The sequence below is a fragment of the Gilliamella sp. BG1 genome, from assembly GCF_046635625.1.
In the GTDB taxonomy this organism is placed as follows: Bacteria; Pseudomonadota; Gammaproteobacteria; order Enterobacterales; family Orbaceae; genus Gilliamella; species Gilliamella bombi.
In genome coordinates, this window is sequence record NZ_JBIDFG010000002.1 from 115,343 (window position 1) to 173,013 (window position 57,671).

General features: G+C 34.9%; 51 protein-coding genes (2 of these 51 running past the window's edge). 27 read left to right on the top strand and 24 right to left on the bottom strand.

Features of this window, described 5'->3' with window-relative positions; genetic code table 11:
- The 6 genes from ACGH80_RS01315 to cyaY all read left to right on the top strand — a co-directional run.
- Positions 1-394, top strand: partial view of a DNA polymerase III subunit psi gene (locus ACGH80_RS01315; protein WP_085165670.1) — the 3' portion only. It extends 14 nt beyond the left edge of the window; the window shows 394 of its 408 coding nt (coding positions 15-408); its start codon lies beyond the left edge, outside the window; it ends in the stop codon at positions 392-394.
- Entirely contained in the window at positions 363-824 is a 462-nt protein-coding gene (gene rimI / locus ACGH80_RS01320) for a ribosomal protein S18-alanine N-acetyltransferase (RefSeq protein ID WP_085165672.1), read from the top strand. The genes ACGH80_RS01315 and rimI overlap by 32 nt, the downstream gene beginning before the upstream one ends.
- 35 nt (positions 825-859) lie before the next feature.
- A complete protein-coding gene (locus ACGH80_RS01325; RefSeq protein WP_296301107.1) occupies positions 860-1,480 on the top strand; it encodes a thiamine diphosphokinase in 621 nt (206 codons plus the stop codon).
- Between the two features lie 89 nt (positions 1,481-1,569).
- On the top strand, positions 1,570-2,346 hold the full coding sequence (locus tag ACGH80_RS01330) for a hypothetical protein (RefSeq protein WP_411630434.1): 777 nt from the start codon (positions 1,570-1,572) through the stop codon (positions 2,344-2,346).
- A complete protein-coding gene (locus ACGH80_RS01335) occupies positions 2,347-2,859 on the top strand; it encodes a surface-adhesin E family protein (protein WP_411630435.1) in 513 nt (170 codons plus the stop codon).
- 99 nt (positions 2,860-2,958) lie between these two features.
- Positions 2,959-3,270, top strand: a complete 312-nt coding sequence (cyaY, locus tag ACGH80_RS01340; protein WP_296301105.1) for an iron donor protein CyaY — start codon at positions 2,959-2,961, stop codon at positions 3,268-3,270.
- 76 nt (positions 3,271-3,346) lie between these two features.
- On the opposite strand, the gene uvrD is transcribed toward cyaY, so the two are convergent.
- The 12 genes from uvrD to pmbA form a co-directional block, all read right to left on the bottom strand.
- Positions 3,347-5,527 (bottom strand): DNA helicase II, encoded by a 2,181-nt coding sequence (uvrD, locus tag ACGH80_RS01345; RefSeq protein WP_411630436.1) that lies wholly within the window; start codon positions 5,525-5,527, stop codon positions 3,347-3,349.
- A gap of 215 nt (positions 5,528-5,742) precedes the next feature.
- Positions 5,743-6,456, bottom strand: coding sequence for a 5-amino-6-(5-phospho-D-ribitylamino)uracil phosphatase YigB (yigB, locus tag ACGH80_RS01350; protein ID WP_034912504.1), 714 nt, complete (start codon positions 6,454-6,456; stop codon positions 5,743-5,745).
- Positions 6,457-6,458: 2 nt separating this feature from the next.
- Positions 6,459-7,376 carry a tyrosine recombinase XerC gene (gene xerC / locus ACGH80_RS01355; protein WP_065589354.1) on the bottom strand — a complete coding sequence of 306 codons (918 nt, stop codon included), beginning with the start codon at positions 7,374-7,376 and terminating at the stop codon, positions 6,459-6,461.
- Positions 7,377-7,388: 12 nt separating this feature from the next.
- Positions 7,389-8,126, bottom strand: coding sequence for a DUF484 family protein (locus ACGH80_RS01360; protein WP_174799451.1), 738 nt, complete (start codon positions 8,124-8,126; stop codon positions 7,389-7,391).
- 159 nt (positions 8,127-8,285) lie between these two features.
- Positions 8,286-9,110, bottom strand: coding sequence for a diaminopimelate epimerase (gene dapF, locus ACGH80_RS01365; RefSeq protein ID WP_174799450.1), 825 nt, complete (start codon positions 9,108-9,110; stop codon positions 8,286-8,288).
- Positions 9,111-9,231: 121 nt separating this feature from the next.
- Positions 9,232-10,485, bottom strand: coding sequence for a diaminopimelate decarboxylase (gene lysA, locus ACGH80_RS01370; protein ID WP_174799468.1), 1,254 nt, complete (start codon positions 10,483-10,485; stop codon positions 9,232-9,234).
- Between the two features lie 21 nt (positions 10,486-10,506).
- Positions 10,507-10,662 carry an LPS translocon maturation chaperone LptM gene (lptM, locus tag ACGH80_RS01375; RefSeq protein WP_141672655.1) on the bottom strand — a complete coding sequence of 52 codons (156 nt, stop codon included), beginning with the start codon at positions 10,660-10,662 and terminating at the stop codon, positions 10,507-10,509.
- 242 nt (positions 10,663-10,904) lie between these two features.
- Positions 10,905-12,998, bottom strand: a complete 2,094-nt coding sequence (gene recG, locus ACGH80_RS01380; protein ID WP_174799449.1) for an ATP-dependent DNA helicase RecG — start codon at positions 12,996-12,998, stop codon at positions 10,905-10,907.
- Positions 12,999-13,003: 5 nt separating this feature from the next.
- Positions 13,004-15,112: a bifunctional GTP diphosphokinase/guanosine-3',5'-bis pyrophosphate 3'-pyrophosphohydrolase gene (spoT, locus tag ACGH80_RS01385; RefSeq protein ID WP_174799448.1), complete on the bottom strand. Its 2,109-nt coding sequence runs from the start codon at positions 15,110-15,112 to the stop codon at positions 13,004-13,006.
- An 18-nt stretch (positions 15,113-15,130) separates the two neighbouring features.
- Positions 15,131-15,421 carry a DNA-directed RNA polymerase subunit omega gene (gene rpoZ, locus ACGH80_RS01390; RefSeq protein ID WP_174799447.1) on the bottom strand — a complete coding sequence of 97 codons (291 nt, stop codon included), beginning with the start codon at positions 15,419-15,421 and terminating at the stop codon, positions 15,131-15,133.
- A 153-nt stretch (positions 15,422-15,574) separates the two neighbouring features.
- Positions 15,575-17,317, bottom strand: a complete 1,743-nt coding sequence (locus ACGH80_RS01395) for a SulP family inorganic anion transporter (RefSeq protein ID WP_411630437.1) — start codon at positions 17,315-17,317, stop codon at positions 15,575-15,577.
- A gap of 8 nt (positions 17,318-17,325) precedes the next feature.
- Positions 17,326-18,678, bottom strand: a complete 1,353-nt coding sequence (pmbA, locus tag ACGH80_RS01400; protein WP_411630438.1) for a metalloprotease PmbA — start codon at positions 18,676-18,678, stop codon at positions 17,326-17,328.
- Positions 18,679-18,755: 77 nt separating this feature from the next.
- Between pmbA and yjgA the strand changes: the two genes are divergently transcribed.
- The 3 genes from yjgA to ACGH80_RS01415 all read left to right on the top strand — a co-directional run bounded on the left by yjgA (position 18,756) and on the right by ACGH80_RS01415 (position 20,481).
- The gene (gene yjgA, locus ACGH80_RS01405) at positions 18,756-19,292 is read left to right on the top strand and encodes a ribosome biogenesis factor YjgA (protein WP_065589289.1); all 537 of its coding nucleotides are present in this window, start codon (positions 18,756-18,758) and stop codon (positions 19,290-19,292) included.
- Positions 19,293-19,356: 64 nt separating this feature from the next.
- Positions 19,357-19,887 carry an inorganic diphosphatase gene (gene ppa, locus ACGH80_RS01410; protein ID WP_065589290.1) on the top strand — a complete coding sequence of 177 codons (531 nt, stop codon included), beginning with the start codon at positions 19,357-19,359 and terminating at the stop codon, positions 19,885-19,887.
- Between the two features lie 384 nt (positions 19,888-20,271).
- Positions 20,272-20,481: a cold shock domain-containing protein gene (locus ACGH80_RS01415; protein WP_025315032.1), complete on the top strand. Its 210-nt coding sequence runs from the start codon at positions 20,272-20,274 to the stop codon at positions 20,479-20,481.
- 145 nt (positions 20,482-20,626) lie between these two features.
- Here ACGH80_RS01415 and gapA read toward each other — a convergent pair whose 3' ends face one another.
- Both gapA and ACGH80_RS01425 read right to left on the bottom strand, forming a co-directional pair.
- The gene (gene gapA, locus ACGH80_RS01420; protein ID WP_034912538.1) at positions 20,627-21,625 is read right to left on the bottom strand and encodes a glyceraldehyde-3-phosphate dehydrogenase; all 999 of its coding nucleotides are present in this window, start codon (positions 21,623-21,625) and stop codon (positions 20,627-20,629) included.
- Positions 21,626-22,112: 487 nt separating this feature from the next.
- Positions 22,113-23,063: a hypothetical protein gene (locus tag ACGH80_RS01425; protein ID WP_065589292.1), complete on the bottom strand. Its 951-nt coding sequence runs from the start codon at positions 23,061-23,063 to the stop codon at positions 22,113-22,115.
- Between the two features lie 1,012 nt (positions 23,064-24,075).
- Here ACGH80_RS01425 and ACGH80_RS01430 point away from each other — a divergent pair.
- Positions 24,076-26,397 carry a zinc/cadmium/mercury/lead-transporting ATPase gene (locus ACGH80_RS01430; protein ID WP_296302616.1) on the top strand — a complete coding sequence of 774 codons (2,322 nt, stop codon included), beginning with the start codon at positions 24,076-24,078 and terminating at the stop codon, positions 26,395-26,397.
- Between the two features lie 67 nt (positions 26,398-26,464).
- Here ACGH80_RS01430 and birA read toward each other — a convergent pair whose 3' ends face one another.
- Genes birA through murB form a run of 3 tightly spaced genes read right to left on the bottom strand, consistent with a single transcriptional unit; the run spans position 26,465 to position 29,604 of the window.
- On the bottom strand, positions 26,465-27,418 hold the full coding sequence (birA, locus tag ACGH80_RS01435; RefSeq protein WP_411630439.1) for a bifunctional biotin--[acetyl-CoA-carboxylase] ligase/biotin operon repressor BirA: 954 nt from the start codon (positions 27,416-27,418) through the stop codon (positions 26,465-26,467).
- The gene (locus ACGH80_RS01440; RefSeq protein WP_065560337.1) at positions 27,393-28,535 is read right to left on the bottom strand and encodes an MFS transporter; all 1,143 of its coding nucleotides are present in this window, start codon (positions 28,533-28,535) and stop codon (positions 27,393-27,395) included. The genes birA and ACGH80_RS01440 overlap by 26 nt, the downstream gene beginning before the upstream one ends.
- Before the next feature lie 58 nt (positions 28,536-28,593).
- Positions 28,594-29,604 (bottom strand): UDP-N-acetylmuramate dehydrogenase, encoded by a 1,011-nt coding sequence (gene murB / locus ACGH80_RS01445; RefSeq protein WP_411630440.1) that lies wholly within the window; start codon positions 29,602-29,604, stop codon positions 28,594-28,596.
- 767 nt (positions 29,605-30,371) lie between these two features.
- On the opposite strand from murB, the gene ACGH80_RS01450 reads away from it, so the two are divergent.
- Both ACGH80_RS01450 and ruvC read left to right on the top strand, forming a co-directional pair.
- Positions 30,372-31,115: a YebC/PmpR family DNA-binding transcriptional regulator gene (locus tag ACGH80_RS01450; protein ID WP_065560314.1), complete on the top strand. Its 744-nt coding sequence runs from the start codon at positions 30,372-30,374 to the stop codon at positions 31,113-31,115.
- Positions 31,115-31,603, top strand: coding sequence for a crossover junction endodeoxyribonuclease RuvC (gene ruvC / locus ACGH80_RS01455; RefSeq protein ID WP_034914152.1), 489 nt, complete (start codon positions 31,115-31,117; stop codon positions 31,601-31,603). Before ACGH80_RS01450 ends, ruvC begins: the two co-directional genes overlap by 1 nt.
- 163 nt (positions 31,604-31,766) lie before the next feature.
- Here the strand turns inward: ruvC and ACGH80_RS01460 are convergent, their stop codons facing one another.
- Positions 31,767-34,961, bottom strand: a complete 3,195-nt coding sequence (locus ACGH80_RS01460; RefSeq protein WP_174799442.1) for an efflux RND transporter permease subunit — start codon at positions 34,959-34,961, stop codon at positions 31,767-31,769.
- Positions 34,962-34,979: 18 nt separating this feature from the next.
- A complete protein-coding gene (locus ACGH80_RS01465) occupies positions 34,980-36,188 on the bottom strand; it encodes an efflux RND transporter periplasmic adaptor subunit (protein ID WP_065589297.1) in 1,209 nt (402 codons plus the stop codon).
- Positions 36,189-36,597: 409 nt separating this feature from the next.
- Between ACGH80_RS01465 and zipA the strand changes: the two genes are divergently transcribed.
- From zipA to ACGH80_RS01485, 4 genes are all read left to right on the top strand, one after another.
- Entirely contained in the window at positions 36,598-37,512 is a 915-nt protein-coding gene (gene zipA / locus ACGH80_RS01470; RefSeq protein ID WP_174799441.1) for a cell division protein ZipA, read from the top strand.
- 119 nt (positions 37,513-37,631) lie between these two features.
- The gene (gene ligA, locus ACGH80_RS01475) at positions 37,632-39,710 is read left to right on the top strand and encodes an NAD-dependent DNA ligase LigA (RefSeq protein WP_174799440.1); all 2,079 of its coding nucleotides are present in this window, start codon (positions 37,632-37,634) and stop codon (positions 39,708-39,710) included.
- A gap of 70 nt (positions 39,711-39,780) precedes the next feature.
- The gene (gene luxS, locus ACGH80_RS01480) at positions 39,781-40,299 is read left to right on the top strand and encodes an S-ribosylhomocysteine lyase (protein ID WP_174799439.1); all 519 of its coding nucleotides are present in this window, start codon (positions 39,781-39,783) and stop codon (positions 40,297-40,299) included.
- A 9-nt stretch (positions 40,300-40,308) separates the two neighbouring features.
- A complete protein-coding gene (locus tag ACGH80_RS01485; RefSeq protein ID WP_085165713.1) occupies positions 40,309-40,497 on the top strand; it encodes a 2-hydroxymuconate tautomerase in 189 nt (62 codons plus the stop codon).
- A gap of 180 nt (positions 40,498-40,677) precedes the next feature.
- On the opposite strand, the gene ribA is transcribed toward ACGH80_RS01485, so the two are convergent.
- Positions 40,678-41,289: a GTP cyclohydrolase II gene (gene ribA, locus ACGH80_RS01490; protein ID WP_034914165.1), complete on the bottom strand. Its 612-nt coding sequence runs from the start codon at positions 41,287-41,289 to the stop codon at positions 40,678-40,680.
- A 106-nt stretch (positions 41,290-41,395) separates the two neighbouring features.
- On the opposite strand from ribA, the gene ACGH80_RS01495 reads away from it, so the two are divergent.
- The 6 genes from ACGH80_RS01495 to ACGH80_RS01520 all read left to right on the top strand — a co-directional run bounded on the left by ACGH80_RS01495 (position 41,396) and on the right by ACGH80_RS01520 (position 47,100).
- Positions 41,396-42,115, top strand: a complete 720-nt coding sequence (locus ACGH80_RS01495) for a phosphatase PAP2 family protein (protein ID WP_296300926.1) — start codon at positions 41,396-41,398, stop codon at positions 42,113-42,115.
- Between the two features lie 162 nt (positions 42,116-42,277).
- Complete coding sequence (locus tag ACGH80_RS01500) at positions 42,278-42,583, top strand: LapA family protein (RefSeq protein ID WP_411630441.1); 306 nt, start codon at positions 42,278-42,280, stop codon at positions 42,581-42,583.
- A 12-nt stretch (positions 42,584-42,595) separates the two neighbouring features.
- A complete protein-coding gene (gene lapB, locus ACGH80_RS01505; RefSeq protein WP_411630442.1) occupies positions 42,596-43,765 on the top strand; it encodes a lipopolysaccharide assembly protein LapB in 1,170 nt (389 codons plus the stop codon).
- A 22-nt stretch (positions 43,766-43,787) separates the two neighbouring features.
- A complete protein-coding gene (locus ACGH80_RS01510) occupies positions 43,788-44,573 on the top strand; it encodes a YchF/TatD family DNA exonuclease (protein ID WP_085165718.1) in 786 nt (261 codons plus the stop codon).
- The gene (locus tag ACGH80_RS01515) at positions 44,563-45,675 is read left to right on the top strand and encodes a JmjC domain-containing protein (RefSeq protein WP_411630443.1); all 1,113 of its coding nucleotides are present in this window, start codon (positions 44,563-44,565) and stop codon (positions 45,673-45,675) included. Before ACGH80_RS01510 ends, ACGH80_RS01515 begins: the two co-directional genes overlap by 11 nt.
- Before the next feature lie 183 nt (positions 45,676-45,858).
- Positions 45,859-47,100 (top strand): MFS transporter, encoded by a 1,242-nt coding sequence (locus ACGH80_RS01520; RefSeq protein WP_051634280.1) that lies wholly within the window; start codon positions 45,859-45,861, stop codon positions 47,098-47,100.
- Between the two features lie 75 nt (positions 47,101-47,175).
- On the opposite strand, the gene ACGH80_RS01525 is transcribed toward ACGH80_RS01520, so the two are convergent.
- The 4 genes from ACGH80_RS01525 to ACGH80_RS01540 all read right to left on the bottom strand — a co-directional run bounded on the left by ACGH80_RS01525 (position 47,176) and on the right by ACGH80_RS01540 (position 50,228).
- The gene (locus ACGH80_RS01525) at positions 47,176-47,616 is read right to left on the bottom strand and encodes a hypothetical protein (RefSeq protein ID WP_085165721.1); all 441 of its coding nucleotides are present in this window, start codon (positions 47,614-47,616) and stop codon (positions 47,176-47,178) included.
- 188 nt (positions 47,617-47,804) lie between these two features.
- A complete protein-coding gene (locus tag ACGH80_RS01530; protein WP_411630444.1) occupies positions 47,805-48,332 on the bottom strand; it encodes a protein K in 528 nt (175 codons plus the stop codon).
- Between the two features lie 213 nt (positions 48,333-48,545).
- Positions 48,546-49,205, bottom strand: coding sequence for a hypothetical protein (locus tag ACGH80_RS01535; RefSeq protein ID WP_411630445.1), 660 nt, complete (start codon positions 49,203-49,205; stop codon positions 48,546-48,548).
- Positions 49,206-49,340: 135 nt separating this feature from the next.
- Positions 49,341-50,228 carry an SDR family oxidoreductase gene (locus tag ACGH80_RS01540; RefSeq protein ID WP_065589309.1) on the bottom strand — a complete coding sequence of 296 codons (888 nt, stop codon included), beginning with the start codon at positions 50,226-50,228 and terminating at the stop codon, positions 49,341-49,343.
- 1,115 nt (positions 50,229-51,343) lie between these two features.
- Here ACGH80_RS01540 and ilvG point away from each other — a divergent pair.
- The 5 genes from ilvG to ilvA form a co-directional block, all read left to right on the top strand.
- A complete protein-coding gene (ilvG, locus tag ACGH80_RS01545) occupies positions 51,344-53,020 on the top strand; it encodes an acetolactate synthase 2 catalytic subunit (RefSeq protein WP_411630446.1) in 1,677 nt (558 codons plus the stop codon).
- A 3-nt stretch (positions 53,021-53,023) separates the two neighbouring features.
- Entirely contained in the window at positions 53,024-53,254 is a 231-nt protein-coding gene (gene ilvM, locus ACGH80_RS01550; protein WP_065635496.1) for an acetolactate synthase 2 small subunit, read from the top strand.
- A 167-nt stretch (positions 53,255-53,421) separates the two neighbouring features.
- Positions 53,422-54,351 carry a branched-chain amino acid transaminase gene (locus tag ACGH80_RS01555; protein WP_085165727.1) on the top strand — a complete coding sequence of 310 codons (930 nt, stop codon included), beginning with the start codon at positions 53,422-53,424 and terminating at the stop codon, positions 54,349-54,351.
- 116 nt (positions 54,352-54,467) lie between these two features.
- Positions 54,468-56,318, top strand: coding sequence for a dihydroxy-acid dehydratase (ilvD, locus tag ACGH80_RS01560; protein WP_034914009.1), 1,851 nt, complete (start codon positions 54,468-54,470; stop codon positions 56,316-56,318).
- A gap of 2 nt (positions 56,319-56,320) precedes the next feature.
- A protein-coding gene (gene ilvA, locus ACGH80_RS01565) for a threonine ammonia-lyase, biosynthetic (RefSeq protein WP_411630447.1) crosses the window boundary here: on the top strand, positions 56,321-57,671 show its 5' portion. Its footprint extends 191 nt past the window's final position; 1,351 of the gene's 1,542 nt are visible here — the first part of the coding sequence; its start codon is at positions 56,321-56,323; its stop codon lies off the right edge, out of view.

Genomic DNA, 57,671 nt, shown 5'->3' on the forward strand with positions numbered 1-57,671 from the left:
TTGGTATCTAAAACAGTGCAACATAACTCAATACGTTTTGAGGAATGCTAATGTTTTCAAAGGTGAAATAGCGACACAAATAAGTGAAGAAATTAGATTGATTGTAGTTGCAGAACAAAAACCAACACAAAAAATCTATTATGATATTTTAAATGCTATCCATCTAACTGAAAAACAAGTATTGTTTTTAACGCCACAACAATTAATTATTCCTGCTGATGAAATTAATACAGTAATTTGGTTTATTGATATTACCTTGGATGAGTCTTGGATTAACCCATTAACTATTCAAACTACCAGTTTAAATCAGCTTGCAAAAGCACCACAACAAAAACGCCTACTATGGCAACAATTATGTCAATATGAAAACTATTTCCATCCTCACCGAACATGATTTAAAAAAAGCTTTTGAATTAGAAAAGATTTGCCATGCAATTCCTTGGTCAAAACAAACATTCTTTTCAAACCAAGGTGAGCGTTATCTCAATTTTAAAATAACGATTAATAACCAAATAGTTGGGTTTTGTATTTGCCAACATGTAGCAGATGAAGCAAATTTATTTAACATTGCAATACATCCCGATTTTAGAAAGCAAGGACTAGCAAGAGAGCTGCTCAATCATTTAATAGATGCGTTAATAACGATAAAATCGCCCTATCCAATCTCAACCCTTTGGCTTGAAGTCAGACAATCAAATACGGCAGCACTTAAGCTTTATCACACGCTGGGATTTAACCAAATAACGATTAGAAAAAATTATTACCCAACAACTAATGGTAAACAAGAAGACGCTATTATCATGGCATATACTTTGGCTTTATGATTTACCAATAAAATGAGCAAAAGGAAAAAAGTGTAATGTCACAAAATAGAGCTTTACTTTTTATTAATGGCGAGCCACCACAACATGACTTTCAACATTTGGATAATTATACTTATATTGCTTGCACAGATGGGGCTTATCATAATTATCTGTCGACTTTGTCAATCGAACCAAACTTTATTATTGGCGATTTAGATAGCTATAATCCTAACAAAGCAATTCCACCTAAAACTAAAATTATTCATACACCTGACCAAAATAAAACTGATTTTGAAAAAGCAATTTTGTTTTTAGCAGGTAAAGGGGTGAAAGCATTTGATGTTTATGGTGCTAGTGGTCATGCTAGTGATCACTTTTTGGGGAATATTTCTGTTGCAATAAGATATTATCATCAGTATCAAATTACCTTTTATGATAATTATTGCCATTTCTTTTTTGCCAAACATCATCAAGAAATAACCAATGTAAAAGATCATATTATTTCACTAATGCCATTTTCGAAAGTAACTGGTGTAACCATTACAGGCTTTCAATACCCCTTAATTGATGCCACATTATCGCTAGGAGGAGTTGTGAGTTTAAGAAACAAAGCGATTAGTGATTTGATTAAAATATCCTTTAAAAACGGTGATTTAATGGTCTTTGTTGAGAATTGAAATAATGTCAATTGACATTTATATTTACATTACTTTACAATCTTCCTTTACAAAAGAAGAAATATAATTGTGGTTCAAGGAAATTCGCCATGCTTCTCAAAAAACTTTCTGTGCTAGTTTGCGCATCTTTCGTTTCTTGTGTTTTTGCCCAAACAAATAATATACAGGATGAAACAGATAAGGTAATTGATACATTTTTGCAATGTGATAATCAGTTTTTTGAACAATTATCTAAACACCAAGAGTCAATAAATCAATACGTTGATTTAGCAACCACTCCCGATAATGTAACTTATATTCCTGTTGAATCTATTCAAAAAACCGACAAAAATAAAGTTATGTTTAAAAAACCACTTAAGTATCATGATTTAGAAATTGTTGGCTATCAAAATATTTATATTCCAACTACTTTATCTGGTCAGTTTCTTTATTGGGGATTTATCTTTGATAACAAGCAAGATGAAATTAAAAGTGCTTTAAGCCATATTAATTGGTTACACTATAGCCAAAATACTTACATAGCAAACGCCAAAATTTATGATAGAAAATCAAAATCTAAAACATGGGAAGATGATATTTATGCCATCGATGGTGTTATTCCAAGGTTTGGTACAATTAATAAAGCGCTTTATTTAGAATCTTCTGCTAATAATCAAAGTAGTATTTTTTGTTCTATTCAAGGCGATTTAGAAAAAGAAACAATTCTTACGACTCGCCCAGATCTAAAACCAATCATCGAAAAACAAGAAGCTGAACTGCAAGAGCGAATTAAAGCAAATCAAGAAAAAATGCAAAAAGAAAAACAACAAACTCAATCACAAGCTAATCCTACAAATACTAACTCAAAAGATGGAGAAAAAATTTAAATGAAAAAGGTCAATTTATTTTTAATTCTCTTTTCTTTTGCAGCATTCAGCCATGCCTCAGGGGAAAAAGCTAATATTGATACGAAAGCAAATGAAAATACTGCTGCTGAAAGTTTAAAAGATCCAAGAGTAGGAGAACAATTCATTCCAACATCAAAAACTAACGACAATAATACTATTGGCTATTCATTTTTAGATAGAAAATCGATCAACCTTCACCCTTTCAACTCCAAAATTCGTGTATTTAGTGAAGTGACTAATTACAGCCCAGCATTGATACAAAAAAATGATGATGGTACAGAGACACCCTATCATTCCATAAAGATCGAATATTATGCCAATTGCGACAAAATGGAGTTAGCAAAAGGAAAACTTAGAACAATCGAAAATAATTTTGGTGATGGAAAATTAGTCAACACAATTGAGATAGCAAACCGTTGGATAGCTATCACTCATGATAACGAGCAATACAAATTACTTGCTATTGCCTGTTCCTTACCACTTGCTAAATAGTAAATCAGTACCTACTTTTACTCTTGCCACCTTGCTGTGGCGGAGTATATCCATTTATGTTAATATCGCTCTATTATTTATTTGAATGAATATCCCTTTATGAATATCACACAATTCCATACCATTACCGAGCAATTATTCAGCAAAATCGAATTATTCTTGGATAATTATGTAAATGAGCATGACATCGATTTAGACTATGAAACAAACGGCAATGTCATCACCATTAGTTTTCCCAATGGTAGTAAAATCATTATTAATACCCAAGAACCACTCTTTCAGGTATGGCTAGCCACTCAAAAACAAGGCTATCATTTTGATTATATCGATAATAATTGGATTTGTAATCGCACCGACAAGTCGTTTGATCAAATTTTTTCTGAATCTGTAAAAGAACAAGCTGAGCTATAATATATAAAAAACGGGAATTAGTTTAACAATTAGTTCCCGTTCAAGAAAGTAGTCACAAATTTTACTTAAAAGAAATCTACAATAAAGTAAGATTTGCTAATTTAACTACTAGCCATTTTATACCTTCATTAACAAAAGCAATTTGTACTCGCTTATGATCACCTTCACCATCAAGATTAACAATAGTTCCTTCACCAAAACGTTTATGTAACACTTTACGACCTAATTTATAACCATCACATTGAGGCTTCTTTTTAGGGTAAGACTTTATTTTTTCAGGCGACATTGTTCCTTGATAACTAATTTCATTTAACTTATCAATAGGTAATTCAGACAAAAAGCGTGAAGGTAAATTACGCTCTTCACGACCATATAGACGCCTTATCTGAGCTAATGATAATGTTAGATACTTACGTGCTCGAGTAATACCTACATAGGCAAGACGACGCTCTTCTTCAAGTTTATCGAAGTCTTGAGAAGATCTTAAGTCTGGGAATATGCCCTCTTCTAGTCCGACAATAAAAACATTATCAAATTCAAGACCTTTAGCAGAATGCAGAGTCATTAGTTGAACGGTATCTTGTTCACTAATTACATCTCTGCTTTCTAATGACGTATATGCTAAAAATGATTCTAAAACAGTTAATGCCTTACCCGTTTCTTTATCTTGAATAAGGTTATTTTCATTAAAGCGATAAAACTGCTCAGCGGCCGATACCAATTCTTCAAGATTTTCCAGCTTTGATTGCCCTTTAATACCAGGCTCTTGCTCATACATTTGCAATATGCCAGATAATTTGATAATAATATCAAGTTGTTTATAAAATGGTTTAAGCTCTGCTTTATCGAAGATTGATTCTATTAATTCCAAAAAACGACCAATCCCAGAGCTTTGCCGTTCAGTAAAAGCATTGGTTTGGATTAGCATTATACATGCATCCCATAATGAAATATTATACTGCTTTGCAGTCAATCTAATTTTATCTAGCGTGACATTACCAATACCTCGAGTTGGGGTATTGATTGTAGCTTCAAACGCCATGTCATTATTGTGGTCATGTAATAGCCGTAAATAAGCAAGCGCTAATTTGACTTCTTGTCGTTCATAAAAACGAATAGATCCATAAATTTGATAAGGTAAACCTGCTTGCAACAATGTATCTTCAAATATACGTGATTGTGCATTATTACGGTACAATATCGCACAGTCTGCGTACTTTCCACCTTCGTCATGGAATTTTTTTATTTGACCAACAACAAATCTTGCCTCATCAATATCATTAAAACCAATATAAAGCGTAATCAGTTCACCGCCGCCTATATCTGTCCATAAAGTTTTACCCAACCGGTTCTGATTTTTCGATATTAAATTATTAGCTACATCTAAAATGTTACCAGTTGAACGATAATTTTGTTCCAACCTAATAATTTCAGTTTCAGGGTAATCGTTTATAAATAATTGGAGATTATCCGCATTAGCACCACGCCAACTGTAAATAGATTGATCGTCATCGCCTACAATCATTACATTAGCTGTATTACCTGCCAGTTTTTGTACCAAACGATATTGGATCTTATTAGTGTCTTGAAATTCATCAATTAAGATATTACAAAAACGATGATGACAATAATTTAAAACGTCTTGATTATGGCAAAGCAGCTCATACGTTCTTAAAATTAATTCTGAAAAATCAACGTATCCAACTCTATCGCAAATAGTCTGGTAGTCTCGATAAATCGCCTGCCACATCACTTGTTTAGGATCTTCAGGAACAATATCTTCCGCTCGGAATCCTTTTTCCTTTTGAGTAGAAATAAAAGCAGCACACTGTTTTGGCGACCATTGTTTTTCGTCGATTTTTAGTTCGTGAAAAATTCGCTTGATAAGCCGAATTTGATCTTCAGTATCAATAAGTTGAAAATTAGGCGGTAACTTAGCTTGCTCAGGAAACATACGTAACAAACGATGAGTAAGCCCATGGAATGTACCCACCCACATACCATTAAAATAACCCTCGCCGACTAATGCTTGAATACGTTCTTGCATTTGAATAGCCGCTTTATTGGTAAAAGTAACCGCAAAAATTGAGCCAGGTGAATAACTCTTTTCAATACAAAGCCAAGCAATACGATGAACTAAAACACGCGTTTTGCCACTCCCTGCACCTGCAAGAACAATTGAATATTGACTATCGGTAGTAACTGCTTTTTGTTGCTCTGTGTTTAGGCCATCTAATAATAATTTATTAATTTCCATTACATGCAAACCTATTTTGATAATAGAAACCGTCAAGTAACATTATTGTTGAAAGAGTTATTAATATTTTCATCATATTCCGAATACGTTTGTCCACTGTGATCTAACAGAATATAAATAAAGACAAAGCTTCTTAGGTAAAAATTTCCATTACTACTAAAGAAACGTATCTTTGCATTTATTTTACTGTTTATTTGTACAGATAAGGAGGTTAATTATAGCAGATTCTCTAATTCTGGCAATTGTGTTATTTCGATGTGAGGTAAACATCTAGTATCATTAAGCTGAAAAATATCCTGATTATAAATATTAATAAAGCAAGCTAAAAAGCCGTTATCAATAGCTCCATTAACATCCGTTAATAAATTGTCACCCACATGTAAAATAGAGTGTGATGGAATATTAAGTTTGTGAGATGCTAAATCAAAAATTTCAGGAAAAGGTTTAGAACGGCCATGTTCACCACCACGTAGTGAAAATTGAAAATAATCACCTATGCCAATTTTGTTAATATCAACGTTACCATTAGTGATAACAGCCAAAGGATATTTAGTGGCTAATTTAGTTAATAGTGTATGCGTTGATTCAGGAACGTTCATCTTGTGCCGCCAAACATTAAAACAACTCATTGCTTCATCGATGACATCAGCAAATTTTGATGCTGGTATATTAGTTTTATTTAATAGCGATGTAATGGTTTGAATTCGCCAAACAATAACATCGTGATAAATTTCAGGGTCAGATGCAAGTACAGCACGCTTTTCAGCAAAATATTCGGGTAAAGTAAGTGTGCGTAATTGTTCATAACCTTGAAGAGTTTTGATCATTTCGTCTTCCGCTTTTTCAACGATCATGCTGTTATTGTATAACGTATCATCTAGATCAAAAGTAAACGCTTTAATCTTATTAATAGATCGATAAAAGTGCATCGTTATTTTCCCCTTTTAGCGCGTGGATGGGCTGAATCATAAACTTCAGATAAATGCGAAAAATCTAAATGCGTATAGACTTGGGTCGTTGATAAATCAGCATGCCCTAACAATTCTTGTACTGCACGCAAATCACCACTTGATTCTAGCATATGAGTTGCAAATGAATGACGTAATTTGTGAGGGTGAACATGACTGCTTAACCCTTGTTTGATTCCCCACTGAGCAAACCGTTTTTCAACATTTCGCGGTGAAATACGCTTACCCAATTTGGAAATAAATAAAGCATCATCTTGTGGTGTTAAAAAATTCCGCATTGACAACCAGTGTTTAATCCATTTGATAGATTCTCGACCTAATGGCAATTTTCGCTCTTTATTCCCCTTACCCATTACGCGAATTTCACCATCAACAAGATTCAATTCTTGACAGTTAAGACCGACTAATTCAGAAAGGCGTAACCCTGAACCATACATAACTTCAAGCATAGTTCTATCACGAACAGAAAGCGGATCATTATGATCAATATCAAGCAGTTGATTAATTTCGTCAATATCAATATTTTTGGGTAAGTGTTGACCTAATTTTGGATTTAGCACGCCTCGAGCTGGATTAGCGGTAAGCTGCTCGTTTTTTACCATCCAATCACAAAAACTACGCAAAGCAGAAAGTCTTAATGATAAGCTTCTTGCTTGTAAGCCCGTCTGTTTGCTACGACTGATTAACAATCTAACTGCGGATGAATCCAAATTTTGCCAGTTCGAGATTTCAACTTCACTTGCCAACGAAATAAGTGCATAAAGTTGACGTCGATAATTAATCTGAGTATTTAAGCTTAGTTGCTTTTCTGACTTTAAATAATTTAAAAATTGATCAACAGGCAACTTTAATGCCGTATTATCATTTTTATTAGGCTGCATAATGCTATGTCCTTATTTTGTTCGCATAATCCATCTGCTAATTAAAATCGGTAAAATTTCACTCATTTTTTCAAGTAATAATGTACCTTGTCCTGCTTGATAATGTTCGGAATTAGCACTAGTAAACATTAAAAGCCCCAAATCACCAAATTGACCTAACAAAGATAATGCCACTGAGCCAACATAACCGTGTTCATCAGGTAATAAAAAATCAAGCTCAGTTGAATTTAATGTACCTAAATACTGTTGACTGTACTGGAAATGTCTAACACGAATAAAATCAAATTGTGATGAATCTAAAGCTATATGATGGTAATTTGATGGCGCATTAAGCAACCATTTGTCACCAAAAAGATATAAATAAGCACCACTAAGTCCTAATGATTTAGCCCATGTGTTTAATAAAACAATAAGTTGATTTAGATCCTGTGCTTTAATTAATTCAATTTGCAGATCCATTAGCTGATTAAACAACAATTCGTTGGCACTGGCATGTTCCAATAATAATGAAATTTCGCACTCTAATTGGTTAATTTTATTGCGCTGACGCGCCATGTTCCATTCTGGTAAAGAAATCATTCCCCTGACAGGATGAGGCACTTGCATACACTCAACATACCGGGCATTTCTCATAAAAAAATCTGGATTATCAATAATATATTGACAAACGATTTCATCATTTAATTTTAATGATGAAGACGATCGCCGAGCTTTTTTTACTCTTAAATTTTGTGTATTTTTACCAACCATAATTAGCGTCTATTGTATTACCGTGTTATCTCATGTTTCTACTGTTTTTTTCGGTTAAAGATAAAAACTTCAATAAAATCAATACCAAACCTGAATGTTTTTTGCCTTGTTATTTTCTGTCAACAAGTTTTAGAATCTATTGGGAGGATGATGTTAAAGTTAAGTAGCAATAAAACCATCATATACATGTGTAGCAGGTCCAGTCATATAAAGTGGTTGATTTCCACCTTTCCATTCAATTAATAATTTGCCACCAGGTAAATTGACATTAACTTGTTGGTTTAATAGTCCTTGATTGATGCCTACTGCTACTGCGGCACAGGCACCAGTACCACAAGCTTGTGTTTCGCCAACCCCACGTTCAAATACACGTAAATTAATGTTATTGCGATCAATAATATGCATAAATCCAATATTGGCACGTTCAGGAAAGCGTTCATGTTGTTCTAATAACGGACCTAGTGTTGCCACTTCTGCGGTTAGAATATTATCGACTTGAACAACACAATGAGGATTGCCCATAGATGCAACACCACATAATATAGTCTGTTCTTGTGCTCGGATTATATAAGTTTTTTCTTCTTTTATAGCTTTGAAAGGAATTTTGTTAGGTTCAAAAATAGGCTGTCCCATATTAACACGCACAGTATTATCATCATTTACGGTTAAAACAATATTGCCTTTCATGGTACTAACTTTTAACACTCGTTTTCGGCTAAGGCCTTTTAAACGAACAAAACGTGCAAAACAGCGAGCCCCATTACCACATTGCTCAACTTCAGAACCATCTGAATTAAAAATACGATAATGAAAATCACTATCTGGTACATAAGGTGGCTCAACAATAAGAAGTTGATCAAACCCGACACCAGTATATCGATCTGCCATACGTTTAATCATTTCTGTCGAAAGATGAACATTTTGCGTCACAGCATCAATAACCATAAAATCATTTCCGAGTCCATGCATTTTTGAAAAGTTCATCGCTAGTTTACCTTCTGTTGTCAAACATGTTTTTATTTTTAACTTTTAGTCTAAACTGGTTACCAACATCAACTAAAAGAGGAATGCTATTATAATTAAGCATTCAATAACCTGTTAAATATTATAAAACTACTTCACCTCGCCATAAATCATCGAAGGATTCACGCTGGCGAATTAATTTATGTTGTTTATCATCAATAAGCATCACTTCTGCTGGTCGTAAATGGCTATTATAATTTGATGCCATACTAAAGCCATAAGCACCAGCACTACAAATTACCAACAAATCATCTTGTTTAACCGAAAGCTCACGCTGATAAGCCAACACATCGCTAGATTCGCAAATAGGTCCCACAACATTATAGACCAAAAATTCATCACCAGTTTGTGGTTGCTTTTCAGGTAACACTCTCATCCAAGCATCGTAAAGAGCGGGACGAATTAAGTCATTCATACCTGCATCGACAATTGCAAAATGGTTATTATCTTGGTGTTTGGTATATTCCACCTTAGTAATTAGCAACCCTGAATTAGCAACAATCGAACGCCCTGGTTCGAACAAAATTTCAATATCAGGATAATCAACTAATTTGTTCTTAAGTTCGGTTACAAGTTGCGATGCTGTTGGTGGTTGTTCGTTATCATAACAGACCCCTAAACCTCCACCTAAATCAATATGTTCAATTACAATATTATTAGATTGCAATTTATCAACTAAAGCGAGTATACGATCGGCAGCATCAAGAAATGGTGACAATTGAGTTAATTGAGAGCCAATATGGCAATCAATACCAACGATTTTAATGTTAGCTAATGAGCTTGCTTTTCGATAAACATTTAAAGCTAACTCATAGCTAATACCAAATTTATTTTCGCGAAGACCTGTTGAAATATAAGGATGTGTTTTAGCATCCACATCAGGATTGATTCTCAATGAAATCGGTGCAATTTTACCTAATCTTTTAGCAACTTCATCAACTCGGTATAATTCAGCCTCAGATTCAACATTAAAGCACTTAATACCAACTTCAAGCGCACGTTCAATTTCAACTATTGATTTAGCAACACCTGAAAAGACAATTTTTTTAGGATCTGCTCCTGCTTTTAATACTCGTTCTAACTCACCTTGTGAAACAATATCAAAACCAGCACCCAGTTTTGCAAGTAAACTCAAAACAGCCAAATTACTATTAGCTTTAACCGCATAACAAACCAAATGTTTATTATTAACCAAAGCATGTTCATACTCTAAAAACTGTTTACTTATGTATTCGGCCGAATAAACATATAATGGTGTACCATACTGCTTAGCAAGATCCGCTATCGCTATCTGATTGGCAAATAAACGACTTTGTTGATAATTTAAAAAATCCATCATGTTATTCCATTATGCAATTTAAATAAATAAACCAGATTGAATTGAAGCAGTTGTTAGTTTTGTTTGTTGCATTGCTGTTTTTTCAACTGGATGATAAAGCGGACCTTTTAATCCACATCCTACTAATGCCAATGTAACAAAACAGATAGGGAGTAATTTTATAGTTGATTTCATACAATATCCGCAATTCTTTCCATTTTTTATAATACTATCTATATTACACGATAGGCACAATGCTGCAAAGCGCAAATCATCATGCGAACATAAACAGATATATAAAATAAGTAAATATATTAAATTAAAGGTACAAGACTACATTCTACACATCAAATTACTATGCAATAAACCGTTACACAATTTGTAGATATGATTCAGATTGATAATTTCAAAACTTATCAGAAAAAATCAGCTAAGTTTTATGCATTAATATACTTTTCACGATTTGGAAGCCAACAATCAACTAATTGTTCAGCACTGTGTGGATGGTTTTTTTGGATGTCATAAGATATATTTTGAATTTCACTAATCAAATGCTGGTCGCGAATCAAATCAACAACTTTAAAATTAGCTGTACCCATTTGCCGAGTCCCTAAAATTTCACCACCACCACGAAGTTCAAGATCTTTTTGGGCAATAACAAATCCATCAGTACTTTCACGCATTACCTTCATGCGTGCTTGAGCAACTTTACTTAGAGGAGCTTGATACATTAATACACAATGAGATACTGCCGTGCCACGTCCAACTCGCCCACGCAACTGATGTAACTGAGCTAAACCTAAACGTTCTGCATTTTCGATAATCATTAAACTAGCATTAGGAACATCAACACCAACTTCAATAACTGTTGTAGCAACCAGCAGTTGAATTTTTCCTGCTTTAAACTCTTGCATAACTGATTGTTTTAAATCAGACTTCATTTTACCATGCACTAACGCAATATTTAAATGCGGCAAACGCATTTGCAATTCTGCAACCAGCATTTCAGCCGCTTGTGCGTCAAGTATTTCGGACTCTTCGACCAAAGTACACACCCAATAAACTTGGCGGTTTGCTAAGCAAGCTTGATTTACACGTTCAATAATTTCATCTCGGCGATTATTAGGTATTACAACTGTGTTAATTGGTGTTCTTCCGGGTGGTAATTCATCAATAACAGAAACATCTAAATCAGCATAAATGGTCATGGCTAATGTTCTTGGAATAGGCGTTGCCGTCATAATTAATTGATGCGGATAAAGATGATCTTTAATTCCTTTTTCCCAAAGACTTAGGCGTTGATTAACACCAAATCGATGCTGTTCATCAATGATGACAAGACCTAAAGAGGTAAATTCTACTTTATCAACAAATACTGCATGAGTACCAATTAACATAGTAATTTCACCCTTTTGAAGGCGCTCATAACGCTGTCGCTTATTTTTGGCGGTTAATCTTCCTGACAACCAATCAACACTAATTCCCAACGGCCCAAACCAAGTACTAAAATTATTATAATGTTGCTCGGCTAATATTTCTGTTGGTGCCATCAAAACCACTTGGCAACCATTTTCAATTGCATTCAACGCTGCTAAAGCTGCTACTAATGTTTTACCAGAACCAACATCACCTTGAATTAATCGCATCATAGGTACTGGTTTTGCCATATCGAGATAAATCTCTTGCACAACTCGCTGTTGAGCATGGGTTGGCGTGAAAGGTAATGATGATAAAAACGGGTTGATCAAGCGTTGAGTTGGGGAAAACAAGTGTGCCTGCTGTCTTTGATTATGTTTTTTTATCATTAACATACTCAGATGATAAGCAATCAATTCCTCAAAAATAAACCGCTTAATAGCTGGGTGATCACCCGACTCCAACTGTTCAATCTCAGTATCAATGGGGGGATTGTGAATAATATTTAAAGAATCAAAAGCCGACAAAAACCGATAAGCCAACTGAGGAGGTAAAACTTCTTCTGAAGGATTATTTTTCAACAAAATTAGCGCAGCCATAATTGACCGTCGAATCACAGCCTGAGTTAATCCATAAGTAGTTGAATAAATAGGTGTGTATCTTTCTTGATCATCTTCTAACTTGATAGATTTTTCGTCTCGACTTGTTTTTAATTTAAATTGCGGATGAATTATTTCAAGATAATTTTTACCGCGTTTTATTTCACCATAAGCACTGATCCATTTACCTTTAATTAGCGAAGCCTTCATACTAGCAGTAAAATGCATAAATCGTAATATTGCAATACCAGAATCATCTTGAACGTAACAAACTAGCATTTGTTTGCGACCAAAAGCAATTTCACTTTTAATAATAACACCTTCAATTGTCGTAAATTCGCCAATATTGGCGTCAGCAATAGCACAAGATGAAGTACGATCTTCATAACGTAAAGGAAAATGCAATAACAGATCTTTAACGGTATAGATACCTAATGTATTGAATTTTTTTTCTAGACTTTCACCAATCCCCGTTAGTTTTATCAACGGCAAATGGTCGAAAAAACGATTTATCATAATGACTAATTTATATTTCGTTTAACACTTACTACATCAGGTTGTAGTAACATTTTACGAATTAATTCATTAAGTTGCTGGGTATTTTTTACTTCTATCTGTAGAATAACAGTATAAATCTGCCTATCTTTTTCTTCGGTATTTAGCCATTGCAAGCGAGTATTTTCGTCATTAATAATTGAAAGTATATGCGCCAAAGAACCCTGAGTATTTAAAATATCGAGCCAAATTTCAGCAACAAAACGTTGAGAAATATCGGGAGCCCATTTAAGTGAGATATATTTTTCTGGATTATTTTGATAACCAGTAACATTTCGACAAGATTCATGATGCACAATTAACCCCTTCTCTGGACTAACATGCCCAACAATAGGATCATTAGGAATTGGATGACAACACTTAGAAAATGTAACAGAAACTCCTTCACTGCCAGTAATAACAAGAGTTTTATTTGACTCTGATTTATTTTGCAGCAGCGCTTTATGTTCTAAACCTTTGGCAATAAAATGGCTCATAATATTACCTAATCCGATTTCGACTAAGACATCATCAAAATTGGACAATTTGGCTAACTCAACCACTCTAGCCTTTTGGCTTTCTGACAGTCCACTAATACCGCCTGATTTAACTAACGAAAGATTCAATAAACGTCGACCCAATTCAATTGCATCTTCACGCTTAAGAGTTTTAAGCGCCTGACGAATACGCGACTTCGCTCTAGCACTAACCACAAAATTTAACCAACTAGCATTAGGATGGCCCTCAGGGGAAGTAATAATTTCAACTGTTTGCCCACTGCTTAATGGTTGTGATAAAGGATAAGGTTTACGATCAACAATTGCGCCAATGCATTGATAACCAATATCAGAATGGACTGCATAAGCAAGATCAACTGCGGTAGCTCCTTCTGGTAATTGCACAATACGTCCTTTGGGAGTAAAAACGTAAATTTCTTTAGGAAACAAATCAGATTTAACATTTTCGATAAATTCGAAAGAATTCCCTACGCTTTGTTGCAATTCTAACAGGCTTTGCATCCAGCGCTGAGCTTTAATTTGCGCAGTAGTATTGTTTAATTCATCAACTGCATTATACGCCCAATGAGCAGCAACACCCATTTCAGCCATTTGATCCATATCTTCGGTACGAATTTGGACTTCAACTGGTGTACCGTGAGGGCCTATTAACGATGAATGCAATGATTGGTAGCCATTTGCTTTGGGAATAGCGATATAATCTTTAAAACGATTAAGACGTGGTTTATACAAATTATGTACCAGTCCAAGAGCACGATAACAACCATCAACATCTTTTACCACAATTCTAAAAGTGTAAATATCCATGATAGAATGAAAATGTTGTTCACGTAGTTTCATCTTTTGATAAATAACATAGATATTTTTCTCGATACCAGTAACTTCTGCATCAATATGAGCGTCATGTAATCGCCCACGGATTTCAGACAAAATTTGTTGAATTAGCTCTTTTCGCGTATTTCGCGCTGTTTTAACGACTTTTTCAATCACTTTAGCTCGATTTGGATGCATTGCTGTAAAGCCCAAAATCTCAAGTTCTGTTTTGATGTGATTGATACCTAAACGATGAGCCAAAGGTGCGTAAATTTCAAGGGTTTCTTTAGCAATGCGACGACGTTTATCAGGTCTTAAAGCACTAAGTGTACGCATGTTATGCGTACGATCAGCAAGTTTAATTAAAATTACACGCACATCCTCAGTCATAGCAAGCACCATTTTCCGAAAATTTTCAGCTTGTGCTTCTTGCCTGTTACGGAATTTTAATTTATCAAGTTTAGAGACACCTTCGACTAAAATGGCAACATGTTTACCAAATTTGTCGGTAATATCTTGAAAAGTGACAGGAGTGTCTTCAATAGTATCGTGTAAAAGTGCGGCAATAACTGTTTCATAATCAAGCCGCATCTCAGCTAGATATGTTGCAACTGCAACTGGGTGAGTAATATAAGGTTCACCACTACATCGGAATTGCCCTTCATGTGCATTTTTAGCAAAAAGATAAGCATCTTGTATCAATTCGACTTGTTTAGACGGAAGATAAGATGCTACAACCTCTTTTAAGCCATCAAAATATTGCATAAGCAATTCCTGTAAAGCTTATTCGTATGATGGTGTGTTTTCGAGAAGAATCGACTCATGAAGTGTTGCTCGTGTTTCTTCCTCTTTGTTTTGACGAGCTTGAAAATCAGCAATATCAAGAATCTGTTTATTAACAAGACCATTTTCAATTTCACGTAAAGCAATAACAGTTTCTTTGTCGTTCTCTTCAGGAACATGTGGTGATTTATTTTCCACTTGTAATTGACGAGCGCGTCTCGCTGCTACAAGAACGAGATCAAAGCGATTACCAATTTTTTCTACTGCATCTTGAACAGTTACACGTGCCATTTTTACCTCTAATTTTTTACTAAAATACTTTATTTGAAAGATCTAATATTGTACTTAAATTTGTAGGCGATTGTCTATATTAATATTACTTTATCTGTCAATAATTGAGAAATGTCAGATAATTAAAACAGATCCTACATATTTGATGAGTAGTCATGATAAATGTTCAGATTCATCATCAGTTTTATTATCCATATGGCCCTTACTTTGAGCTAACTTAACTGCAAAATAAAGATCATAAGCAAACTCGATATACTCATCATCAAGCTTAATATTCATCTGTTTAAACCAATTTTTAAGTGTTTTACGTCGACCAGATAAAATTAGGGTAACATTTCTTACTTTTAAAGACTTCACTAATTCATCAATTCCCGACAGCACACTCACATCTTTATAAGTAAAACAAGGGATTGCATCGACAATAACATAGCTTATTGGATCACTAGACTCATCAATATAACTGATAATTCTTCGTTTAAAATAAGCGATATTGAAATAAGTTAGCGGAGAATTAAATCGATAAATCATTGTATTACTGATCGGTTGCACATTTTGGCTTATGGAATGAATCCGACCACTTTCATCAACACCTAATAACTGATCTTTAGGTCTAAATACTCGACGTAAAAATAAAAATAACCCCAGTAGTACCGCTAACGCCATACCAGGAATAATCCCTATAACAAGTACTGAAATAAGTGTTATCAAACTCAAATAAAAAGCGTCTCGATCAAATTTAAAAAAGCGAACGATGGTTTGAAAATTAATGAGTGAAATTGAAGAATATATTAAAATAACCCCTAACACACAAGTTGGAATATATTGTAAAGGCGAAAGGAAAAACAATACCACAATACCAATTAATATTGCTGCAATAATCGAAACTAGTTGCGTTTTACCTCCATTTGCATCATTTACAGCTGTTCTTGATGATGTACCACTAACAACAAACCCTTGTGATAACCCTGCTACAATATTAGCTATACCTAACGCTTTAAATTCAACATCGGCATTGGTTTCATAGTTATTTTTTGAGGCAAAACTGCGTACTGTTATCATCATACTAACAAAACAGATGATAGCGATATTAAGCGAAGGCACAACTAAATCACGCATTAAACCTTTATCAAAATCAAGCCATGATTCGGCAGGAATAAAATCACTGCTCACATTACCTATAATACGAATATTAAAATGATCAAAATTAAACAACCATGAAAATATCGTCATCACAATAACAGCTAACAGTGGCCCAGGATATTGTGGTCTTAATCGCTTTAAACCGACTAAAATCAGCAAAGTAAAAAATGAAACTAGTGCTGTTGCTATATGTATTTGGGGTATTTTAAATGGAAAATAAACAATTCGCTCAATCAAATAGGAATAATCATAACCAAACCCGAGTGTTTTAGCTAATTGATCAACCATAATAGTAATTGAAATACCATTAAGCAAACCAATTAAAATAGGTTGACTAAGTAAATCAGCCAACGCACCTAGATGCAACTTTCCGGCAATGATACACCAAATACCTATCATAATTGTTAATATAATAACCAATTGCCAACGCAATACGGGATCATTAGCCGCTAACGGAAACACAACAGCAGCAACCACCGCACAAGTTGCTGTATCAGGCCCAACAATTAGTTGTCTAGAAGAGCCAAAAAGCGCATATACAATTAAAGGTAAAATAGTTGAATATAGTCCAGCTATTGCGCCAACTCCTGTCAATTCAGCATAAGCAATGGACACAGGTAACGAAACAGCAGCAACCGATAAACCCGCTTTAAGGTCAAAAGTAAAATATTCTCGCTTATATTGTAATAAACTGCTTAACCCCGGCATCCACGAAGTTATTTTATGAAAAAAAGTACTATGTAAAAACCTGCCCATACTGCTCCTTATTTCCCTGCTATACTCATATTATCAATCAAAATTGAACCACATTGAATATTTGTTCTTGTTTCAACATCATTACCTATTGCGACAATATTTTTATACATATCTTTCAGATTACCAGCAATAGTAATTTCATTAACTGGATATTGAATTTTTCCATTTTCAACCCAAAAGCCAGTAGCCCCACGTGAATAATCACCCGTCACACTATTAACACCTTGCCCCATCAACGAAGTCACCAAAATGCCTTTATCGAGTTTTTTAAGCATATCATCAAAACTTATATTATTTTGGCTTGGTGATACAAACCAATTGTGAATACCACCGGCATGGCCTGTTGATGTTAAGCCCAATTTACGTGCAGAATAATTACCTAGTAAATAAGTTTGCAGCACGCCTTGCTCAACAATATTACGTTGAACGGTTTTGGTCCCCTCACTATCAAAAGGCGATGATCCAACGCCTTTTAAAATAAAAGGATCCTCATAAATAGTTAACCAATTAGGAAAAATCACCTTCCCTACACTATTTAAAAGAAAAGAAGATTTACGATAAATGGCACCGCCACTTATAGCACCTACTAAATGCCTAATGAGTCCAACGGCAACTTCTGCACTAAATAACACAGGAGTTTGCATTGTTGCGATCTGTTTAGCGCCTAAATGTGAGATCGCCCTATCAGCCGCCTGCACACCAATCCAATCAGCGGACTTAAGCTGACTATAATCACGTGATGAAGTATAAGCATAATTACTTTCCATCTGCCCTGCTTGTTGAGCAATAACTGAGCATGAAAGTGAATGTGAACTTGCGCAATAACCTTGCAACATCCCCAAACTATTACCATAAACATAAACGCCATAGCGACTACTAAAATAACCGCCATCAGAATTAATCAATTTGGAATGATTTAACGCAGTTAATTCGGCTTGTTTAGCCTGTTCAATGGCATTATCAACGTTCAAATCACTAGGATGAAATAAATCTAAATCGGGTGGATTAAATGCCATTTGACTCACATCACCCAAACCTGAACAAGGATCTGGCGAAGTATATTGCATAATATCAATCGCCATATTCACCGTTTGCAAAATAGCCTGAGAAGACAAATCATTGGTAGAAGCACTCCCTTTACGTTTATTTTGATAAACAGTAATAGATAACGCACCATCACTATTAAATTCAACATTCTCGGTTTCACCCATGCGAGTGCTAACATTAATACCTGTTGACTTATTAATCGATACCTCAACTTCATCAACACGTGACTTTGCTTGCTCAATAGCATTAGCAACAATTGCCGATAAAGTTTCTTTTTGATTTAAAGCTTCTTTTTTAATCTGTTCAATACTCATTTTATTATTTTCTACAATTCTGCTAGCGATACGCTATAATAAGCTAGAATTACACAATAGTTAACAAAAGAAATAACATGAATTACAATCAAGAGACAAATCTAGAACCCAACTTCGCTATTGACACTGAAGATGACGAAATCATCTACGTTAGTAAAAGTGAAATTAAACGTGATGCTGAAGCTTTAAAAAAATTAGGGATTGAACTTGTCAAGCTAAGCAAAAACGAACTTGAAAAAATTCCTCTCGATGAAGATCTCACTTATGCAATTGGACTTGCGCAGAAAATAAAAAAAGAAGGGTATCGCCGCCAAATTCAATACATTGGTAAACTGCTGCGTAACCGAGATATTGACCCAATTAGTCAAGCACTTGATAAACTTAAAAATCGCCATAATCAGCAAATCGCCCTATTTCACAAACTTGAAAAACTTCGTGATGAATTGATTGCAACTGGCGATGCCGAAACTATTATCGGTTTGTACCCAACTGCCGATCGTCAGCAATTACGAACCTTAGCCCGTTTAGCAAAAAAAGAGCAAGAAACAAACAAGCCAACCAAAACGGCAAGACAAATTTTTCAATATTTAAAAGAATTGAGCGACACTGAATAATCTTTATAAGGTGCGCTTATTATTATTCACAAACACTATATAAACTTAGATAGAGGATACAAAAATGGGACTTTTAAATGTACCAGCAGGTAAAGAATTACCAGATGATATTTACGTTGTGATTGAAATTCCAGCCAATGCAGATCCAATTAAATATGAAGTTGATAAAGACACTGGCGCTGTATTTGTTGACCGTTTTATGGCTACAGCAATGTTTTATCCATGTAACTATGGTTATATTAATCACACATTATCATTAGATGGCGATCCAGTTGATGTATTAGTCCCAACGCCATACCCATTACAACCAGGCTCAGTTATTCGTTGCCGCCCAGTTGGTGTATTAAAAATGACAGACGAAGCAGGTCAAGATGCAAAACTAGTTGCAGTACCTCACAGCAAACTATCAAAAGAATATGATCACATTAAAGATGTTGATGATTTACCTGAATTACTCAAATCACAAATCAAACACTTTTTTGAACAATACAAAGCATTAGAGAAAGGTAAATGGGTGAAAGTTGACGGATGGGATAACGCAGATGCCGCCCGTAAAGAAATTATTGAGTCATTTGAACGAGCAAAAAACAAATAAAGTTCAATAAAAAATATTTTTATCAAGGCCATAAATATTATTTTATGGCTTTTTTATTTTTCATAATTTTTAGTGACTTTAAAAATCAATTAAAATTTCAACGTCCAAAATTTGACTTTTATCAATTAAAAAATAATTTCCTGAAAATTCAATAAAACTTTTTTTTTTATAAAAAAAAATTATTATTCACATCTTGCTTTTGATTATAATTTATGCGGTAATATCACTGGGTAAACAACAAAGTACAAAATAGTGAATAACAATGAACCACAATAATGTATTTTTAAGCACATTATCTTGGCTTTTAGTTACATTATTAACACGATGTTAAAACCCATACGGCCGTAATGGCTAATTATTAATTATTGTTAGGATGTCTAGTAAATGAATAAAAAAACAGGCCAAGTAAAATGGTTTAATGAAAGTAAAGGTTTTGGTTTTATTACCCCTGCGGATGGAAGTAAAGATGTATTTGTTCACTTTTCAGCTATTTCAGGTGATGGTTTTAAAACATTAGCTGAAGGACAACAAGTTGAATTTGCTATCCAAGATAGCCCTCGTGGACCTGCAGCTGCTGAAGTCGTTGTAATCTAATTGAAACTTTAGAATTTCATATTAGAAAAACGCTCACTCACAAAGTGAGCGTTTTTTTGTCTCTAAAAAAACTAAAAATCTCTCTAAAATGAGAGCATAAAAAAAGCGACCCTAAGGTCGCCTTATAAACAAAGTTAAATATCAATTATTTTTTAGAAATAACTGCGATTAAATCTAATACTTTGTTTGAATAACCTACTTCATTGTCATACCAAGAAACAAGTTTAACAAAGTTATCACTTAATTGGATACCAGCTTTAGCATCAAATACTGAAGTACAAACTTCACCTAAGAAATCAGTAGAAACAACATCATCTTCGGTATAGCCAAGAACGCCTTTCATTGGGCCTTCAGCAGCGGCTTTGATTGCTTTACAGATATCTTCATATTTAGCTGGTTTTTCTAAACGAGCAGTTAAGTCAACAACAGAAACGTCTGGAGTAGGAACTCGGAAAGCCATACCAGTTAATTTACCGTTTAATTCAGGGATAACTTTACCAACCGCCTTAGCAGCACCAGTTGATGAAGGGATGATGTTTTGAGCTGCACCACGACCACCACGCCAATCTTTATGAGATGGACCATCTACAGTTTTTTGAGTTGCAGTTGTTGCATGAACAGTTGTCATTAATGCTTCAACAATACCAAAGTTATCGTTGATAACTTTAGCTAAAGGCGCTAAACAGTTAGTTGTACAAGAAGCATTAGAAACGATATCTTGACCAGCATAATCTTTATCATTAACACCGATAACAAACATTGGAGTGCTGTCTTTAGAAGGGCCAGTTAAAACAACTTTCTTAGCACCAGCTTGGATGTGTTTACGAGCAGTTTCATCAGTTAAGAATAAACCAGTTGCTTCAGCGACAACATCAACACCAACTTCATTCCATTTTAAGTTTGCAGGATCACGTTCAGCAGTAACACGAATTGCTTTACCATTAACGACTAATTTACCATCTTTAACTTCAACTGTACCGTCAAAACGACCATGTGTTGAATCATATTTAAGCATATAAGCCATATACTCAACATCTAATAAATCGTTGATAGCAACGATTTCAATGTCTGAACGTTTTTGAGCAGCACGGAAAACAATACGGCCAATACGGCCAAAGCCATTAATACCTACTTTGATTGTCATAACAATTACCTTCTTTTTAGTGTTTTTAATGTTAAAAATCTTTCCTGTAAACTATCAAATTTTAAAGATTTATTCAAGAAGATTCCTAATAATTAAACACGAATTGATTAAATAGATTAAACTGAATGTAATTTATATTAATTATTATAAATAAAATCATGATATTGTAAAAAATAACCTGACGTAGTAAGCCGTACTATAATCAAAAACCGTCCCAAAACTAAATAACAAACCAATAACTTAGTTTTCAGTTTTCGATATATTCTAACGTCGTGAAAAGACAGGCATATTAATTTTACAATATGTAGGATTTTCACCTTAAAACATTTCAGACAGAAATCTGATTTTATTGGAATTTTTTCAAATAAACGTATTTACTATCTAATAGTAAATACGCAAACTAGGGGGCTTTACCTTACATGGAAACTTTTTTAATGCTTGTTCCTTATTAGCACCATAAACTTAACCACATTCCAAAGATTAAAAGCTAAGGAGTAACGCAAAGACCCCGCGGGCTATTACTCGATTGGTTGAAGTACACATCACCAACATCTGAGTCCACATCAAACTGAGTATTTCCAGCCGTGTCGCTTGTCCAGTATTGGTAGTCATAGACGAAACCTGCTCCAGCATAAAGGTACGTACCGCCCCACTCAGTGAAAAATCCTGCTCCTATTCGACGCTGATAATGATTACCACTTGATGATGGCGTAGCGCCGACAGAGCCTTTACACCAATCACCTTCCCATGTACCCAAACAGATTGCGTTCGTTAGATCCTTTACTTGCGGCACTCGATAGCCTAAATATCTACACCACGCTTCTGTATTAGAATAGTTATCTTGTTTATCTTTACGGTTCACGAACCACTTCTGTAATACAAATCCATATTTTACCAGCTCATTACCAGTACTAATATCTCTACCCACTAACTCAAAAATCTGCGGTAACCTTGGCACAGCAATTCGATTAGGATAATGATTATTTATTTGAGCGCTTGCCTCAGGACCTTTTAGCGTAACGCGCGCTATAATTTCTCCTCCAGATGTAAGCCAATCATCTTCAGCCCATATCCATGTCACTGTGGCTGTTATTCCCCCATGTGTAACTGGCTCCCATACCAATTGGCGTGCATCAATTTCCTCTATAACTAAATCAAAATATAATCCATCAGCGCCTGTAGTCGGAAAATTAAGGCCGTATGATGCAGGATTGGTTGATTGAACTAAAAAGCCCTCATCAGGATTCCATATATCAGCTGGACCTGCGAAGTTGACTCCACTAATATCCACACCATTTTTACCAAATAGCAGATTCGGCCTTGCATAATTGATAACTACCGATTGTGGTAGCATTATTGCATCACTACGATGATTATTTACACGACCACTTTTACTAGTTAATGCCTGTAAACTCCATGAAGATGACAGTAATAACACCCCCAACACCAATAGGCTTTTTGGAAACAATTTCGATAATACGTTGAGAGATAATTTGGAAGATATAAATAAGTTTCGTGTAAAAATTCGTCGAATAAGATTATTTAATAAATTTAAGACATAGGTTTGCCAGTGTCTGGTGTCTAAAATGATAATGCATTATGGTTTACCTGTCAAGTAATGATTTGTTTTATTTAGATTTTTTACAATTATTTGCTTATTTAATAAGCTTGCTTTCCTATAGCGATAAAAGTATAACCATTTAAGATATAGTTGGCTAGTTTTTTAGCGGATTTTTTGTAAAGAAATGTAAAGATAAAACAATTCGACTTTATAGATAGGTTAATTTTATAATTAAAATATGCTGTTAGCTTTATAGCTTTTGAGTTTTGTCGAAATAACTGATATTGGTGATAACGTTTAATTTAAGAATTTTGAGCGTAACATCTTACAACTCACATGAGATACAAAATATGAACTACGGTACCCAACGCTCTCGCTCTTAACCATCGGTATGATTTACTCGAATCATTATGATATTCGCCTTTTTTAAGCCTATTTGCTTTGCTCAGAAGTGCCAAATTGTTCCTGATAAATTGGCATCCCTAACAAAGCACAAACTCGCCAAGCAGTCCAATTTTTCGTGCTGCCTCACTCTGTTAGCAAAGCACTACAACACAGTTAAAAGATAGGTGGATTGACCTTGCCGTGTTGTGTGTTTTCTCTAAAATAGCTCAGGTAGACCATTGATTTTATTGAAGTTTTTTATTTCACTTAATTTAAGTAATTATTAGCTAATTTCTGTTTTTATTACAATGTTTTTGCTGTGTTTTTTGTGCCTTGCACATGCTAATAATTAAAGCGAATTAATTAGTTAGTTCGTTATTTTTTGAAAAGTGTTACAGGTCAGTTTTGAAGTGATTTTTACTTTTTTTGCTACTAAAAGTAAAAATGATTTTCTTTTTTATTTTTTGGCGTACAATCAAAATCACCCATAAATATAGGTAACGTTATGTTATATAATAACAAATATATACATCATGAACTTCATCACCATGAGTGTTGTCATGGCAATTGTTTAAATATGGCACATAATCATGTTCATTTATCTCACGATATAACTTGTCATCAAGAATCAACACATAGCTGTGGGGGCGATACTCATACTACGTCTAAAAATGAGTTTGACGATCCCCCTGATGATCCCAACAGGCTAAACGAGCAAATTAAATTAACTTGGAAAATAAAAGGCATGGATTGTGCGCACTGTGCTCAACAAATTGAAAATAGCCTAAAAGCGTTACCCAATATTAACCAAATTAAGATTGTTTTTTCTACCGAAAAGTTGGTGGTATTTGTTCCCCAACATAATGAAAAAACCATTAAATTAATAGAAAATAAAGTTATCGAGCTAGGCTATAAACCTATTTTTGAATCATCTCCAGAACATTCTCATCATCATGATCATTCCCACAGTTTTGATAAAAAAGAACTAATTCCTTTAGTGGTATTAGGCACTTTAATTGTGATGAGTTATATCCTTTTGTTATGGAATCAAACCGTTGGCGAATATGCCTTTATAATGACAGCAATTGTTGGGTTAATACCTATTTTGAAAGAAGCGGTAGTTTTAACGCGTAGTGGTACACCATTTGCAATTGAGTCGTTAATGAGTGTGTCAGCTATTGGAGCTTTGTTTATTGGTGCCTCCGAAGAAGCAACCATGGTCTTATTTTTATTTATGATAGGCGAAATGCTAGAAAGTATTGCTACAAGTAAAGCTAAAAAAGGTATTTCGTCGCTCGCTGAGCTGATGCCCCAAGAAACAGTGATAATCATTAATGGGGAGCGAAAAACGGTTGCCAGTCATAGCTTAAAACCCAATGATATTATTGAAATTTCGTCTGGTGGTCGTTTGCCTGCTGATGTGATTTTGATAAGTGAGCAAGCCAATATTGATGAAAGTGCACTAACTGGTGAGTCGATCCCTGTTAATTATCTTTCTGGCGATAAGATTTTGGCTGGTTCACTCGTGGTTGATAATACAATCCAATTAAAAGTGGTATCAGAAGTTGGGCAAAATGCGGTAGATCGTATTTTACAGTTGATTGAAGATGCCGAGGAGCGTAAAGCACCTATTGAACGATTTATTGATAAATTTAGTCGTTATTATACGCCAGCAATTGCTTTATTTGCTCTGTTAGTGATTATTGCGCCACCTTTGTTGTTCAATGCTGATTGGTATACTTGGTTTTATCGAGGTTTAACTCTATTGTTAATTGGTTGCCCTTGTGCATTGGTTATTTCAACGCCTGCGGTAATAACGTCGGCCTTGTCTAATGCGGCAAAACAAGGCGTGCTAATTAAAGGCGGTGCGGCGCTAGAGCATATTGGTTCAGTTAAAGTGGTTGCATTTGATAAGACTGGTACGTTAACCGAAGGTAAACCGCAAGTCACCGATGTGATTAGTCAAGATATTTCAAAAGAGCAATTATTGACATTAGTTGCCGCTATTGAAAGCGGTTCGCATCACCCCATTGCTAAGGCTATTGTTGATTATGCATTGCAGAATCAATTAAATATTAATGAGGCCGATAATCGTAAAGCGATTGCGGGGGTTGGCGTTCAAGGCGAGGTAGATAATCAGACTTTTTATATTGTGTCACCAAGTAAGGTTGTGACAGTTTCATCACCATTGAAAGATGAACATACCAAAATTATTGAGGAGCTTGAAAACGCTGGTAAAACTGTAGTAGTTGCAGTAACAAGTCAACAATTGATGGGCATTATTGCATTGCAAGATGTGTTGCGGGCTGATGCAATTACTACAATGAATGAGCTTAATAAGCTTGGCGTTAAGACTTTGATGCTGACAGGCGATAATGCGCGAGCGGCCAAAGCCATTGCCTCGCAATTAGGTATGGATTACCGTGCGGAGTTGTTACCTGCCGATAAATTAGCAGAAATTGAAAAGATGCGTATCTCAACGACGATTGCTATGGTGGGCGATGGAATTAACGATTCTCCAGCCATGAAAGCGGCAACCGTAAGTATTGCTATGGGTAGTGGTACTGATGTTGCGCTAGAAGCCGCTGATGCCGCATTAACTAAAAATAGCTTGTTAAGTTTACCTAAGCTAATTGGTTTAACTCGTTTTGCCTCTCGTAATATTAAACAAAATGTTACAATTGCGTTGGGAATTAAGTTAGTATTTTTAATTACCAGCTTATTTGGCTTTACTGGACTGTGGCTGGCTGTGCTAGCTGATTCAGGTACGACTGCGATTGTGACAGCTAATGCGCTTCGAGTTTTGAAATTTAAGAATAAAAGTTAAAATTGGTTTAATTAACCTATTTCACTTGTAGCAAGTGGAATAGGTTCTTTAAATGATTGTTAGGTTATTATTCATCACTTCTTAATGAGATTTCGCCACCAATATGAGCTTCAATTTTACCATTTTGTTCTAACAATAAGGCTCCTTGGTCATTTATACCTTTTGCTATTCCTCGAATAATGTTATCGCCAATTAATAGTTTTACAGGACGGTTAACAAAGTTATCTAGTCTATTCCAATCATCAATAAATGGCACTAAACCATGTTTTTCAAATTCTATTAATTGACTTTTTAAAGTTTTGGCAACCTGCGCAACTAATAAATTACGATCAACATTGCCTAAATTAGCCCATTTTTGGTTAACTATGTTGGTATCCGGGTTTGTCATGGTTAAATTGACGCCAACACCAATCACAACATGAGCACAGTCGCCAGTTTTACCTGCAAGCTCAACTAAAATACCAGCTAGTTTTTGATCGTTAAGATATAGATCGTTTGGCCATTTAACTTTGATGTCTTGACCAGATAATGCACGTAAGGTGTCAGCAATAACAATACCAACAACTAAACTCAATCCCATTGCCGCCGCTACGCCTTGTTCTAGTCGCCAATACATTGAAAAGTATAGATTAGTGCCAAAAGGTGAAAACCATTTTCGCCCTCGCCTTCCCCGTGCTTTGGATTGAAATTCGGCCACACAGCAATCGCCCGATGTTAGTTGTTCAATTCGATCCAGTAGATATTGGTTAGTTGAATCAATAATAGGTAATATTTCACATCGACTATTCGATTGATAATGCTGGTTAATTTTGGTTTTATTAAGCAAATTAAGAGGCGCTGCCAAGCAATAGCCTTTACCCTGTATTGAGGTTAGCTCAATCCCCCACTCACGCAGTTGTTTGATGTATTTATTAATGCCTGCACGGGTTATGCCAAAAATTGTTGCCAATTCTTCCCCTGAATGGAATTGACCATCGGCTAGTATTTCAATTAATTTAAGCGGATTTTTGTAGCTGCGCATCCGTTCCTCTTTTTTGGGCTAATAATATAATAAAGTATAACGAAATTATAGCAAAACTAACAAATAAATAGGTGTTACTTGTTTTATCCATAATAAATGCTATCACAGCAGGAGCAACTAAACTCCCTAATGTATTGGTTAATAGCATTGCTTGATTCATCGCCACAATATCTTGCTTTCTAACACACGAGCAAGCCCAAGCCATGGATATGGGATAAATGGTGTAAATAGTGGCGCCTAATAAAATAATCGCCAACGCATTAAACCAATTGAATATCAGCATAATACATGCAATTAACATTAGTAACGATTCAATTAATAATATAAGTTGCCGTCCAAATTTGTCTGCACACCAGTTAGCAGGCATTTGTGCAATCACTCCTGATAAAATCAGTAAAATCATCCAATTAGCTACCTGAATATCACTATATCCTAAATGTGAGTAATAGGCTGGTAAAAGTGAATATAACGATCCAATTAACATACCTGCAATAACACAACCAGTTAACCCAAGTCGAGAGGGTTTATTTAATATCATTGGCATGATGTTAAAGCTGCTTTTTTTCCTTTTTGGTAATTTATAATGGGTCAGCAAAATAAATAAAATTGCTAATCCCATCAGTAACATAATAACTAATCCAAAATATAATATGTTTTGCGGAAAATACTGCAACAAAGCTTGCCCTAAAACCGTACCTAGGTAATAAGTGGTTAAATAAACTGCCAGCATTTTTCCTCGCGTACGTACAGGGCCAGTGAGTAATATACAACTTTCTATAACCACCCAAGTGACCGCACAAGCAATGCCTATAAAAAATCGCCACATTATCCAGCTATAAAAATTCATTGAAAAACTTAATCCAATGGTTGCAATGGCAAAAATAATGCAACTATAGGTGTATGTGTGCCGAGCATTGAATTTATTAATAAACCAATTGGCGAAAATGGTACCTAGCAAGTTACCAGTAAAATAACTTGATCCGACAAGACCAATTTGCCCAAGCGAAAACTCATTACGCACTAACCACAATGGTACCTGTGTGTTTAATGCTGACAACGAGATTGTTACAAAGAGCAAACTCGTTAATAAAATAGGGAATGAATACGAATGTTTCATAATGTTATCGCGTATAATTATGGGTTAAAATTTGCGGGCAATTATAATTTGGTGCTAATTATAAATAATTGTCTGCATCAATTTCGCCCGAGTTGCCGATAAATCGGATTTCGGGTGATAAATTCACCGAGAATTTTTGTAATACACATTTTTTTATATGTCGAGCTAATTCAACCACATCTTGTGCTGTTGCTTGGTCTTTATTAACTAAAACCAATGCTTGTTGTTGATGCACAGCCGCTCCGCCTATTTGGTAGCTTTTAAGACCACACTGATCAATAAGCCAACCTGCGGCTAATTTTGTTTGATGATTAGCTTGTGGATATATTGGCATGTTTGGATAAATTTCAAGTAGCTTGTCCGCCACAATTTTATCGATCACAGGGTTTTTAAAAAAACTTCCACCATTGCCTAAAACCTTTGGATCTGGCAATTTACTACAACGAATTTCGCACACTTTATCAAATATCATTTTTGCAGTAACAATTTTGGGATCAAAGTTTCGCAATTCCCCATAAGTTAAAACTGGCTGCCACTGTTTTGGTAATTTTATACCAACATTGATAACAGCATAACCTTGCAAATACTCTTTTTTGAAGATACTTTCACGATATCCATATTGGCCATCAGTTACAGTGATGATTTTGCCTGTAGCTAGTTCAAGTAGCTCCACATAATCAGCAACTTTTTGAAACTCAACACCATAAGCACCAATGTTTTGAATCGGTGCCGAACCTACACATCCAGGAATTAATGCTAGATTTTCAAGTCCTGGTATGTTCTGCTTGATTGTTGTTGATACTAGATCATGCCAAGTTTCACCAGCACCAACTTTTAAATGCCATGCTTGTTCTGTTTCGCTAATGGTAATACCTTTGATACGATTAACAATAATAATACCATCAAAATCACAGGTAAAAAGAGTGTTACTACCTTCGCCAATAATCATAATTGGTAAATTTTGGTAGTTATCTTGCCAAACTTGTTGTAATTGTTCGGGACTGGTTACAGTAACAACGTTTTGCGCAAAAACAGTTAAACCAAATGTATTAGGAATTTTTTGTTTCATTGATAACTACCTTTAATTTTTGGTGAAAATAGATGCCCGAAAATCAATCAATTTCTTAGGTTATTTTTATAGTTTGGGATCTATCGTATTTAATGTTTATATTACCACATTGGTTAGGAGCTGTTGATCTTTTGTATTAATCATAAGCATCCTTTACATTCTTAGTCACATCATGCAATGTACTAATGCAATCATACTGATATAATTTCTTGCCAACTTATTGTAACGTGTTACTACATTCAATAATGTTTCATTTTTCAGTGATTATCTGTTAACAACCTCCAGAGCATAACAAATTGTTATTATTAGCATTTTGACAAAATTATATTATAACACCATCTTTAATAGCGTCTTTCTATTTCCTTTTATTGAAAGAGCAACTGCTTTTAGCTGTATTTGATATTTTAATTAATTGTTAGGCGTGACGAAGTGCTTAAAATGCAAGTGTTCAGTATACCTAATATGTAGAAAGATGCCTTATCCGTTTTTAAATGTTTGCTGAATCGGTGACAATTATTTTTTCTTGATGATATAGGAGCCATATCGGATATTTGTGATACAAGGTTAGTGCTTTTTTATGTATATTCATTATAGTAGCTTCTCTAACAACTGTGAACAACACGATTCCTACATATAAGTAAAAATTAAATCATTCCTAATAAAGAATAATTTACAGAACATAAAAACTTATCGGTATATTAGTAATGAATTTTAAGTAAATGTTTGCTAAAATATAGCGATTTTTTAATTATTATCTGGAGAATTTTATGGCAGGTCATAGTAAATGGGCCAATACGAAACACCGTAAAGCTGCACAAGATGCAAAACGGGGTAAAATCTTTACCAAAATTATTCGTGAATTAGTAACTGCGGCAAAATTAGGTGGTGGCGATCCAGCGTCAAACCCTCGATTACGAGCTGCAATGGATAAAGCGTTATCTAATAATATGACCCGTGATACCATGAACCGAGCTGTTGCGCGGGGTGTTGGTGGGGAAGATGATAGCAACATGGAAACGATCATCTATGAAGGTTATGGTCCTGCTGGCACAGCTGTAATGGTTGAATGCCTGAGTGATAATCGTAATCGAACTGTGTCCGAAGTACGCCATGCATTTACTAAAACAGGTGGTAACTTAGGTACTGATGGTTCAGTTTCATATTTGTTCACTAAAAAAGGCGTTATTTCATACCCAACTGGTACTGATGAAGACCAAGTTATGGATGCAGCGCTTGAAGCAGGGGCAGACGACGTTGTGACTTATGATGACGGCGCAATTGATGTATTTACTACACCAGAATCATTTGGTGAAGTAAAAGATGCGCTTGATGCTGCTGGGCTAGTTGCCGAAGCCGCTGAAGTATCAATGATTCCAGCAACAAAAGTCGATCTTGATATTGAATCTGCACCAAAATTATTACGTTTAATTGATATGCTTGAAGATTGTGATGATGTTCAAGAAGTTTATCATAATGGTGAAGTTTCTGACGAGGTTGCTGCAACACTCTAATGGCCATTATTCTTGGCATCGATCCTGGATCTCGTTTGACGGGTTACGGTGTAATCCATCAAACGGGACGACAACTTACCTACCTTGGTAGCGGATGTATTCGTACTGCTGTTGATGATTTACCTACTCGTCTAAAACGAGTATACGCCGGTGTTAGTGAAATTATTTTACAATTCCAACCTGATATGTTTGCTATTGAACAAGTTTTTATGGCTCATAATGCCGATTCCGCATTAAAGTTAGGTCAAGCAAGGGGAGCTGCAATTGTTGCTGCTGTAAATAATAATTTACCTGTTTTTGAATACGCAGCTCGTTTAGTTAAGCAGAGTGTAGTAGGAACAGGCGCAGCCGATAAAAAGCAAGTGCAACATATGGTCAAATTATTATTAAAGTTACCAGCTAGCCCTCAAGCTGATGCCGCTGATGCCTTAGCTATAGCAATCACCCACGCCCATACCAGTCAGCAGTTACTAAAGCATCGCAAGTAAATATAACAAAATTCAATTTACGTATACGCAACTATATAAATAAAAAATGCGCCAAAAAACGGCGCATTTCGTTATTTTAATAGCTCGCTTAAGTTATATATGACCTATAGAACTATACATCAAAGCCATATATGTACCAAAACTAGCTATTTAGTTATTGCTTTTAAGAACGGTTAACAGGTAACACTGCTTTATTTTTATGTTTTGTAAATAGTTTTGTTACAAATAAAAAGAACAAGGGAACATAAAATATTGCTAAAAATGTTGCTGTCAACATACCACCAATTACACCAGTACCTACCGCATTTTGGCTAGCGGAACCAGCACCACTATTTAATGCTAGTGGTAATACCCCTAAAATAAAGGCAAACGAAGTCATTAAAATCGGGCGTAGGCGCAGACGACAAGCTTCAAGTGTAGCATCAATCAATGATTTACCCTCTTTTTCCAAGGCATCTTTGGCAAATTCTACAATCAATATAGCATTTTTAGCAGATAACCCCATTGTCGTTAATAGTCCTACAATAAAGTAAATATCGTTATCAAGCCCTCTAAACATAGTTGCAAATACTGTACCTAAAATTCCAAGAGGAATAACGAATAAAATCGAAATCGGTACCGTCCAACTTTCATACAATGCAGCTAATGATAAAAATACAACAATAATCGAAATAATGTAAAGAGTTGTTGTTTGTGAACCTGTTTGACGTTCTTGATAAGAAATATCAGTCCAGTCAAAAGTAAATCCTTTAGGCAAATTTTTCGATAATTCTTCCATTACAGCCATTGCTTGCCCAGAACTCAGGCCTGGAGCAGCTGAACCACTTATCTCCATTGCTGCCACACCATCATAACGAACTAGTGAAGGAGATCCATAAGTTTTTGTCGTAGTAGCAAACGCATCATATGGAACCATTTCACCATTTTTATTTTTAACATGCCAGTAACTAAAATCATCTGGCAACATGCGATATGGTGCATCTGATTGTAGGTATACTTTTTTAACTCGGTTATTATAAACAAAATCGTCAATATAAGCAGAACCTAAAGCTGTGGACAATACAGTATTTACTGAATTTACCGAAACGCCTAATGCTTGTGCTGCTTCAAAATCAACATTAATTTTGTACTGCGGAACATCTAGCATACTTCCCGGTCTAACTTGTTGCAGTTTAGGATGATGAGAAGCTTGACCCAACATTTGGAAAAATGCACCTACCAAAGCATCATGCCCATAACTAGCCGTATCTTTCAGTACATAAGAAAAACCATTAGCCATACCTAATGCTGGAACAGCTGGTAAGTTGGTAACAATTACCCTTCCTTCGGTTATAGTAGAAGCAAATCCCCAACCGCTAGCGACTAAAGCATTAACTTTTTGATCTGCGCGTTTACGTTGTTCCCAATTTTTTAATCGAACAAAGCCTAACCCCATATTTTGCCCACGACCAACCATACTAAATCCAGCTACAGTAAATATTTCCTCAACTGAATCAGCTTTTTGCTCAGTATAAAATTTTGCCGTTTTATTTAAAACTGACATAGTTTGCTCTAAAGTTGATCCTGGCGGTAGCTCAACCATAACTAAAAGCACACCCTGATCTTCATTAGGTAAAAAACCAGTAGGTAACCGATTAAAGCCAAAGATTAATCCAACTAGAATTAAAGCATAACAAACAAAAGCTATTAATGGATAACGAACAACTTTTATTACACCTTTTTCATAATGGCGTAAACTTTTTTCATAGAACTCGTTAAACCATTTAAAGAATTTTTTTGTGCCAACAGAACACCAACTAAATGGTGGTATAGATTCTAACTTGTCACCTAACGAGTTTCTTTTTAATTTACTTTTAGATGGTGCTTTTAAAATTTGAACACAGAGCGCTGGAGTTAATACAATTGCCATCAACACTGATAATGCCATCGCTGTTACAATGGTAATTGAAAATTGGCGGTAAATTCCACCCGCTGCACCTCCATAAAATGCCATAGGAACGAATACTGCAGATAACACAACTGCAATACCAACCAACGCTGAAGTAATTTGTTCCATCGATTTAACGGTTGCATCATAAGGCGATAAACCTTCATCATGCATAATACGTTCAACGTTCTCAATAACAACTATTGCATCATCTACCAACAAGCCTATGGCAAGCACCATTGCAAACATAGATAATGTATTAATCGTAAACCCACAGATATACAAAACAGCAAAAGTTCCTAGCAATACCACAGGTACGGTAATCGTCGGTATAAGTGTCGAACGGAGATTTTGTAAAAAGACATACATTACAATAACAACTAAAATAATAGCTTCAATCAATGTATGTACTACGTTATTAATTGATAATTTTACAAATGGTGTTGTGTCATACGGATAAGCATAGTGAATATCTTCAGGAAAGATTTTTGATAATTCGGCTAATTTTTTATCTACCTGATCAGAAGTTTCTAATTGGTTAGCTCCTGTTGCCAAATAAATACCAAGACCTGCAGATGCTTTACCATCATAATAAGAAATAAAGTTATAATCAGACGCACCAATTTCAACCGTTGCTATATCTTTTAATAAAAGATTAGAACCATCTGTATTTACACGCACTAAAATATTTTGGAATTGTTCGGGTGTTTTTAAACGTGATTGAGCTGTAATTGTCGCATTGAGTTCTTGTCCATCTGTTGATGGTAAGGCACCTAATTGCCCTGCTGTTACTTGCGCATTTTGTGCTTGAATAGCCGCAATGATTTCTTCAATTGATAAATTAAAATAGGTCAATTTATTTGGATCAAGCCAAATACGCATTGCATATTCAGAGCCAAACAATTGAGTATCACCTACACCCTGTACACGTCTAATCTGATCTTGCACAGTTGAATAAACAAAATCAGCAATATCTGCTTGTGTTTTTTTAGGATTTGTTGAATAAAAACCCACAACCTTTAAAAAATTGGTGTTATTTTTTGCAACAGAAACACCATTTTTTTGCACACTTTCTGGTAGCCTTGATTTAATACTCTCTACTTTATTTAACACTTGTACTTGAGCAAAATCGGGATTAGTTCCAGGAGCAAAGGTTAACGTCGTTTGAACAACACCTTGTGCACTACTGGTTGATTTCATATAAATTAGATTATCCAATCCAGTTAAATTCTGTTCAATCAACTGAGTAACAGTATTTTCGATGGTCTGTGCATCGGCACCTGGGTAAACAGCACTAACAGTTACAGCAGGAGGGGCAATGTCAGGATACTGCTCAACAGCTAGTAGCTTGATACATAAAGCACCTCCTAGCATCATCATGATAGCAATTACCCATGCAAAAACAGGTCTATCAATAAAAAACTTAGCCATAATTCACCTACTCCTGTTTTATTTCACACTGTTTTTTATGATACTGTCTAATTGTTCTTGTGAAAGTGTATTAGGATCTCCGACTTTTTCTACTTTCATAGGTGGAGCATCTTTTTGAGGTTTTTCAACAGAAGTTAAATTAAGTAATCCAGTAATAATAACCTCTTCACCAATGTTAATTCCCTTTGTTACAACCCAATAACCACCAACTCCTGTGTATACTTGAATATCTTGTCGATACTCTACTGTATTATCAGGTTTCAAAATTTTTGCAGTATATTGCCCTAACTTATTGCTGGTAATTCCTTGCTGTGGAACAAGCACTGCATTTTTGATATAGCCTAATGTCAACTGAGGCTTAACAAACATGCCGGGTAAAATTTTCCCTTCACTATTTGTAAATTGTGACCGCAAAGTTACTGTACCCGTTGTTTCATTTACAGTCATATCAGAAAATTTTACACTACCTGGATAAGCGTATTTAGAACCATCATTAAAGTATAATTCGACATTATTACCTTTTACTGGTTCATAAATTACGTTTTCATCCTGAATATATTTATTATAACGGGTAGCCGCTTCTGTCATATCGACATAAATTGGGTCTAGTTGTTGAACTAGTGCAAGTGGTGTCGATTGACCTGCCGACACTAATGCCCCTTCAGTCACACTTGATTTACCTATATACCCATCAATTGGTGAATACACTTTTGTATATTCTAAATTGACTTTAGCTGTATGCTCAGCTGCTTGTGCAACTAATACTGCAGCTTCAGCCTGTTTAGCATCTGCAGCTGCTTTATCGTAATCTTGTTGGCTGATTGATTTAGTATTTAATAATCCAGCGTAACGCTTAAGAGTAAGTTGAGCAATATTTGCATTCGCTTTAGCGCTAGCAACACTTGCTACCGCACTATCATAATTAGCTTGATAAATAGCTGGATCTATTTGATAAAGAGATTGTCCGGCCTTAACATTCGAACTTTCATCAAACTCGCGTTTTAAGACGATACCACCTACTTGAGGCCTAATTTCAGCAATTTGAGATGCAACAACCCTACCTGGTAAACCAATTTTTAATGTGTAATTCAATGGTTCCACTTTAAATACAGTTACCTTCGGTAATTTATTATTACCATTTTTTGAATTGCCATTATCACAACTTGTTAATAAAAGTAGGCTAGCACACGCCACAGGCAAGGCTAATAATAGCTTGTTAAATCTCATATAAATATGACCTCAGTAAACTTAATAATTATTTTAATTTTTAATAATTGATCTTAGTTAAAAGTAATCGGCGATTTTACAAAAAATATGCATAGATTGTAAGTATCTTTACAAGTTAATAGCACAGAGTTCTAAAAAATAGCTAGTTAGATTATGATACTAAAAAAAGTATTGCTAATTAGGATTATTGCTAGAAATAAAGTAATATAGAGTAATTGATTTTTTGTGCTATAAAGTATCTTAAATAAAATGTTATACTACAAATATCAAATATGGTTGCTTTAATGAATATTAATTCATATTGCTAATAAAGAATAAAAAATTTACATTACTGTACTCCGCAATCACTTTTTCAAAAGATGATTGAATAATTTGAGTCTATATTTAATTTAATACAGAGATGGTTATTATGGATAATTTACGTATTGTTCTAGTTGTTGTTGCATCCTTGGTCATTATTGCATTGCTCATCCATGGGTTTTGGATCAATAAAAAAGAACGTTCTTCGCTTTTTAGTTCAAATAAAAAAGGAAAATTTGAAAAAAATACTCAACAATATCAAAACTATTCTATGAATGACATAGAAGAAGATGATGATGTTATCTTACTCAAACCTAAAACAACAAAAAGCAGTGAAACCGTTGAAAACGATGTAATTATTAATGAACTCACAAAAGAGCAAGAAAAAATACCTCAACAAGAAGATTTATTTGTTGATAATGACGACAAACAAGAGATTAATGCTGAAACAACAAAAGAACCAGCTATCAATGTTGAACTTGATCTTTTTGAAGATGAACAACACCCTGATTTAATTCTTACAACGAAAGAAAAACCATCAGATACTAATAATGAAATTAACCATAACGAAGAACCCAAAAAAATAAATATTGACACTGAACAATCCACAACCGAAATTATTGTATTAAATATCACAGGCATTAACGGGAAATTATTACAAGGTGATGTGTTACTCGCTAGCATTATGCAATCTGGTTTTCAGTTCGGTGATATGAGAATTTTTCACCGCCATGTAGATCCTGCGGGTAATGGAGCAATATTATTTAGTTTAGCCAATATGGTGACACCTGGATATTTGGATCCCGATACAATGTATGAATTTACTACACCTGGTGTGTCTATTTTTATGGTTGCGCCTACAGAGGGTAACAATCAACAAAACTTCAAATTAATGTTGCAAACAGCACAACGCATAGCTGACGATGTCAACGGTGTAGTATTAGATGATGAACATCATATGCTAACCCCTCAAAAAATAGACAGTTATAAAGAACGTATTAAAAAGGTCAGTAACGAAATTTAACCGTAGTCTTTTCAGCAAATCTTTTAAAAAATTCCACCAACTTGAATTGGTGGATAAAAATGAATATAACCTATTTATAATATTTTCCCAAACCTTCGTTTTAATAAGAGCATATAATCATGTCGCTACATAATGAAACAAAAAATTCAGTAAATACACCTGAATTGAATAAAGACATAGCGAAGCAATTGACTTCACTACGCAACCTAATTAGACATCATGAATACTGTTATTATGTCCTTGATACACCAGAAATTCCCGATGTTGAATATGATAAATTAATAAAGCAACTACAAACATTAGAACAGCAAAACCCAGATCTTATTACTTCCGACTCACCAACCCAACGAGTTGGTGGTTCCCCATTAGCCCAATTTGCATCCATTAAACATGAAATACCTATGCTATCACTAGATAATGTCTTTGATGATGCTAGCTTTATTGCATTTAACAAACGAGTTAAAGATCGTCTTCATTTAAACGATGCTGAACAGGTTGAATATTGTTGTGAGCTCAAACTTGACGGACTTGCTGTCAGTCTTCTTTATGAAAATGGTCGTTTTTTACAAGCAGCAACACGAGGAGATGGTACAACAGGAGAAGACATAACAGCCAATGTAAAGACTATCAAAACAATTCCACTAGTTCTAAGAGGCGATAACATCCCTTCTAGATTAGAAGTTCGAGGAGAAGTCTTTATGACACATAAAGGCTTCGAAAAACTCAACGCAGATGCAGAAAAGCATAACGAAAGAGTATTTGCCAATCCACGTAATGCAGCCGCTGGTTCATTAAGACAATTAGATCCTAAAATTACAGCAAAAAGACCATTAGCATTTTTTTGTTATGGTGTTGGTATTGTCGAAGGTACCACATTACCTGACACTCATTACGATCGTTTAATGCAATTTAAAGCTTGGGGGTTACCAGTTAGTAATAAAGTACAAAAACGCCAAGGGGTGCAAGCCGCTCTAGATTATTTTAAACTAATTGGTGAACAGCGTATGTCATTAGATTTTGATATCGATGGTGTAGTAATTAAAGTTAATAGTATTGAACTACAAAATCAGCTTGGATTTGTTGCTCGAGCACCAAGATGGGCCACAGCATTTAAATATCCGGCTCAAGAAGAAATTACAAAATTAAATAAAGTAGACTTTCAAGTTGGGCGAACAGGTGCAATTACTCCTGTAGCAAGGCTTGAACCTGTATCAGTTGCTGGCGTTATTGTGAGCAATGCGACATTACATAATAGCGATGAAATAATCCGATTAGGTATCCGTGAGGGTGACTATGTAACAATACGCCGAGCTGGTGACGTTATTCCTAAAATAGTAGCCGTCATAGTAGATAGAAGACCCGCCGACACAAAAGAAATCATCTTCCCGACACACTGCCCTATTTGTGGCTCGCAAATAGTTCGAGACGAAGGTGCAGCGATATCACGCTGTGCTGGAGGTTTGATTTGCCCTGCACAACGAAAAGAAGCCTTAAAGCATTTTGTTTCACGGCGAGCAATGAATGTTGATGGTATGGGCGAAAAAATTATTGAACAACTGGTTGATAAAGAATATGTCAAAACACCTGCAGATTTATATAAACTAAATCTACCAACACTATGTAGTTTAGATAAAATTGGGGAAAAATCTGCCAATAACTTATTAAATGCACTAGAATTATCTAAAAATACTACATTAAGCCGCTTTATATTTGCGCTTGGAATCCCGAATGTTGGTGAAGTTACTGCCGAAAATCTTGTTAACCAACTTGGTAGTTTATCAGCAATTGAGAATGCCTCACTAGAAAAACTACAATCAGTAAACGAAATTGGTGCCGTCATTGCAGAAAGCATTATTGACTTTTTTCAAGAACCACATAATCGCAATGTAATTGAACAACTAACCAGTAATGAAGTAGGCATTCACTGGCAAGATGTCATTCCACAGGTACAAGAGATCGCCATTAACTCACCTTTTTCAGGAAAAACTGTAGTATTAACTGGTACATTGTCGGTTTTAACACGAGATGAAGCCAAAGATAAATTAAAGCAACTAGGAGCCAAAGTAACAGGCAGTGTTTCGAAAAATACTGATCTAGTCATTGCAGGAGAAGCAGCAGGCTCTAAACTTAATAAGGCTCAAGAACTAGGAATAAAAGTTATTGATGAGCAAGAATTAATAAATTTACTTGATCAGTAAATATCAAATCTACTGGTACTTATTAGTAAATTGATTAGAATAACAATTATCAAATAACAAGGAGGACATTATGCCTTTACTAGACAGTTTTAAAGTTGATCACACAAAAATGAAAGCACCCTTTGTGCGAATTGCAAAAACAATGGTGACCCCAAAAGGTGACAGCATTACTGTGTTTGATCTACGCTTTACCATTCCAAATAAAAACAACCTTCCAGAAAAAGGAATTCATACATTAGAACATTTATTTGCTGGTTTTATGCGCGATCATCTTAACAGTGATAAAGTTGAAATAATCGATATTTCACCAATGGGATGTCGTACAGGCTTTTATATGAGCTTAATTGGTAATCCTAATGAGGCATTAGTTGTCGATGCATGGCTAAAATCAATGCATAACGTATTAAATGTTAAATCACAAAATCAGATTCCTGAATTGAATGAGTATCAATGTGGTACCTATAAAATGCACTCATTAGATGAAGCTAAGGGCATTGCTGAACAAATTATAAAATCTGGCATTAGCATATGCCATAATGATGAAATCGCATTAACTGATGAGCAACTTGCCCAAATTAATAATCACTAGGAGGTATCTATGCCTAATGTCGTTATAGACTTTTTAGAAGGTCGCACTGTAGAGCAAAAAAGAGAAATGGCAAAACGGGTAACTAATGCCATCGTTGAAACCCTTAACTGTAAACCAGAAGCAGTACAAATCATAATGCACGAATTATCTAAAGATCAGATTGCTAATGGTGGTGTGCTACGCAGCGATAAAAATTGATTTTAAAGGTGCCAAACAATTGACAATTATCACATAAACCTAAATTAAAATTTTTCTCTTATTATCAAGTAATAAAAACTCAAAATAATATTTTCTATTTTGAGTTTTTATTTAAACATTTTTACTATTTTGGATAAATTCAATTACAAACCAATAAGTTCTCTTAGTTAACTTAAATTTTTAGTGATTGCAATTATAGTGATGCAAATGAAGTAAGTGTCCCATTTTATTTGCTTTTGTTTCTAGATAATGCTCATTGTTTGGATTTCCACCAACTTCCAATGGCACCCGTTGTATAATTTTAATTCCTGATTGTTCAAGCACTCGTATTTTCTCGGGATTGTTGGTTAATAAGCGAATTTGTGATACACCTAATAAAGTTAGCATATCTGCGCATAGAGTGAAATCGCGTTCGTCTGCTGCAAACCCCAATTGCTCATTAGCTTCAACCGTGTCCAAGCCTTGATCTTGTAGCGCATAAGCTCTGATTTTATTCAATAAACCAATATTACGTCCTTCTTGCCGGTGATAAATTAAAATCCCTTTACCCTCCTTTGCAATTTGTTTTAAGGCTGCTTCTAACTGAAAACCACAATCACAGCGTAAGCTAAAAAGCGCATCGCCTGTTAAGCATTCAGAATGAATTCTTGTGAGAACTGGTGTATCGCCAGATATATCACCAAATACTAATGCGGCATGATCCTTTTTTGTTGCAATTTCTTCAAATCCAACAATAATGAAACACCCCCAAGGCGTCGGCAATTTCGCTTGTGCAACACGTTTTAATTGCATTATTATCTCCGTTTTCAATAACGATAAATAAGATTTTATAAAAATAAATTTATCTTCTATGCTAAAATATTAAGCAAAAGCAATTTATACTTAATTGAGTTTATAAATGAGGTTAGTAATAAAAAAAACAATAGTCTTATTGGCTATTTTCTTAGCTGTTCCTTTTACTATTATAGCCATAAATTGGCATTGGCAACCAGCAACCTTAAATAATACATCTAAATGTTTATTTTTAATAACTGAAACAGCAAGTTTTCCTTGGGGAATTATCACCTCAACAATTTTATTCATTGTACTTTGTCTGCTATTACCCCAAAAAACAAAAAAAAGAATCATATTATTATGGTTGCTTCTTGTGAGTGCAATATTAAGTGGGCAAATAATTAAAAGCTTTTTAAAATCACAAACCGCTGAATCACGGCCTTATGTACTTTGGATGGCTCAGGAATATAATATTAGTGATCAACAATTTTATTCGAAATCACGTTCAGAAAGAAAAGAAATTATTCATCAATTATTTAACAATTCATCAACAATCCCCAGTTGGTTATCAAGCCACTGGCAAAATGAAACGGGATATGCTTTTCCTTCTGGGCATACCTTGTTAGCTGTAACTTGGGCACTATTGGCCTTAATATTACTAAAATTTAGACAACATTATATGATAGTATCTTCTATCATTATTTGGTCAATATTAATTGAATTAAGCCGGTTATTATTAGGCATGCATAGTCCTATTGATCTAATAACAAGTATATTAATCGCATGGATAATCTCATTAATTTGCTATTTTTATGCTAGAAAATGGCATATAGTAGACAAATGATTATTAAATATTTTGAGAAAGTGACATTTACAACAAACAATATTATTTTTAGGCAATACAGTTAATAATCTAACTAGCCAAATGCAAAAAGAAATTATAAGAATAGAAGAGTATAATAAACTAAAGAGTTTAACTAAAACAAAAAAAAGAAAGGTCAACATTATGAAATTTGTTATATCAATTTTATTGATAATTATCATCTTTGCCATCTCAATAGCAATAGGTTCGGCTAATGATCAAATAGTAACATTCAATTATTTGGTGGCTAAAACTGAAACCCGCTTATCAGTCTTGTTAGCTATTTTATTTGGTTCGGGATTTATTGTTGGTTGGATATTAACCGGCATTTTCTTTCTAAAATCTAAATTACAGCACTCATCAACAAAACGTAAACTAAATAAATTACAAAAAAAATATGATGAAGGCATGACTAATAATCAGCAAATAAACACAACTAAAACTAATTAAGAATAGGTTACTATGTTTGAACTGTTATTTTTGTTACTTCCTATTGCCGCCGCATACGGTTGGTATATGGGTGACAGAAATGCAAAACAGAAACATCTAAATCAATCTAATCGGCTATCTCGTGAATATGTTGATGGTTTGAATTTTCTTTTATCAAATCAAAAAGACAAAGCTGTCGATCTTTTCTTAGACATGTTAAAAGAAGATGATGGCACACTTGAGGCCCATTTAACATTGGGCAATTTATTTCGCTCTCGAGGCGAAGTTGATCGTGCTATCCGCATTCATCAAGCGCTATTAGAAAGTTCATCTTTAACATTCGAACAGAGACTATTAGCTATTCAACAACTAGGTCGAGATTACATGGTTGCAGGATTTTACGATCGTGCTGAAGAGACATTTTTACAATTAATTGATGAAGAAGACTTTCAACAGCATGCATTACAACAACTTATCATCATATATCAATCAACCAGTGAATGGATAAATGCCATCAACATGGCAACTAAATTGGTCAAACTTGGTAATGTAAAATACAAAACCGATATTGCACAATTTTATTGTGAATTGGCGTCAATAGCGATTGATAATGATGATCTCGATAAAGCCAATAGCCTATTACAAAAATCAGCAATGGCAGACACTAAATGTGCTCGTACTTCACTCATGTTGGGGCAAGTTCTTATGCAACAAAACAAAACTGAGCAAGCTATCAAATCTTTTCAGCAAATATTACAGCAGGACAAAGCTTTTATTGGCGAAGCATTACCTGCATTAAAAGAGTGTTACCTAAAGCTAAATAATCAATATGAATTTCAAGAATTTTTACAAATATGTGTCGATCAAGATACAGGTAATGTTGCTGAATTAATGCTTGCTGATGTTATCGAAAAAGAAAAAGGTCTAGACGCTGCACAATACTATATGTATCGAGAATTACTGAAACACCCTAATTTAAAAGGTTTTTATCGATTAATGAACTATCATGTTGCTGATGCAGAACAAGGTAAAGCTAAAGAAAGCCTTTTACTTTTACGCAACATGGTTGGCGAACAAATAAAAGCGGTACCCAATTATCGATGCCAAAAATGTGGATTCACAGTTAACTCACTCTACTGGTTATGCCCTGCTTGCCGTTCATGGTCAACAATAAAACCTGTTCGTGATTTTGAACAACATTAAGATAAATAAAGAAGAGATTTTTATGTTTTTAATTGATTCTCACTGTCATTTAGATAGTTTAGACTTTAGTACTAAATCCATCAAAGATGTTTTACAAGAAGCTATCAACAATAGCGTTAAACATTGCCTAAGCGTGGCAACAACACTATCTGGCTATGAATCGATGAAACATAAGCTTACACCTTATCAAACTCAATGCTCTTTCTCATGTGGGATTCATCCACTTAATCTTGATGACGAAACCTACGATGCTGAACGCTTTCAAACCTTAGCACAAGAAGATAATGTCATTGCCCTTGGTGAAACAGGACTTGATTATTACTACCAACAAGACAACTTAGAACTACAACAAACTATATTTAAAGAACATATCCGATTAGGGCGAAAGCTAAGCAAACCCATTATTGTCCATACACGTAATGCTAAAGAAGACACTTTAAGAATTTTAAAAGAAGAGCATGTCCACTCTGGTGTTTTGCACTGTTTTACAGAAGATATCGAAACAGCAAAACAACTATTGGATCTTGGTTTTTATATTTCCTTTTCAGGGATTATCACCTTTAAAAATGCCGAGGCCTTACGCGAAGTTGCTAAATATGTTCCACTTGATCGTATTTTGGTCGAAACTGACTCACCTTATCTTGCCCCCGTGCCATATCGAGGTAAAGAAAACCAACCAGCGTATGTTCGTGTAGTTGCACAATATTTATCTGCTTTAAAAGGTGTTTCTTTAGAGGATATAGCCCAAAAAACCACCCATAATTTTTGCCAGTTATTCAATCTTCAAGGAAAATTAAATGAATTATAAATTAACTATTGATTGGGGTGATTTTTTAATAAACTATTGGCAAAAAAAACCGGTAATCTTACGCAAAGCATTTGTTAATTTTATTGATCCCATAACACCAGACGAATTAGCTGGTTTAGCGATGGAAGAAGAAATTGATAGCCGAATTGTTTCTAATAAAGATGGTGTTTGGGATGCTAAATTCGGACCATTTACTCAATACGATAACTTAGGTGAAGATCATTGGAGTTTGCTAGTACAAGCCGTTGACCATTGGCATGAACAAGCAGCGACCTTACTTAAACCTTTTAAATGCCTTCCACAATGGCAATTTGATGATCTAATGATTTCTTACGCAACCCAAGGCGCTGGAGTTGGACCTCATATTGATAATTATGATGTATTTATTATTCAAGGCATGGGTAGCAGGCGTTGGCAAGTAGGCAATGGCGATCCAAATTATAAACAATTTAATGCACACAAAGCATTATTACATGTCGAAGAATATCAACCAATCATTGACGAAGAGCTCACCACAGGCGACATTCTATACATTCCAACAGGTTGTCCGCATAATGGTATATCCATTGGAGAATCATTAAGTTATTCCGTTGGCTTTATGACACAAACATCACAACAACTATTAAGTAGCTTTGCTGATTATGTCATTGATAACCTACCAATTAGTGTTTTTTATCAAGATCCAGATTTAAAGCTACCTAATGATCCTCATCGCATTCAACCTTATGAACTAACAAAAGTACAAAATCAAATTATCGACCTAATCAAAACACCTACATTATTTAACGATTGGTTTGGCAAATACATTACTCTACCAATGCACGATCTAAATATTGTACAAGTTGAACCACCATACAATTATGAAGAATTTGAATTATTACTAAAAGCTGGTGCAGAACTAAACCGTGTACTAAGCATTCGAATTTTTAAAGTAGGCAATTTTGGCTATATTCATGGTGAAAAAATTGACTTACCAATGCCTATCATTGATCTACTTTGTGAAACTGAAACACTTAATTACGAACAGTTGCAGGATAAAAACACACTTAAAGTCATGCTTGATCTTGTCAACAAAGGTTATTGGCACTTTGCTGAAGATTAAATAAATCAACTGCCGATAACAAAATCGGCAGATAAAACGATTGTCTAGGGCATTAAGCTTGGCTTTTTACTAGTTTTAAGTATATACTTGCCCCGCTTTAATTTACCCTCCGTTTAATCACAAATTAAACATCATAAAACGCAAATTTTAAGTAACATCTATTTTTAAAAACTAGAGGTATACATGAAAACTGAAGCAAACACAGCCTTGCAAGCAGAAAGTGAAAACGAACACACAACCCCGTATCAAAAAAGAACCCTTTTTGCATCCACTGTCGGTTACGCACTTGATGGCATGGATATGATGATTTTAGGTGTATGTTTTAGTCTAATCTCGACCAGCTTTAACCTAACTAAAGCTGATTTAGGAACCTTAACATCAGTAACCTTACTTGGCGCCGTATTAGGCGGTATTTTATTTGGTATCCTTGCCGATAAATATGGTCGAGTAAGAGTCTTTTCATGGACTATTTTAATATTTTCTCTTTTCACTGGGTTATGTGCAATTTCACCTAACTATGAATGCTTTTTAATATTTCGCTTTTTAAGTGGTCTTGGTCTTGGTGGTGAATTTGGAATTGGTATGACTTTAGTTTCTGAAAGCTGGCCTAAAAATAAACGCTCAAGAGCAACATCTATTGTAGCATTAGGCTTTCAAGTAGGTATCATTTTAGCCGCATTGACCGTTAATTTTATTGGTGAAATTTATGGTTGGCGCTGGGCTTTTGCCATGGGAGTACTACCAGCGCTATTTGTTGCTTGGACACGTAAAGGCCTAAAAGAGCCAGAAATCTGGCAAAATTTAAAAGCCCAAAATAAAAATAAAATAGCCATTGGCAAATTATTTAAAAATCCTCGAACCGTAGCAACTACAATAGGGTTAACTATTGCCTGTGCAGTACAAAATTTTGGTTTTTATGGGCTCATGGTTTGGATGCCAAATATGATTGCAACTGAACTCAAATTGCCATTCAAAAATACAATGTTCTGGACCATTTCAACAACAATTGGTATGTCATTAGGGATCTTAATTTTTGGTTGGTTATGTGATAAATTTGGTCGCCGTCCTTCTTATATCCTATTTTTATTCGTTTCGGCAGTTTCAATTTGGTTTTATTTTCATCAAACTGATATGTTTATATTAATCATATTTGGTTCAGCAATTGGCTTTTTTGTAAATGGCATGATGGGCGGATATGGTGCATTGCTTGCTGAACATTACCCAACAGATGCCCGTTCAAGTGCTGAAAATATTATTTTCAATGTAGGTCGAGGAATTGCAGGAATATCGCAAGTTTTAATTGCATATTTAGCTACTGTTTATTCAATTAGCTACGCATTAGCTTTACTGTCTGCTGCTTATTTATTATCAGCGGCTGCATTTGTATTTTTAATACCCGAAACAAAAGGTAAAGAACTAGAATAACTCAAAAAAAACAGGGTAAATCACCCTGTTTTATATCACATTAATAAATTATATCAAAAATTAAAACAAACTACTTTAGTTAGCAGTACAAGAAGCTGGCGTCAATTTAACACTAAATAATTGCTCATCATTTATATAATAATTATGACTAACACCATTTGGGAATGCATCCCTAAGTTGTTTAACTTGTGAGCTATTACTACAATAAAGTGTTTTTAGACTTTCTGTCGTCATTTTTTGAGTATCAGGAATTGATACCTCATCTTTTGAACTATCAATTACATATTTATAATTAATTAAATCATTATCTTTAGTTATATCAATCAAATTAGTTTTTGCATCAACTTTAACTGGAAGCATTTTTTTTGCTTCGTTAATAATAGTTTCTTGCAAACGACTTAATTCAGTATTTTTTGAAGAATCACCAACAGCTTTATTAGCATCAGATTTTGAATTATCACAACTACAAAGAACCAAGCTTATCAAAATTGCTGACACTGTTTTTAAACTTTTCATTATTATTCCTTTGAGTAAATTTTATAAATTACATATCGACCACTTATTTAAAAAGTGGTCGATAAATTGTAAAATATCAGTGAGAAAAGTACATAAAAAATTTACAATTTAAAACAAAAAGTAAGCTTTAATAAGCCCCCACTCATTTAGTGCTGATGGTTTCTAGTATTTTTTAAGTTGATTAATGGTTATTTAGAATCACAATCACTCGGTTTCAAATCAAACGACATAATTTTCTCATTTTCAAGATAATAATTATGACTTACTCCATTTGGGAATATGAGTTTCAACGCTTCAACATTTGGGTCATTACCACAATATAAAGTAACTATCGTTTTTAATACAGATTGCTGATTTTGCTTTAGCAATATCACATCTTTAGGCAAACCTTTTATAATATATTTATAAATAAGTTTATTGTTATCTTTTGATATGTCATTGAACATCGTAAATTTATCAATCACAATGGGTAACTTTTCTTTTATACCTGCAACAACCGAATCTTGAGCAAAACTATAATCACCATCTTTTTGCTCATTAAATTCTTTAATTTTTTCAGGTGTTGATTGAGCAATAATATTTTGTCCTCTTTCAACAATATCCATATTCTCTTGAATACCAGTTCGCTGAGTACCTATAACTTTTGCTTCTGAATTGTTAAAACCAAATAATATTATCCCCATTAACATCACAAATGTTACTTTCATGCCTTTCATATTCATTCCTACCTAAGCTAATTCATCACTACCTGATATCTTTTAAAAGATAAAACTATAAAAATACAAAAACAGTAATAATAATATTAATTAACCTTTAAAAGAGCTGTAAATGAACACTATTAAGAAAGAGCGTCCAAAATAAAAAGGGCTTCAATCAGCCCTTTTATATTAATAAAATTTAACTAGTTATTCAAATTAATAAAAATATATTTAATCATCATCACAATCACTTGGTTTTATATCTACTGAAAATACCTTATCGTCATTGATATAATAATTATGGTTAGCTCCTCTAGGGAATACTAATCTTAAAGTCTTCATGCTAGAATCATCACCACAATAAAACGCAACCAATTTATCCTGTAAATTTTTTTGATTAATTTTAGCCTGTAATGCATCTTTAGTGATATTATTCACAATATATTTATAATTAATTGCATTGCTATCTGACGATACATCAACTAAAGTTACACTCGAATCAATTGTTGCAGGTAATTTTGTTTTAATCGCCTTGATCATCAAACCTTGAGCAACATTATAATTACCTTCTTCAATCTTATTAAGCATCTCATCTTTTTCTGATTTTGTTTGTTCATACAAATCTTTAGCTTTATCACTAATTGCTGAGCTTACTTGCTTAACTTGGTCTTCAATTTTTGCATTTAATTGGCTAGCCTTATCACCAATTTCTGAGCTTAATTGATTGGCTTTATCGCTAATTTCTGCACCTGTTTGATTGGCCTTGTCACTTACTTCTGAACTTGTTTGTTTGGCTTGTTGTTCAATATCATCAGTTTTTGATTTTGAATTATCACAATTGACTAAAAAAAGCCCTAACACTACTAAAGTGATCACTTTAAAAAGTTTCATTTTTATTCCTTTTTTATTTAATTTTTTGACTACCATGAATTAACTCATAATAACCATTTTATTTTAAAAGTTAATTTTATCTAATGTTAATAGTAAAAGAGTTTAAATAAACTCTTTTACTATAACAAATATCAATTAGTTAATATGCATACCACCTGTAACACCATAAGTTTCGCCAGTTGTATAACTTGATTCTTCAGATGCTAAGTGCACATAAACACCAGCAAGTTCAACAGGTTGGCCAGCTCGTTGTAAAGGAGTTTGTTTACCAAATTCAGGAATAGCGTCACTTGGTTGACCACCACAAATTTGTAATGGAGTCCAAACTGGACCTGGGGCAACAGAATTTACACGAATACCTTTATGACCTAATTGTTTAGCTAATCCACGTGTAAATGCAATAATAGCTGTTTTAGTTGAAGCATAATCTAATAAATTACTGCTAGGTTGATAAGCCTGAACAGATGAAGTTGTAATAATGGTTGATCCTGGTTTTAAGTAACCTAAAGCCGCTTTAGTTAACCAAAAAAGCGAAAACACATTAACTTCAAAGGTTTTCTTAATTTGCTCGGTAGTAAGTTCCATAATATCTTCAACAGCAACCTGCTTACCAGCAACCAATGTCAAATTATCCAATCCACCTAATTGATGGTGCGCCTCTTCAACTAATTTTTTACAAAAAGTCTCGTCACTCAAATCACCAGGGATCAATACAGCTTTGCGCCCAGCCGCTTGAATAACCTTAGCAACATCTTCCGCGTCTTTTTGCTCGAAAGGAAGGTAATTTATTGCTACATCAGCACCTTCTTTAGCATAAGCAATCGCTGCCGCCCGACCAATACCAGAATCGCCACCAGTAACAAGCATTTTACGTCCTTCTAAGCGGCCATGGCCTTGATAGCTTTTTTCACCACAATCAGGAGTTGGGGTCATTTCACACTGTAAAGCTGGTGCAACTTGTGTTTGTTTTGGGAACTTATCATGATGATATTTGGTAAGTGGATTATAGATTTGTTTGCTCATAATTTTCTCCTAAGTTAAACATGTATTTGAAAACAAATTCGATATAACTTAAATGAAATCAATTAATAATCACAAAATCCTATTGATAAACCTATTTTAATCTTTAAAATAACTAATTAATTCAATAAATTATATTTACTGACAACAAAAATTAGAATATTCTTTTTTAAACTTAATAGCATTGCTCAATATCATCCCCAAAGATTTTTAAACAAACAAAAAGTGAGGCTAATAATAAACAAAGGCGGCTTTCTATGATTGGCTTGGTGAGGTCATTGAAATTAGTAAAGCCGAAACCTTAAATATTGCATAATCTTGCACTGAACTAAGTGTATCAAATTAACATATACGAAGCTAGTAAAAGAAAATTTTAAAAACAGGTTGCTTTTATTTACAACATATTGATTTTAGATAAATTATTATGATTTTTTTATTATTTATATCGTAGTGATAGTTAACACCATTTAGAAAATTTTTTAAGCTCATTCATCTCATTACTATTTTCACAATATGCGTTAAGTAATTTTTGAAGGATTGGATCATTGACTGAACTTTGAGAATCATTAAGATCACCATTTTCCCAATCCGCGGTAGATGTATCTTGTGAAGTTTTTTAGCGTTATCAAAGTTTATTAAAACCAATTTAAAAATAACAAAAATAATTAGTTGCAATATTTTCATACTGATATCATTTTTTAAATATTCGATATTTCTTTATATTACTTATATTTGTTTTTTATACACTGACATTGCAAAAACATCAGACCAAACTATTAAAACCGATATTTTTATACTAAAACACAGTGTTTCCTGAAACTTTTTCACAAACTATTTGTGCTAAATAGCAAAAGCAATAAAAAACTGTTGCACTTTTTTTAAAAACGAGTATTTTGTTAAAAATATTTTAAAAAATGATAAAAAGTTAATCATCCAACATTATGAAATTTTCACTCAAAATCGTCCTCATCAATATTATTGTCAGCGTGGTCATTATTCCTGCGCGGGGGCGTTTTTGAATAAAAAATATGTTCATACATAAATCAGAAAACCCCCGCTCCCAAAAAGCGGGGGTTTTTTTATGGTTAATGGATAAGTAAAGTACAAGCGAGGAATAAATGTTAGGAACACAGTGGATAGTAAAAACCTTAAAAGAAAAAGGCGTAACCATCGTTTTTGGATATCCTGGTGGACAAATTATGCCTCTATACGATGCACTTTATGACGGGGGTATTGAACATGTACTATGTCGTCATGAACAAGGTGCTGCCATGGCGGCTATTGGTTACGCTCGTGCAACAGGAAAAACTGGTGTTTGCATTGCCACCTCGGGTCCTGGTGCAACTAACATCATTACAGGTCTTGCTGATGCTTTGATTGATTCTGTTCCGATTGTTGCTATAACTGGTCAAGTACCAACCAAACTTATTGGCACTGATGCCTTTCAAGAAGTTGATGTTTTAGGATTATCTCTTGCTTGCACCAAACACAGTTATTTAATCGATGATGCACACGATTTACCCAATATATTAGAAGAGGCGTTTAACTTAGCCAATTCGGGAAGACCGGGACCAATATTAATTGATGTTCCCAAAGATATACAGCTTGCAAACCTAGATTATCATAACTATTTAACACCATCCTCATTAAAAATTGCACAGAATAAAACTCAACTATACCCAATCTTGCCTGATGATATAAAACAAGCCAAACAAATGATCACCCAAGCCCAAAAACCAATGCTTTACATTGGTGGAGGTGTTGGACTTTCAGGCGCAATATCCGAACTTAGAAACTTTATGGAATTAACACAAATTCCAAGTGTATCAACATTAAAAGGGCTTGGTGTTGCCGATATTAATAATCCCTATTATTTAGGATTAGTCGGCATGCATGGAACAAAAGCAGCCAATTTAGCAGTGCAAGAGTGTGACCTACTAATTGCCCTAGGAGTACGATTTGATGACAGGGTTACCGGCAATCTTAATGAATTTGCACGACATGCTAAAGTACTTCATATTGATATTGATCAAGCTGAAATCAACAAATTACGCCAAAGCCATTTAGGATTACAAGGCGATATAAAGCAAGTTTTACCACTACTAAATCAAACAGTTTCAATTGATAAATGGCATAAAAAAATTAATCAATTAAAAGCACAACATCCAACTCGCTATGATCACCCCGGTGAAGCTATTTATGCACCAACTTTATTAAAAACTATCTCTGAGCGAAAATCAGCTAATACTATTGTCACTACCGATGTGGGACAACACCAAATGTGGACAGCACAACATATGTGCTTTAATCACCCTCAAAACTTCATTACATCAAGTGGGCTTGGCACAATGGGATTTGGTTTACCATCGGCCGTTGGCGCACAAATGGCAAGACCCAATGACTGTGTAATTTGTGTATCAGGTGATGGATCTTTCATGATGAATGTCCAAGAATTAACCACTATAAAACGAAAAAAATTGCCAATAAAAATCGTATTAATTGATAACCAACGCCTAGGTATGGTTCGCCAATGGCAAGAATTATTTTTTAACGAAAGATACAGCGAAACAAATTTATCAGATAATCCCGACTTTTTAATGCTAGCTAAAGCATTTGATATACCTGGGCAAACTATCAACAAAAAGTCACAAATCGATACTGCGCTCGATAACCTATTTAATTCAAAAGGTGCTTATCTTTTACATGTATGCATAGATGAATTAGAAAACGTATGGCCACTGGTACCACCTGGAGCAGCAAACGAAAACATGCTAGATAGAAGTTGTGAGGAGTAAGCAATGAACGAACAAACACAATACCAATTAGTCATAAAAGCTTATGACAAATTGGGGGCACTTGAACGTATATTACGGGTTATCCGTCATCGGGGTGGTTATATTAAATCAATGCAAATGCAAACAGTTGAAAACAACATACTAATTATGACATTAATATTAACCACCGAAAGAGCGTTTTCGACACTACAAAATCAAGTAGCAAAATTAGAAGATGTAATAGTAATTGAGTAATAATAATCTCAAACAACTTATTATTAAATAATAATTTAAATCAAAGATGGTAAACAATTTAACAGTTAAATAAACAAATAAGTGTAGTATAATGCTTGACCGTTAAAACAAAAATACCGAAAGCAAAGTACATGCTTAACAAATTGAAAAATAAAGAGGGAAACAAAATGAGTTCTACAGCAAAATCTGATTATATTTGGTTGAATGGTGACATGATTCCATGGGCAGATGCAAAAGTTCATGTAATGTCACATGCTTTACATTATGGAACTTCAGTATTTGAAGGTGTACGTTGTTATGACACCCATAAAGGTCCTGCCATTTTTCGCCACAAAGAACATGCACAACGGCTGTTAAATTCAGCAAAAATTTATCGTTTCCCTGTACCTTATTCTCTTGATGAAATCATGGAAGCTACACGTCAAACCATTAAAAAAAATAATTTAAAAAGCGCTTATATTCGCCCATTAGTCTTTATTGGTGATGTGGGTATGGGCGTTAACCCACGTGAGGGTTATAAAACCGATGTCATGATAGCGGCATTTCCATGGGGGGCTTATCTAGGCGAAGAAGCATTAGACCAAGGTATTGATGCAATGGTCTCATCTTGGCATCGCGTTGCATCAAATACAATTCCTGCCGCAGCTAAAGCAGGTGGTAACTATTTATCATCATTATTAATTGGTTCTGAGGCGAGAGCAAATGGCTTCCAAGAAGGTATTGCGTTAGATGTTCATGGTCACTTATCTGAAGGTGCTGGTGAAAATCTCTTTATTATTAAAGATGGCATTTTATACACTCCGGTTTTATCGTCATCGGCGCTACCTGGTATTACACGTGATGCAGTATTAACGCTAGCACGTGACATTGGTATTGAAGTGCGAGAACAAACACTATCACGCGAATCACTTTATCTGGCAGATGAAGTCTTTATGACAGGTACTGCAGCTGAAATCACACCTGTGCGCAGTGTTGACCGCATCCAAGTTGGCATTGGCCGTTGTGGTCCAATCACCAAACAAATCCAACAAACATTCTTTGGTTTATTTAATGGTAAAACTGAAGATAAATATGGTTGGTTAGATCTTGTTAAATAATAAATAAAATCAAAAATCCGCCAACCATGTTGGCGGATGACTTTTTAACTTGGTGATTAATATTAAAAACTACAAACCGTTAAACACGGTTACTTGCATAAAATTGGGAGCAGGAAATGCCTAAATATCGTTCAGCAACCTCGATCGAGGGTAGAAACATGGCTGGTGCCCGCGCATTATGGCGTGCAACTGGCGTTAAAAATGAAGACTTTGGTAAACCCATCATTGCGGTGGTTAACTCATTCACACAATTTGTACCAGGACATGTCCACCTAAAAGACATTGGACAGCTAGTTGCCAAACAAATTGAAGCATCGGGTGGCATTGCCAAAGAGTTCAATACAATCGCAGTTGATGATGGTATTGCCATGGGACATGGTGGAATGCTTTACTCACTTCCTTCAAGAGAACTCATTGCTGATTCTGTCGAGTATATGGTTAATGCACACTGTGCCGACGCCATGATCTGTATTTCTAACTGCGACAAAATCACACCGGGAATGCTAATGGCTTCGCTTCGTTTAAATATCCCAACCATTTTTGTTTCAGGTGGACCGATGGAAGCAGGCAAAACCAAACTATCTGACCAAATCATTAAATTAGACTTAGTTGACGCAATGATTCAAAGCGCTAACCCAAATGTTAGCGACGCAGATAGCAAAGCCATCGAAGAATCAGCTTGCCCTACTTGTGGTTCTTGCTCAGGTATGTTTACGGCTAACTCCATGAACTGCTTAACCGAAGCATTAGGACTTTCATTACCGGGCAATGGTTCACTTATTGCCACTCACAAACAACGTGAACAACTCTTTTTAAACGCAGCTAAACGCATTGTTGAAATCACCAAACGTTATTATGAACATGATGATGTATCTTACCTGCCTCGTTCAATTGCAACAAAAGCGGCATATGAAAATGCTATGTCATTAGACATTGCTATGGGTGGCTCAACCAATACCGTATTACATTTGTTAGCCACCGCACAAGAAGGCGAAATCGACTTTACCATGTCAGATATAGATAGATTATCGCGAAAAGTCCCACATTTATGTAAAGTAGCGCCAAGTACAGCGCAATACCATATGGAAGATGTTCACCGAGCTGGTGGCGTTGTGTCAATTATGTCAGAACTAGATAAAGCTGGATTACTAAATCGCAATGTGCACAACGTTTTAGGACTAACATTACAAGAAACTTTCACCAAATACGACATAACTCAAACTACCGACGAAGCAGTAAAAAAAATGTATCGTAGTGGACCTGCAGGCATTCGCACCACTAAAGCTTTTTCACAAGATTGCTATTGGGATTCACTTGACGATGACCGTGTAAATGGTTGTATTCGTGATAAAGCTCACGCCTATAGTCAAGACGGTGGACTTGCAACACTCTATGGTAATGTGGCACAAGATGGCGCAATTGTTAAGACCGCAGGCGTTGCTGCTGAAAATTTAATTTTCCGAGGTCCAGCAAAAGTATTTGAAAGCCAAGAAGATGCTGTTGATGGCATATTAGGAGGCAAAGTAGTTGAAGGTGATGTCGTTGTCATCATTTATGAAGGACCAAAAGGTGGACCGGGTATGCAAGAGATGCTCTACCCAACCAGTTATTTAAAATCCATGGGGTTAGGCAAAAAATGTGCATTGATAACAGATGGACGATTTTCTGGTGGTTCCTCTGGCTTATCGATTGGTCATATTTCTCCTGAAGCAGCAAATGGCGGCGTTATAGGTCTTGTTCGTGATGGTGATATTATTGATATTGATATCCCAAATCGTAAATTAGTACTAGATGTCCCAACTTCTGAACTTGAACGTCGACGAGTTGCAGAACTAGAACGAGGTGAAAAAGCATTTACGCCTCATAATAGAGATCGTTACGTCTCATTTGCGCTTAAAGCTTACGCCAGTTTAGCAACAAGCGCAGACAAAGGTGCCGTACGAGATAAAAGTAAATTAGGTGGCTAATTGTGAAACAAGAAAATACTCAACTTACCGGTGCAGATTATTTAAAAGCAACGCTTTGTAGCGCCGTATACGATGTGGCAGAAGTAACTCCACTTGAAAAAATGGAAAAAATCTCGGCAAGAATACACAATCAAGTTTTTGTCAAACGCGAAGACCGCCAACTCGTCCACAGTTTCAAAATCCGTGGAGCACAAGCCATGATAGCCAGCTTAAGTGAAGAAGAACGCAAATGCGGCGTTATTGCCGCGTCGGCTGGCAACCATGCGCAAGGAGTGGCTTTTTCGGCTACGAAATTAGGCATCAGTTCTTTAATTGTTATGCCACTAACAACTGCCGATATCAAAGTTGAAGCTGTAAAAAGTTTTGGTGGTGAAGTATTACTTTATGGTGCCAACTTTGACGAAGCCAAAGCCAAAGCAATGGAACTGGCTAAAGAACAAAATCGCATCTTTATTCCACCATTTGATCATCCATTAGTAATTGCTGGGCAAGGCAGTATTGCTATGGAACTATTACAACAAAATGCCAAAATAGACCGAATCTTTGTACCTGTTGGTGGTGGTGGGCTTGCCGCAGGCATTGCAGTATTAATCAAACAAATCATGCCATCAATCAAAGTTATTGCTGTTGAGCCTAAAGACTCAGCTTGCTTAAAAGCTGCATTAGATGCAGGTCACCCTGTTGATTTAGAGCGTGTTGGACTCTTTGCTGAAGGCGTTGCTGTCAAACGAATTGGCGATGAAACATTCAGACTTTGCCAACAATATATTGATGATATTATTACCGTGAATAGCGACGAAATTTGCGCGGCAGTGAAAGACTTATTTGACGATGTACGTGCAATAGCTGAACCATCTGGCGCAGTAGCATTAGCTGGACTAAAAAAATATGTCGATCAGCATAACATCTGTGGTGAAAAACTTGCTCATATACTGTCAGGCGCTAATTTAAACTTCCACAGCTTGCGCTATGTATCAGAACGCTGTGAATTAGGCGAAAAACGTGAAGCGCTATTAGCAGTCACCATTCCAGAAAAGAAAGGCAGTTTTTTAAGTTTCTGTCAGCTATTAGGTGGACGCGCAGTAACCGAATTTAATTACCGCTATCATGATGAAAAATCTGCTTGTATTTTTGTGGGAATAAAAATCTCGAAAAGTGAAGAAAAAGATGAAATTATGCAAGAGCTTGCTGCTGCAAAATACCCGGTTGTGGATCTAACCGAAGACGAAATGGCAAAACTACATGTACGCTACATGATTGGTGGCAAACCTTGCAAACCGCTTCAAGAACAAGTATACAGTTTTGAGTTCCCTGAATCGCAAGGAGCGCTGCTTAAATTCTTACAAACGTTAG

What these genes read in the sequence shown, in the direction of transcription:
- rimI (WP_085165672.1), top strand. Translation starts at nt 363, where the DNA reads ATGAAAACTATTTCCATCCTCACCGAACATGATTTAAAAAAAGCTTTT.
- ACGH80_RS01325 (WP_296301107.1), top strand. Translation starts at nt 860, where the DNA reads ATGTCACAAAATAGAGCTTTACTTTTTATTAATGGCGAGCCACCACAA.
- ACGH80_RS01330 (WP_411630434.1), top strand. Translation starts at nt 1,570, where the DNA reads ATGCTTCTCAAAAAACTTTCTGTGCTAGTTTGCGCATCTTTCGTTTCT.
- ACGH80_RS01335 (WP_411630435.1), top strand. Translation starts at nt 2,347, where the DNA reads ATGAAAAAGGTCAATTTATTTTTAATTCTCTTTTCTTTTGCAGCATTC.
- cyaY (WP_296301105.1), top strand. Translation starts at nt 2,959, where the DNA reads ATGAATATCACACAATTCCATACCATTACCGAGCAATTATTCAGCAAA.
- uvrD (WP_411630436.1), bottom strand. Translation starts at nt 5,527, where the DNA reads ATGGAAATTAATAAATTATTATTAGATGGCCTAAACACAGAGCAACAA.
- yigB (WP_034912504.1), bottom strand. Translation starts at nt 6,456, where the DNA reads ATGCACTTTTATCGATCTATTAATAAGATTAAAGCGTTTACTTTTGAT.
- xerC (WP_065589354.1), bottom strand. Translation starts at nt 7,376, where the DNA reads ATGCAGCCTAATAAAAATGATAATACGGCATTAAAGTTGCCTGTTGAT.
- ACGH80_RS01360 (WP_174799451.1), bottom strand. Translation starts at nt 8,126, where the DNA reads ATGGTTGGTAAAAATACACAAAATTTAAGAGTAAAAAAAGCTCGGCGA.
- dapF (WP_174799450.1), bottom strand. Translation starts at nt 9,110, where the DNA reads ATGAACTTTTCAAAAATGCATGGACTCGGAAATGATTTTATGGTTATT.
- lysA (WP_174799468.1), bottom strand. Translation starts at nt 10,485, where the DNA reads ATGGATTTTTTAAATTATCAACAAAGTCGTTTATTTGCCAATCAGATA.
- lptM (WP_141672655.1), bottom strand. Translation starts at nt 10,662, where the DNA reads ATGAAATCAACTATAAAATTACTCCCTATCTGTTTTGTTACATTGGCA.
- recG (WP_174799449.1), bottom strand. Translation starts at nt 12,998, where the DNA reads ATGATAAATCGTTTTTTCGACCATTTGCCGTTGATAAAACTAACGGGG.
- spoT (WP_174799448.1), bottom strand. Translation starts at nt 15,112, where the DNA reads ATGCAATATTTTGATGGCTTAAAAGAGGTTGTAGCATCTTATCTTCCG.
- rpoZ (WP_174799447.1), bottom strand. Translation starts at nt 15,421, where the DNA reads ATGGCACGTGTAACTGTTCAAGATGCAGTAGAAAAAATTGGTAATCGC.
- ACGH80_RS01395 (WP_411630437.1), bottom strand. Translation starts at nt 17,317, where the DNA reads ATGGGCAGGTTTTTACATAGTACTTTTTTTCATAAAATAACTTCGTGG.
- pmbA (WP_411630438.1), bottom strand. Translation starts at nt 18,678, where the DNA reads ATGAGTATTGAACAGATTAAAAAAGAAGCTTTAAATCAAAAAGAAACT.
- yjgA (WP_065589289.1), top strand. Translation starts at nt 18,756, where the DNA reads ATGAATTACAATCAAGAGACAAATCTAGAACCCAACTTCGCTATTGAC.
- ppa (WP_065589290.1), top strand. Translation starts at nt 19,357, where the DNA reads ATGGGACTTTTAAATGTACCAGCAGGTAAAGAATTACCAGATGATATT.
- ACGH80_RS01415 (WP_025315032.1), top strand. Translation starts at nt 20,272, where the DNA reads ATGAATAAAAAAACAGGCCAAGTAAAATGGTTTAATGAAAGTAAAGGT.
- gapA (WP_034912538.1), bottom strand. Translation starts at nt 21,625, where the DNA reads ATGACAATCAAAGTAGGTATTAATGGCTTTGGCCGTATTGGCCGTATT.
- ACGH80_RS01430 (WP_296302616.1), top strand. Translation starts at nt 24,076, where the DNA reads ATGTTATATAATAACAAATATATACATCATGAACTTCATCACCATGAG.
- birA (WP_411630439.1), bottom strand. Translation starts at nt 27,418, where the DNA reads ATGCGCAGCTACAAAAATCCGCTTAAATTAATTGAAATACTAGCCGAT.
- ACGH80_RS01440 (WP_065560337.1), bottom strand. Translation starts at nt 28,535, where the DNA reads ATGAAACATTCGTATTCATTCCCTATTTTATTAACGAGTTTGCTCTTT.
- murB (WP_411630440.1), bottom strand. Translation starts at nt 29,604, where the DNA reads ATGAAACAAAAAATTCCTAATACATTTGGTTTAACTGTTTTTGCGCAA.
- ACGH80_RS01450 (WP_065560314.1), top strand. Translation starts at nt 30,372, where the DNA reads ATGGCAGGTCATAGTAAATGGGCCAATACGAAACACCGTAAAGCTGCA.
- ruvC (WP_034914152.1), top strand. Translation starts at nt 31,115, where the DNA reads ATGGCCATTATTCTTGGCATCGATCCTGGATCTCGTTTGACGGGTTAC.
- ACGH80_RS01460 (WP_174799442.1), bottom strand. Translation starts at nt 34,961, where the DNA reads ATGGCTAAGTTTTTTATTGATAGACCTGTTTTTGCATGGGTAATTGCT.
- ACGH80_RS01465 (WP_065589297.1), bottom strand. Translation starts at nt 36,188, where the DNA reads ATGAGATTTAACAAGCTATTATTAGCCTTGCCTGTGGCGTGTGCTAGC.
- zipA (WP_174799441.1), top strand. Translation starts at nt 36,598, where the DNA reads ATGGATAATTTACGTATTGTTCTAGTTGTTGTTGCATCCTTGGTCATT.
- ligA (WP_174799440.1), top strand. Translation starts at nt 37,632, where the DNA reads ATGTCGCTACATAATGAAACAAAAAATTCAGTAAATACACCTGAATTG.
- luxS (WP_174799439.1), top strand. Translation starts at nt 39,781, where the DNA reads ATGCCTTTACTAGACAGTTTTAAAGTTGATCACACAAAAATGAAAGCA.
- ACGH80_RS01485 (WP_085165713.1), top strand. Translation starts at nt 40,309, where the DNA reads ATGCCTAATGTCGTTATAGACTTTTTAGAAGGTCGCACTGTAGAGCAA.
- ribA (WP_034914165.1), bottom strand. Translation starts at nt 41,289, where the DNA reads ATGCAATTAAAACGTGTTGCACAAGCGAAATTGCCGACGCCTTGGGGG.
- ACGH80_RS01495 (WP_296300926.1), top strand. Translation starts at nt 41,396, where the DNA reads ATGAGGTTAGTAATAAAAAAAACAATAGTCTTATTGGCTATTTTCTTA.
- ACGH80_RS01500 (WP_411630441.1), top strand. Translation starts at nt 42,278, where the DNA reads ATGAAATTTGTTATATCAATTTTATTGATAATTATCATCTTTGCCATC.
- lapB (WP_411630442.1), top strand. Translation starts at nt 42,596, where the DNA reads ATGTTTGAACTGTTATTTTTGTTACTTCCTATTGCCGCCGCATACGGT.
- ACGH80_RS01510 (WP_085165718.1), top strand. Translation starts at nt 43,788, where the DNA reads ATGTTTTTAATTGATTCTCACTGTCATTTAGATAGTTTAGACTTTAGT.
- ACGH80_RS01515 (WP_411630443.1), top strand. Translation starts at nt 44,563, where the DNA reads ATGAATTATAAATTAACTATTGATTGGGGTGATTTTTTAATAAACTAT.
- ACGH80_RS01520 (WP_051634280.1), top strand. Translation starts at nt 45,859, where the DNA reads ATGAAAACTGAAGCAAACACAGCCTTGCAAGCAGAAAGTGAAAACGAA.
- ACGH80_RS01525 (WP_085165721.1), bottom strand. Translation starts at nt 47,616, where the DNA reads ATGAAAAGTTTAAAAACAGTGTCAGCAATTTTGATAAGCTTGGTTCTT.
- ACGH80_RS01530 (WP_411630444.1), bottom strand. Translation starts at nt 48,332, where the DNA reads ATGAAAGGCATGAAAGTAACATTTGTGATGTTAATGGGGATAATATTA.
- ACGH80_RS01535 (WP_411630445.1), bottom strand. Translation starts at nt 49,205, where the DNA reads ATGAAACTTTTTAAAGTGATCACTTTAGTAGTGTTAGGGCTTTTTTTA.
- ACGH80_RS01540 (WP_065589309.1), bottom strand. Translation starts at nt 50,228, where the DNA reads ATGAGCAAACAAATCTATAATCCACTTACCAAATATCATCATGATAAG.
- ilvG (WP_411630446.1), top strand. Translation starts at nt 51,344, where the DNA reads ATGTTAGGAACACAGTGGATAGTAAAAACCTTAAAAGAAAAAGGCGTA.
- ilvM (WP_065635496.1), top strand. Translation starts at nt 53,024, where the DNA reads ATGAACGAACAAACACAATACCAATTAGTCATAAAAGCTTATGACAAA.
- ACGH80_RS01555 (WP_085165727.1), top strand. Translation starts at nt 53,422, where the DNA reads ATGAGTTCTACAGCAAAATCTGATTATATTTGGTTGAATGGTGACATG.
- ilvD (WP_034914009.1), top strand. Translation starts at nt 54,468, where the DNA reads ATGCCTAAATATCGTTCAGCAACCTCGATCGAGGGTAGAAACATGGCT.